The following is a 41,453-nucleotide window of genomic DNA, read 5'->3' as shown; positions in this document are numbered from 1 at the left end:
ACGAAAATAATCCTACCTTAAAGCGCTTGATAGAAGCCGTGAAAGACATGCAAAAAGAGAGCGAGAAAGGGATTAAAGCTGAAGCGCTTAAAAAACTTAATTTTGATGAAATTAAAAAACTCATTGATGAAAGCCCAAATAATGGAAAAGACATTGTAGTGATAGGAGATGATAATTTAACGCCCGAGATCGTTGAATACATTCACAAAAAACATGCTAAGGTAGGTATAGAGAGGCTAGATGAAGACGAGATAACGACTTTAAATTTCACATATCCTAAAAATGCAAAAGCTATTATTGATTATCAAGGAATACAACATGCATTAAATAAGCATGGGATTAATTCACCTAGCGTTAAATTCAGCAAACAACCACCAATAACTTACAAAGACATAGCTAATTATAGAGATATTGTTAAAAATGCAGATGAAACAATTAAGCACGGTAATAGAATAATAAGCTATAAGCAAGTTAATGGTCATTTTGTGGTAGTGGAACAAATCAATAGAAACAAAAGCGAATTTATATTTAAAACCATGTTTAAAGAGAAAGGAGATTATAAAAATGCACCAGATTATAAGAAAAATATTAAAGAAAATGATTTAAAAGCCTCACCTTGACCATACACAAGCCCTTTCGTCTTATGTGTCAGGGTCTCTTGGCACACTTAAAAAGTGTTTTTATGGGTTAGAAATATTCTCTAACCCATTGATTGATATTACAATAAAAAGATCTAACAAGTCAAGGAGGATAAAATGATAATAAGAGAAATCCCTAACGACACAACAAACACAAGGAGTTAAAAATGATGATTTTAGAAAACGCATGCGAGTATAAGGACTACCTAGGAAGCGTGTTTGATGCAATGGGATTTAATGGCAGTTTTAAAGTGGTAGGTAACGCTTTGCACCTTAACATTATTAGCGAAAACGAACGCTAATAATGAAATAACCGCTAATCAAACGCAAGCGATCAATAACATTAACGAAGCTAAAGAAAGCACACAGGCGCAAATAAACACGAATAAACAAGAAGTCTTAAATAATATCACGCAACAAAAACAACAAGCCACAAGCGAGATTACCGAAGCGAAAAAAACCGCATTTAACGAACTTTTAGAAACCTTAAAGCCGAAATTTAGCGGCTTGTTTGTTGGCGCGTATTATATACGAAATGTGATTTATATCCAAGGCGGATGGGAGCAGAAAGTCAAGGATTTGAGCGATTATGCGCTAGAGAAAAGCAAGAAAGGAGAGTAGAATTTTAGGTTGGAAGATTGATGAATATTTGTTTTGTGCGGAATTTAGGGCAACGCTTCAAAAATGCGAAGAGAATGAGCATGATAAATAAATCACAGGACAAATTAAAACATGGTTTAAAAAAGTTCAAGAATCCTTTTAACAAAGAGGGCTTTAAAAGGGTTATAACATTAACTCTCATTTGAGCGTATGGGTGTGAGAAAAATAAGCCTCAAATCCGTTTAAGTCTTGGATCGGTTCTCATCAAACATGAATGGCTAAAACTTTTTGACTAACGCCAAGCTCTTTGCTATTAATTATAAAAAATGTTTTTAGCATTTTAGATTTTATTATCCATATTTGATGAGAGCCAAGCTTTTTTTATTTAAAAAGGGCTGTATCAATCACAAGGAAATGTAATCCACTTCTTTGGGTCTTTGATGGTTGGCAATGAGTTGCTTGCAGGTTGCAACGCCTTCTGAAGTGCCAACCATCAATAGTTTGGATTCGCTTGCAATAATCGTTTCCCCGTCAGGCATGGGGATGTATTTGCCATCTTTTTGAGTGATACCAATCACAAAGACTTTAGCGATCTCTCTAAAATGGGCTTCTTTTAATTTCCTTAACACAAGCCAGCTGGTTTTAGGGACAATCACTTCTTCTAAGTCTAAAAGCGTGTCTTTTTTATTGATAAAACGCTCTAAGATATTTTCCATATCCGGACGCACCGCCATCGCGCTCACTCTCTGCGCCATGAGCTTTGTGGGGGAAACCACCATATCAGCCCCTAATTTTTTTAATTTTTCTAAGCCTTCATCGCTATGCGCGCTCGCAATGATGTAGTAAGGTTTGCGCTTTAATTCCTTTTCAAACAAGCGCACGCTCACCATTAACGCCACATTCACCGGTAAAATCTTAGACAAAGCCACAACGCCCCTAGCGCTGCTCAAGTGGGTTTTGAGCATAGCTAAATTGGTGTGCGGATCGCCTATGATATAGTAGGGGTATTTGTGCTTAATGGCTTCTTCTTCAAAACTAGGGTCATTATCCACAACCACAAAAGGGATCTGAGCGGAGCGGAACTGCTTGCTCAATTCAATGGTGTATTCGTTGTGGTAACAAATCACATAATGATCCTTAAGGCGTGCGATTTTATAAATCATACCTTTCTCCTTAATCAATCTGGTAAGCGTGCCTTTATTGACCACGCTAACTAAAATAGCCACGCTAAAGGCAATAATTCCTGCCCCAAAAAACATTAAAATGGAAGTTAAAAAAATACTTATAGGCCCAAACTGGCTTTCATTTAAAGCGCCAAACCCTGTAGCTGTCATGGTGTAAGTCGTTTGAAAGAAAGCTTGCATAAGGCTATAATTTTCTAGGGCGAAATATCCTAGAGTGCCTAAAAGCACGAGTAATTGGATTAAAATAAGCGGGAGTCTAAAAACCTTAAATTGCTCATAGATTTCAGAATTTAAATTGACTTCTGGCTGATTTTCATCGTCTTTTTTGATTTTAAAAAATTTCAACTTTTCAAACAAAACCAATTCCTAAATCAAAATAAATTCTTTTGAAAGCGTTTTATTTTTAAACTCCCTTAAAAATATCAAGCCCAATCGCACTAGAATTGATGCTTAATAAAGGAGTTTAGTTTTAAGGGTTTTTAAAGATGTTATAAAAACCCTAAACGGCTAAGCCCCTTTACGCATGGTTCTTAAAGTGGAAGCAGCCACCTTAATGCGTTTGGTCGTGCCGTCGTCTAATTGGATCTTAATAGAGCGTAGGTTAGGGAGTAAGCGGCGTTTGTTTTTGTTGTTCGCATGACTGACATGATTGCCTATCATAGGCCCTTTAAAAGTTAAAGCGCATCTTTTTGCCATTGTGTATCCTTAAATATTGAAATAAACTTTGCATTATACTTAAAATAGCCTTTAAAAAGACTGATTTTAAGACCAATTTTTAAATGGTTCGTCTAAGAACTACTTTTTTTGAGGCATAGAACTTTTAAAGCCTTTCATTCTATCAATAGCGTCTCTGTATTTGGCGATATTTTCTTCTGTAAGTTCTGTTACAGCTTTTCTCATGACAACCGCATACATTCTGTTTAAGATCTTATGTATCGCGTCTTCTTTATTCTTTTCCAAATCTTCATGGATAATGCTGTTTGAAGAATTAAGCCCTCCAGAATTACTATGTTTGTAAGTATAGGTCATTGCTTGAAAAGTTCCCACTTCCACAGCAAAATCATGGACGACACGATTGCTTTCTGGCTCATAAAAATTAAACCATACAGAGCCTGAGCTTTGATCCACTAGCGCGTCTAAATTAGGATTATTGGGATCTTTTACATTCATTTTCAAATCTTCTAAGATTCCTACCCACCCTTTCAAATCCAAAACGCAAAAAATCTTTCTCTTATCTTGCTCGTTCAAAGCTTTTTCATCTTGAAAACGCAACACTTGATAGCCTCTTTTTTCAAAAATAGTTTGGATTTGATTGACTAAAGCGTCTTGAAACTTATCAATATAGGGCTTTAGATTATCGCTCACTTGAATGTGTGGCATTAAAATACCTACAACATGATGGTTTTGTGGGGCTTGAACAATATGTATCGGATAATTAAAATCTAGCGGCGTAACATATTCAGAGCTTGTTTGTATTCTTTCATGAGCTTGAACTTGATTTTTGGCGTCATTTGGTGTTTTTGTTTCAGCGCTTGGATTCATCGCGCAACCGATCAACACGCTTGAAAGCCCTAAAGCAACTAATATTTTAGAATAAACTCTAACTTTTTTAAAAATAAGCGAACACTCCATAAAAGACTCCTAAAAATAAAAATTGAAATTATAATTATACTATTTTTAAGTAAATCAATTTGCGCTACAATTTTCTTTTTTCTAATTTCAAGCATGGCGATTTTAGGGGATTTTATGCTCTATTCTTTATTATATGGCTATTTCAATATCAATCTTTTCCAGTATTTGACCTTTAGAGCAGGGTTAGGGTTTTTCATAGCTTTTTTTCTCACGCTTTTTTTAATGCCTAGATTCATTCTATGGGCCAAGGCTAAAAAGGCTAACCAGCCCATTTCTAGCTTCGTGCCAAGCCACCAGAATAAAAAAGATACCCCTACAATGGGGGGGATTGTGTTTGTTTTTGCCACCATTGTTGCGAGCGTGTTGTGCGCGTCTTTGGGTAATCTTTATGTGTTGTTAGGGATAATCGTGTTAATGGGCTTTAGTTTTGTGGGTTTTAGAGACGATTACACTAAAATCAACCAACAAAATAACGCCGGGATGAGCGCGAAAATGAAATTTGGCATGCTTTTTATCCTTTCGCTTATAGTGTCTGTTTTATTGAGCCTTAAAGGGTTAGACACTTTTTTATACGTGCCTTTTTTGAAAAACCCCTTGTTTGAAATGCCCACGATGTTAGCGGTTGGTTTTTGGGTGTTGGTTTTTTTATCCACGAGCAATGCGGTGAATTTAACCGATGGGTTAGACGGCTTAGCGAGTGTGCCTAGCATTTTCACCCTCTTAAGCCTTTCTATCTTTGTGTATGTGGCAGGGAATGCGGAATTTTCTAAATACTTGCTCTATCCTAAAGTCATAGATGTGGGGGAATTGTTTGTTGTCTCGCTAGCGTTAGTGGGATCGCTCTTTGGCTTTTTGTGGTATAACTGCAACCCGGCAAGCGTGTTTATGGGCGATAGCGGGAGCTTGGCTTTGGGGGGGTTTATCGCTTATAACGCTATTGTTTCGCATAATGAAATCTTACTCGTTTTAATGGGATCTATTTTTGTGGTAGAAACTTTGTCTGTGATCTTGCAAGTAGGGAGTTATAAAACCCGTAAAAAACGCCTTTTTTTAATGGCGCCAATCCATCATCATTTTGAGCAAAAGGGTTGGGCAGAAAATAAGGTGATCGTGCGTTTTTGGATCATTTCTATGCTGAGTAATTTAATCGCTCTTTTAAGCTTAAAGGTGCGTTAAAATGAAAATCTCTTTATTGGGGCATGGTAAAACCACTCTAGCCTTAGCGCGTTTTTTTAAAAAAAACCATAATGAAGTCAAATTTTTTGATGATAAATTCTCTTCATTTCATAAGGATAACGAGGGTTTTCTTTGCTATCCCAGTAAGGATTTTAACCCTAATGATTCCCAACTAGAGGTAGTCAGCCCTGGCATTAGTTTTACGCACCCTTTAGTCATGAAAGCCAAGCATTTAGTGAGCGAATACGATTATATTGACAGCTTGTTTGATTTGGTTTTCACGCCTACTATAATCAGTATTAGCGGCACTAATGGTAAAACCACCACGACCGAAATGCTCACTGCGCTTTTAGAAGATTTTAAGGCTGTGAGTGGGGGGAATATCGGCACGCCCTTGATTGAATTGTTTGAAAAACGATCGCCCTTGTGGGTGTTAGAAACAAGCTCTTTTTCTTTGCATTACACTAATAAGGCTTACCCTTTAATCTACTTGCTCATCAATGTGGAAGCTGATCACTTGACTTGGCATTGCAATTTTGAAAATTATTTGGACGCTAAACTCAAGGTTTTATCGTTGATGCCTAAAACTTCGCTCGCTATCCTCCCTTTAAAATTCAAAGAACACCCCATTATTCAAAACTCGCAAGCGCAAAAAATCTTTTTTGACAAAAGCGAAGAGGTTTTAGAGCGTTTAAAAATCCCTTCTAACGCCCTTTTTTTTAAGGGAGCGTTTTTATTAGACGCGGCTTTAGCCCTTTTAGTTTATGAGCAATTTTTAAAAATAAAGAATTTAAAATGGCAAGATTATAGAGAAAACGCCCTTAAAAGATTGAACGCTTTTAAAATCGGATCGCATAAAATGGAGGAATTTAGGGATAAAGAAGGGCGTTTGTGGGTAGATGACAGCAAAGCCACGAACATTGATGCCACCTTACAAGCTCTAAAAACCTTTAAAAACCAAAAAATCCATTTGATTTTAGGGGGCGATATTAAAGGGGTCAATTTAACTCCCCTTTTTGAAGAGTTTAAAAACTATAAAATAAGCCTTTATGCCATAGGATCAAGCACTCCTATCATCCAAGCCTTAGCGTTAGAATTTAATGTTTCTTGTCAGGTTTGTTTGGAGTTAGAAAAAGCGGTTCAAAAAATTAAAAGCGTTTTATTGCAAAATGAAATCGCTTTGCTTTCACCCAGCGCGGCCAGTTTGGATCAATTCTCTTCGTATAAAGAAAGGGGTGAAAAATTTAAGGCGTTTGTTTTAAAAGATTAAAGCGCATGCGCCACAATCTCTAATTGTGAAATTTTTTGAAAAATCTCGTTCCGTTCTTCTTCGTTTGAAACTTCCATAGAAACGTTAAAGCTATAAAATTTAGCGTTTTTAGAAGTGTTTTTTAGTTCCAATTTAAAGGGGCGTTGGTAGGTTTCTAAAAGCTCTTTTAACACGCTCGTATCTTTAGTGGTCATAATCACCCTATAATCCCAAAGGCAAGGGTAAATAATGGTGGGTTTTTTTGAATCAGACGGCATTGAACAGCTCCTTAAACAATTTAGGAATGGCAATAGGGCTGTATGTGGAGCGATTGACAAAGCCAAACTTGATTTCTGAAGCAAAGACTTTGAAAGGCTTCATAGGCTCTAAAGAAGCGTTTTGGATGCAATAAATTTCTTGAAAAAGCACCACAAAAACCTTTCTTAATTCTTTAATTTGCGTTCTTATTTCTAAGACCTGTCCAAGGCTTGCGGGGGTGAAAAAATCCGCTTTGATAGAGCGGATGACAAACACGCCTTCTTCATTTTCTGGCAAGACATTTTTTTTAAAAAAAAACTCGCTCCTAGCCCTTTCGCAATATTTCAAATAATTCGCATGATAGACCACGCCTTCAGAGTCGGTATCTTCGTAATATACCCTACAGCGCATTAATTCCCCTTACTTAAATAATGAAACTTTCTTAAAATTATACAATATGTAACTTAACTATAGTATAATTTGGGGGCGTTGCTCTATATTTTTTAGGTATTTTTGAAGCGGGTTTTTCCTTAAATTTTAGGGTTTTTAAAGATTTCAAAAAAATACAGCAATAGTTGGGCGATTAAGGGCATAGTCTCTTAATTTTAATCATTTACAAGGAGTTTGGTAGTTAAGATATGGGTAATCATTTTTCTAAATTAGGATTTGTTTTAGCGGCCTTAGGGAGCGCGATAGGTTTAGGGCATATCTGGCGTTTCCCCTATATGACTGGGGTGAGTGGTGGGGGTGCTTTTGTCTTATTGTTTTTATTTTTATCTTTAAGCGTTGGTGCGGCGATGTTTATCGCTGAAATGCTATTAGGACAAAGCACGCAAAAAAATGTAACAGAAGCTTTTAAAGAGCTTGACCTTAACCCTAAAAAACGCTGGAAATACGCAGGGCTTTTGCTGATTTCTGGGCCTTTGATACTGACTTTTTATGGCACGATTTTAGGTTGGGTGCTTTATTATTTAGTGAGTATTAGTTTTAATTTGCCTAACAGTATCCAAGAATCTGAACAAATCTTTAATGATACCTTGCAATCCATTAGGTTACAATCCATAGGGCTTTTTAGCGTTTTATTCATAACCGGATGGATTGTTTCTAGAGGGATTAAAGAAGGGATTGAAAAACTCAATTTGGTTTTAATGCCCTTACTCTTTGCCACTTTTTTTGGTTTGCTTTTTTATGCGATGAGCATGGATTCTTTTTCTAAAGCTTTCCATTTCATGTTTGATTTCAAGCCAAAAGATTTGACTTCTCAGGTATTCACTTATTCCTTGGGGCAGGTTTTCTTTTCTTTAAGCATCGGTTTAGGGATCAATATCACTTATGCTGCGGTTACGGATAAAACGCAGAATTTGCTTAAAAGCACTATTTGGGTGGTTTTATCAGGGATTTTAATTTCTCTTGTGGCAGGGCTTATGATTTTCACTTTTGTGTTTGAATATGGGGCTAATGTCTCACAAGGCACAGGGTTAATCTTCACTTCTTTACCGGTGGTTTTTGGCCAAATGGGAGCGATAGGCGTTCTTGTTTCAGTTCTTTTCTTGCTCGCGCTCGCTTTTGCTGGCATCACTTCTACGGTGGCTTTATTAGAGCCAAGCGTGATGTATCTTACCGAAAGGTATCAATACTCTCGTTTTAAGGTTACTTGGGGTCTTGTAGCGCTAATTTTTATCGTAGGCGTGGTGTTGATTTTCTCGCTCCATAAGGATTATAAAGATTATCTCACTTTCTTTGAAAAAAGTCTTTTTGATTGGTTGGATTTTGCCTCAAGCACCATTATCATGCCTTTAGGCGGGATGGCAACCTTTATTTTTATGGGCTGGGTTTTGAAAAAAGAAAAATTGCGTCTTTTAAGCACGCACTTTTTAGGCCCTAAATTGTTTGCAACTTGGTATTTCTTGCTTAAATATATCACCCCTTTAATTGTATTTTCTATTTGGTTGAGCAAGATTTATTAAAATATTTAGCATGGGAAAATTTTCTAAATTAGGCTTTATTTTAGCCACTTTGGGTAGCTCTATCGGTTTAGGGCATATTTGGCGCTTTCCCTATATGGTAGGTCATAATGGGGGGAGTGCGTTTGTGCTTTTATATCTGGTGCTAACCTTGAGTCTAGGCATTGCTATGCTTTTAGTGGAAATGCTGATTGGGAATTTGGGTAAAAAAGATGTTGTTTCTAATTATCAAATCTTAGATCCTAAAAGGAAAAAATATTACCCTTTCACTTCTTTTTTTATTTTAGGCGGCCCTCTCATTTTATCCTTTTATGCGGTGGTGTTAGGTTGGGTGCTTTACTATCTTTTTGTAGTAACTTTTGATTTGCCTAAAGATTTAGAGCAAGCCAAAATGCAATTTAGCATGCTCCAAAATGGCAGTTTGATCTGGCCTGTTATTGGCTTTAGCGCATGCTTATTGCCGACAATATGGTTTGTTTCTAGGGGGATTGAAGAAGGGATTGAAAAATTAAATGTCGTGCTGATGCCGTTATTGTTTGTGATTTTCATAGGGCTTTTAATCTATGCGATGACTTTAGAAAGCATGCCTAAAGCTTTGCACTTTTTGTTTAATTTTGAGATTCAAAAGATTGATTTTAAGGTTGTTATGGACGCTTTAGGGCAGATGTTCTTTTCTTTGAGTTTGGGGGTAGGCACGATCATTACTTATTCGGCTTTTACGCCTAAAAAAGAAAATCTACTCAAAAGCTCTTTATTTATTGTTTTACCGGGTATTTTAATCTCTCTCATTGCCGGGGTGATGATTTTCACCTTTGTGTTTGAATACCATGCGGATGTGTCTCAAGGGCCAGGGCTTGTTTTTATTTCCTTGCCTTTGACTTTCGCTAAAATGGGAATCAGCGGGCAGATCGTTTCGCTCTTTTTCTTTATGGCGCTTGTTTTTGCTGGGATCACTTCCACGGTTTCTTTGATAGAGCCTTTAGCGCTTTATTTAATCAATCGTTTTAATTTTTCGCGCCTTCAAGCGTCGCTATGGATAGGGGTTGTTGTGTATGTTTTAGGCGTTTTAGTCATTCTTTCTATGAATGAACGATACGCTAAGTTTTTGAGTTTTGCTCATAAGAGCGTGTTTGGGTGGCTGGATTTCATCACTTCTTCATTTTTAATGCCTTTGGGAGGCTTGTTTTCAGTCTTATTTGTGGGGTGGGTTTTAAATAAAAAGCACTCTTTTTTAGCCACGAAGCACTTCTTTAATATAAACGCCTTTAAAGCATGGCATTTTAGCGTTCGTTTTATCGCGCCTGTAGTGATTTTAGCGATTTTTATCTTGCAATTTAAGTGAAATAAAGATACTTGATGAAAAGCATTTTGCTCTTTATGATTTTTGTAGTTTGTCAGTTGGAAGGCAAAAAATTTTTGCAAGATAATTTTAAGGTGGATTATAACTACTATTTGCGCAAACAGGATTTACACATCATTAAGACGCAAAACGATTTGTCCAATGCCTGGTATCTCCCTCCACAAAAAGCCCCCAAAGAACATTCTTGGGTGGATTTTGCTAAAAAATATTTAAACATGATGGATTATCTAGGCACTTATTTTTTGCCTTTTTATCATAGTTTCACCCCCATTTTTCAATGGTATCATCCTAATATCAACCCGTATCAACGCAATGAGTTTAAGTTCCAAATCAGTTTTAGAGTGCCTGTATTTAGGCATATTCTTTGGACTAAAGGCACGCTTTATTTGGCTTATACCCAAACTGACTGGTTTCAAATTTATAATAACCCTCAATCCGCTCCCATGCGAATGATCAATTTCATGCCTGAACTCATCTATGTTTATCCTATTAATTTTAAACCTTTTGGGGGTAAAATAGGGAATTTTTCTGAAATTTGGATAGGTTGGCAGCACATTTCTAATGGCGTGGGAGGCGCGCAATGTTACCAGCCTTTTAATAAAGAAGGTAATCCTGAAAACCAATTCCCAGGAGGGCCTGTAATCGTTAAAGATTATAACGGGCAAAAAGACGTGCGCTGGGGGGGGTGCCGCTCTGTGAGCGCGGGGCAACGCCCTGTGTTTCGCTTGGTGTGGGAAAAGGGAGGCCTAAAAATCATGGTCGCTTATTGGCCCTATGTCCCTTATGATCAATCCAACCCTAATTTGATTGATTACATGGGGTATGGTAACGCTAAAGTTGATTACAGGAGAGGGCGCCATCATTTTGAATTGCAACTTTATGATATTTTCACGCAATACTGGCGTTATGATCGCTGGCATGGAGCTTTCCGCTTAGGCTATACCTACCGCATTAACCCCTTTGTGGGGATTTATGCGCAGTGGTTTAACGGCTATGGCGATGGCTTGTATGAATACGATGTTTTTTCCAATCGTATAGGGGTAGGAATACGCTTAAACCCTTAAAAAAGCGTTCTTTTATGCTATAATAAGACTAAAAATTCAAGGGGATCATTCAATTATGAAAATCAGTGTTAGTAAAAACGATTTAGAAAACACTTTGCGCTACTTGCAAGCTTTTTTGGATAAAAAGGACGCTTCTTCTATCGCTTCACACATCCATTTAGAAGTCATTAAAGAAAAGCTTTTTTTAAAGGCTAGCGATTCCGATATTGGGCTAAAAAGCTATATTTTTACGCAATCTAGCGATAAAGAGGGCGTAGGCACAATCAATGGGAAAAAGTTTTTGGATATTATCTCATGTTTAAAAGACTCTAATATTGTTTTAGAAACTAAAGATGACAGCTTGGTGATCAAACAAAATAAAAGCTCTTTCAAACTCCCCATGTTTGACGCTGATGAGTTCCCTGAATTCCCTGTTATAGATCCCAAAGTGAGTATAGAAGTCAATACCCCTTTTTTGGTAGATGCGTTTAAAAAGATCGCTCCTGTGATTGAGCAAACCAGCCATAAAAGGGAATTAGCCGGTATTTTAATGCAATTTGATCAAAAACATCAAACCCTTTCGGTGGTAGGCACGGATACCAAACGGCTTTCTTACACGCAGTTAGAAAAAATCTCTATCCATTCCACTGAAGAAGATATTTCTTGCATTTTACCTAAAAGGGCTTTATTAGAAATCCTTAAGCTTTTTTATGAAAATTTCAGTTTTAAAAGCGATGGCATGTTAGCGGTGATTGAAAACGAAACGCACACTTTTTTCACCAAGCTCATTGATGGGAATTACCCTGATTATCAAAAAATCCTCCCCAAAGAATACACTTCTTCTTTCACTTTAGGCAAGGAGGAATTTAAAGAGAGCATTAAATTGTGCAGTTCTTTAAGCTCCACCATTAAACTCACTTTAGAAAAAAACAACGCTTTGTTTGAATCTTTGGATTCTGAGCATAGCGAAACGGCTAAAACCTCTGTTGAGATTGAAAAAGGTTTGGATATTGAAAAAGCCTTTCATTTGGGCGTGAACGCTAAATTTTTCCTTGAAGCCTTAAACGCTTTGGGGACAACGCAATTCGTTTTAAAATGCAATGAGCCTTCATCGCCTTTTTTGATCCAAGAACCCCTTGATGAAAAGCAAAGCCACTTGAACGCTAAAATTTCTACTTTGATGATGCCAATCACACTATAAAGGCTGATTTGAATGCAAAATTACCAGAGCCATAGTATTAAGGTTTTAAAAGGCTTAGAGGGGGTTAGGAAACGCCCTGGAATGTATATTGGCGATACCAATATAGGCGGGTTGCACCACATGGTGTATGAAGTCGTGGATAACGCTGTAGATGAGAGCATGGCGGGCTTTTGTGATAGGATTAATATCACTTTGACTAGTGAGGGTTCATGCATTGTAGAAGATAACGGGCGAGGCATTCCTGTAGATATTCACCCCACGGAAAAAATCCCCGCTTGCACCGTGGTTTTAACGATTTTGCATGCGGGGGGCAAGTTTGATAACGATACTTATAAAGTTTCAGGCGGTTTGCATGGCGTGGGTGTTTCGGTTGTGAACGCCTTGAGCAAACGCTTGATTATGACCATTAAAAAAGAGGGTCAAATCTATCGCCAAGAGTTTGAAAAGGGTATCCCCATTAGCGAGCTTGAAATCATTGGCAAGACTAAAAGCGCTAAAGAAAGCGGCACGACTATTGAATTTTTCCCTGATGAAAGCGTGATGGAAGTCGTTGAATTTCAAGCGGGTATTTTGCAAAAGCGCTTCAAAGAAATGGCGTATCTTAATGATGGCTTAAAAATTTCTTTCAAAGAAGAAAAAACCCAACTGCAAGAAACTTATTTCTATGAAGACGGCTTGAAACAATTCGTTAAAGACAGCGCTAAAAAAGAATTACTCACCCCCGTTATTTCGTTTAAAAGCATGGATGAAGAAACGCGCACTTCTATAGAAGTCGCTCTAGCGTATGCTGATGATTACAATGAAAACACCTTAAGCTTTGTGAATAACATTAAAACTTCTGAGGGTGGCACGCATGAGACGGGCTTTAAAATGGGCTTGTCTAAGGCGATTTTACAATACATTGACAATAACATTAAAACCAAAGAGTCGCGCCCCATTTCTGAAGACATTAAAGAGGGGTTGATCGCTGTTGTGAGCTTGAAAATGAGCGAGCCTTTGTTTGAAGGGCAGACTAAATCCAAACTCGGCAGTTCGTATGCGCGCGCGTTGGTTTCAAAATTAGTCTATGATAAAATCCATCAATTTTTAGAAGAAAACCCTAACGAAGCTAAAATCATCGCTAATAAAGCCCTACTAGCCGCAAAAGCCAGAGAAGCTAGTAAGAAAGCCAGAGAGCTTACAAGAAAAAAAGACAATTTGAGTGTCGGCACCTTGCCGGGAAAATTAGCCGATTGCCAGAGTAAAGACCCCTTAGAGAGTGAGATCTTTTTAGTGGAGGGCGATAGCGCGGGAGGGAGCGCTAAACAAGGGCGCGATAGGGTTTTCCAAGCGATCTTGCCCTTAAAGGGTAAGATTTTAAATGTGGAAAAAAGCCATTTGTCAAAAATCCTGAAATCAGAAGAAATTAAAAACATGATCACGGCTTTTGGGTGCGGCATTCAAGAGAGTTTTGATATAGAAAGATTGCGCTATCATAAAATCATTATCATGACCGATGCTGATGTGGATGGGAGCCATATCCAAACCTTGCTGATGACTTTTTTCTATCGTTATTTACGCCCGCTGATTGAACAAGGGCATGTTTATATCGCTCAAGCCCCTCTTTATAAATACAAGAAAGGCAAGACAGAAATTTATCTTAAAGACGGCGTCGCTTTGGATCATTTTTTAATTGAGCATGGCATCAATTCGGTGGATATTGAAGGGATTGGCAAGAACGATTTGATGAACTTGTTAAAAGTGGCACGCCATTACCGCTACGCGCTTTTGGAATTAGAAAAACGCTACAACTTGCTAGAGATTTTACGCTTTCTCATTGAGACTAAGGACGCCTTAAGCCTTGATATGAAAGTTTTAGAAAAAAGCATTTTGGAAAAATTAGAGGGCTTGAATTATCAGATCTTACGCTCTTTTGCTACTGAAGAAAGCTTGCATTTGCACACGCAAACCCCTAAAGGCTTGGTGGAATTTAATTTAGATGACAACCTCTTTAAAGAGGTGTTGTTTGAAGAAGCGAATTACACTTACCAAAAGCTTATGGAGTATAATTTAGATTTCTTAGAAAATAAGGATATTTTGGCGTTTTTAGAAGAAGTGGAAAATCACGCTAAAAAGGGAGCGAATATCCAGCGCTATAAGGGGCTAGGCGAGATGAACCCTAATGATTTGTGGGAAACGACCATGCATAAAGAAAACCGCAGCTTGATCAAACTCAAAATTGAAGATTTAGAAAAAACCAATGCAGTCTTTTCGCTTTGCATGGGCGATGAAGTAGAGCCTAGAAGAGCCTTTATCCAAGCGCATGCTAAAGACGTGAAACAACTAGATGTGTAAGGGATTTTAATCGCCACTCCTAAACATTTAAATCAGCGAGAGAGCGTGAATTTAGGGGCTTATTACACGCCCCCTTATTTAGTGGATTGTGCTTACAAGCTTTTAAAAAAGCATGTTGGTATTGAATACTACACGCTTTTAGACACTGCATGTGGTAATAAAGAGTTTTTAAAACTCCAACACCCTAAAAAAATAGGAGCGGATATTGACCCCAAGTGTGATGCTTTAATAATAAACGCTTTAGTTAATCCTAAAAGAGAAAATTATGGCATTAGCCAAGATGAACCTTTAATCATCGTGGGAAATCCCCCCTATAACGATAGAACTTCTTTTGCCAAACAAAAATTAAAAGATAAAAGCTTTCATTTTGAGATAGACCATCATTTGAAATCCCGAGATTTGGGGATAAGTTTTTTAAAATCTTTTGCAATTTTAAAGCCGGCGTTTATTTGCGTGTTACACCCTTTATCTTATCTCATCAAAGAAGCTAATTTTAAGCAATTAAAGCTATTTAAGGATCATTACAGGCTTTTAGACGCTTTGGTTGTTTCTTCTAAATCTTTCACTAAAAGTAACGAATTTCCTATTGTGATAGCTTTATATGAGCGAGGGCGAATGGACTATGCAGATATTAGGCGTTTTATTTTTCCAACTGATTGCGATACGACGCTATGCTTAAACGATTTTGACTATATAGCCAATTATGTGGATAAATACCCTAACGCTAAAAAGGTTGGTGCATGCGTGGGCTATTTTTTCCCTATGCGAGACATTAACGCTCTCAAACGCAACAAGACTTTTTTAAACGCGCCAAGCGAAAATGCGGTGTATATCAGTCAAGATAAATTGATTTATTACCAATATATCCATTATTTTAAGGAAATCGCCCCTAAAATCCCTTATTATTTTGGTAATTTGGATATTATTATTGATCATTTCGCTTTTTTAGAAATTAAAGACGCTTTTTTAAAAGACAAAAGAGCGCGTTTAGAATATTTTAAAAAATTGTTTCAAGGACACCCTTGTGAGTTTGATTAAAGTTAATGATGATAAAAAAGCGATTGAGGTTTCTATTCCTTTAACTTCCATTTCAGGCAAAGTGCGTGTGAAAATCAGACATGCCTTTAGCGATTATGGCATTTCAACAGCGACTAGAAAAATCCCTTTTAGTTTAAAGCATTATGTAGAGTGGCAAATCGGTTATGATGTCCCTATTAAAGATAAAGAAAAATTTGAACTCACTACCCTAAAAGATGAAAAATATCATTTTTTAGGGGCTAATAATAAAGTAAAAACCCTTTATGAATTGAGCGAAATAATTTATTACGCTAAGCAATTAGGTTTAATCAGTTTAGAAAATTTAGAAAATACTTTAAAATATTTAGAAAAGCAAAAACAATTCATAGAAGATAATTTTATGATCACAAGAGAAAGATTTAGATCCCATCAATTTGGTGGCATGGATTTTGAACTTTCACGCATTTCTTATCCTTTACTCATTCATTCTTTTAATGATAATCAGTTGAGCGAAATCGTTATTAGAGAGCAACAATACGGTTCTAAAACCCAAGCCATGCTGTATTTTTGCTTTTCTATTCTGGAATTAAAAACCGCTACCCCTTTATTAAATAGAACGGCTGCACTCAAAGAACATGCTCTTTTAACTATCCATAAAACCAACGCTCCCATGTTTTTAGAAATGCTTAAAATTTTTGGGCTTTTAAGCCAAGCACACCATAACGATGTGTTAAAGATTTTAGAAAAAATACTTGAAAATTAACTAACGATACGAATTGTTAAAAAGAGAATGAATATCCAACGCTACAAGATCCAGGCGAAACAAGCCCGTTTATAGGGAATAACCATGTACCAATACAACGCGCTTTATAAAGCTATAAAAACAAGGCTAGGTTTTAAAACTTGTATCAATTTTCTTTAATGGCTTATGTTATACTAATAAAATACAGATTTGATTGAAGGCATTAAACGACTGCATGGTATTTTTTCATAAGAAAGTTATTTTAAATTTTACCTATTCTTTAATGGTTGCTTTTTTATTCCATTTATCCCATGGGGTTCTTTTAAAAGCCGATGGAATGGCTAAAAAGCAAACTTTATTGGTGGGCGAAAGGCTTGTGTGGGATAAGCTCACGCTATTAGGGTTTTTAGAAAAAAACCATATCCCCCAAAAACTCTACTACAACCTAAGCTCTCAAGATAAAGAATTGAGCGCTGAAATCCAAAGCAATGTTACCTACTACACTTTAAGAGATGAAAACAACACGCTCATTCAAGCCCTTATCCCTATTAGCCAGGATTTGCAAATCCATATTTACAAAAAAGGAGAGGATTATTTTTTAGACTTTATCCCCATTGTTTTCACTCGTAAAGAAAGAACTCTCCTTCTTTCCTTACAAACTTCGCCCTATCAAGATATTGTCAAAGCCACCAATGACCCCCTTTTAGCCAACCAATTGATGAACGCGTATAAAAAAAGCGTGCCTTTTAAACGCCTAGTGAAAAACGATAAAATCGCTATCGTTTATACAAGAGATTATCGTGTGGGGCAAGCGTTTGGCCAGCCGACTATCAAAATGGCAATGGTTAGCTCTCGCTCTAACCAATACTATCTCTTTTCCCATTCAAACGGGCGTTATTACGATTCAAAAGCGCAAGAAGTGGCAGGGTTTTTACTAGAAACCCCGGTGAAATACACCCGCATTTCTTCGCCTTTTTCTTATGGGAGGTTCCATCCTGTCTTAAAAGTCAGACGGCCTCATTACGGCGTGGATTATGCGGCTAAACATGGCAGTTTGATCCATTCAGCATCAGACGGCCGTGTGGGTTTTATAGGGGTTAAGGCGGGTTATGGGAAGGTGGTTGAAATCCATTTGAATGAATTGCGCTTGGTGTATGCTCACATGAGTTCTTTTGCTAAGGGGTTGAAAAAGGGATCATTCGTTAGAAAAGGACAAATCATAGGCAGAGTGGGAAGCACGGGTTTAAGCACCGGGCCGCATTTGCATTTTGGCGTGTATAAAAACTCCCGCCCCATTAATCCTTTAGGCTATATCCGCACCGCTAAAAGCAAGCTGCATGGCAAACAAAGAGAGGTTTTTTTAGAAAAAGCTCAGCATTCTAAGCAAAAATTAGAAGAACTTCTTAAAACCCATTCCTTTGAAAAAAATTCATTTTATCTTTTAGAGGGTTTTTAATGTCTTATTTTAAGAATGCTTTCAATCAAAAATCTTTAATAGATGATTCTAGTGTGTATTTAGAGCCTTGTTCTAGCTCTAATTTCATAGAATTAAAACGCATGCATTATAATGAAGAGAATACTAAGAAAACATGGGATATTATTAAGTCTTTAGACAGCGTGGCGGTTTTACTCTATGAAAAAGAATCCGATTGTTTTGTGATTGTGAAACAATTCCGCCCAGCCATTTATGCACGCCATTTTCATTTTAAGCATGAGATTGACGGATACACTTATGAATTGTGCGCGGGGCTTGTGGATAAGGCTAATAAGAGTTTAGAAGAAATCGCTTGCGAAGAAGCGTTAGAAGAATGCGGTTATCAAATTAGCCCTAAAAACTTAGAAACCATAGGCCAATTTTATAGCGCGACCGGGTTGAGCGGGAGTTTGCAAACGCTCTATTACGCTGAAGCGCATGAGGGTTTGAAGGTTTCAAAGGGTGGGGGGATTGATACAGAAAAGATTGAAGTGCTGTTTTTAGAGCGATCAAAAGCTCTTGATTTTATAATGGATTTTCAATACGCTAAAACCACCGGCTTGTCTTTAGCCATTTTGTGGCATTTAAAAAAGTTTAAAAATATTTAAAAGGAATTTTATGTTAAGGCTTTTGATAGGACTTCTTTTAATGAGTTTTATAAGCTTGCAATCAGCCTCTTGGCAAGAACCCTTAAGAGTGAGTATAGAATTTGTGGATTTGCCTAAAAAAATCATCCGTTTTCCGGCCCATGATTTGAAAGTGGGGGAGTTTGGTTTTGTGGTTACTAAACTTTCAGATTATGAAATCGTTAATTCTGAAGTGGTCATTATTGCTGTTGAAAATGGCGTCGCAACGGCTAAATTCAAAGCGTTTGAGTCGATGAAACAAAGCCATTTACCCACTCCAAGAATGGTCGCTAAAAAAGGGGATTTAGTCTATTTCAGGCAATTTAACAACCAGGCGTTTTTGATCGCTCCTAATGATGAAATTTATGAGCAAATCAGAGCGACTAATACTGATATTAATTTTATTAGTTCTGATTTGTTGGTTACTTTTTTGAACGGGTTTGACCCAAAAATCGCTAATTTAAGGAAAGCGTGCAATGTTTATAGTGTGGGGGTGATTTATATTGTAACCACGAACACGCTCAATATTTTAAGCTGTGAGAGTTTTGAAATTTTAGAAAAAAGAGAGCTGGATACAAGCGGCGTTACTAAAACTTCCACGCCGTTTTTTTCTAGGGTTGAGGGCATTGATGCAGGCACGCTAGGGAAACTTTTTTCAGGCAGTCAATCTAAAAATTACTTCGCTTACTATGACGCTTTAGTGAAAAAAGAAAAACGAAAAGAAGTGAGGATTGAAAAGAAAGAAGAAAGGATTGATGCTAGAGAAAATAAAAGAGAAATCAAGCAAGAAGCCATTAAAGAGCCTAAAAAAGCCAATCAAGGTGCAGAAAACGCTCCCACTTTAGAAGAGAAAAACTACCAAAAAGCAGAGCGAAAACTTGACGCCAAAGAAGAAAGGCGCTATTTAAGAGATGAAAGGAAAAAAACTAAAGCCACCAAAAAGGCTATGGAATTTGAAGAAAGAGAAAAAGAGCATGATGAAAGAGACGAAAAAGAGACTGAAGAAAGAAGAAAAGCTTTAGGAATGGATAAAGGCAATAAAAAAGTCAATGCCAAAGAAAACGAGCAAGAAATCAATCAAGAATCCGCTAATGAGCCAAGTAGTGAAAACAACGCCACTCCAAAAGACACAGAAAATACTTCTGTCTTAAAAGAGAACGCCGCTAAAAAAGAAGCGCCAAAACCAAGCTCTAAAGAAGAAAAACGCCGCTTGAAAGAAGAAAAGAAAAAAGCCAAGGCCGAACAAAGAGCGAGAGAATTTGAACAAAGAGCGAGAGAGCATCAAGAAAGAGATGAAAAAGAGCTTGAAGAAAGAAGAAAAGCTTTAGAAATGAATAAGAAGTAGGCCCATGTTAGAGAAGCAACACATCCAATACTTTAAAAACCTAGTAGGGGGAGAGGATTTTTTCACTGATTTAGCGCATTTGAACGCTTATTGCTATGACGCTACCAAAGAAAGGCATTTGCCTAGCGGCGTGATTTTCCCTAAAAACGAGCAAGAAATCAGCCAGATTTTAAAATACTGCAACGAGCACCGCCTTATCGTTGTGCCTAGGGGGGCTGGGAGCGGTTTTACAGGGGGGGCGTTGAGCGTGAGCGGGGGGCTAGTTTTAAGCGTAGAAAAGCATTTGGATAAGATTTTAGAGATTGACACTAAAAATTTAATCGCTAGAGTAGAGCCGGGCGTGATTAACAAGCATTTCCAAAACGAAGTGGAAAAATTGGATTTATTCTACCCCCCAGATCCAGCGAGCGAGAATCAAAGCACTTTAGGGGGGAATGTCGCTGAAAATGCCGGCGGCATGCGCGCGGCTAAATACGGCATCACTAAAGATTATGTCATGGCTTTAAGGGTGGTTTTAGCGAATGGTGAAATCATAAGGGCAGGCAAAAAGACGATCAAAGATGTCGCCGGCTTTAATATCGCAGGGCTGATGATCGCTAGTGAGGGGTGTTTGGGCGTGATTTCTGAAATCACCTTAAAGCTTTTAGCCAAACCGCCCCTAAAACAAAGTGCGATGGGGGTTTTTAATCATATTGAAGACGCCATGAACGCTGTTTATAAGACAATGAGCAGTGGCGTTACGCCTGTAGCGATGGAATTTTTGGATAATTTGAGTATCAAAGCGGTTGAAGAGAGATTTTCTAAAGGCTTGCCCAAAGACGCTGGAGCGATACTCATCACTCAAGTGGATGGCGTGGTTAAAGAGCAGATCGCATGGCAACTCAATGAGATAGAAAAGCATTTCAAAGCCAATGGGTGCGTGGATTTTAAGATCGCTCAAAACGAACAAGAAGAGCAGGATTTATGGTTTTCAAGGCGTAACGCTTCTCAAAGTATTAGCGTTTATGGTAAAAAGAAATTGAATGAAGACGTGACCGTTCCTAGGGCGAGTTTGCCGAGTTTGTTGCAAGAAGTCGCCAAAATCAGCCAAAAATACGGCTTTAAAATCCCTTGCTTTGGGCATACGGGCGATGGCAATGTGCATGTGAATATCATGCTAGAAGATCCTAAAAGGGATTTAGAAAAAGGGCATCAGGCTATGGAAGAGATTTTTCAGGCCGCTATTAGTTTGGAGGGGACTTTAAGCGGGGAGCATGGCATAGGCTTGTCTAAAGCCAAATTCATGCCTTTAGCGTTTAATCATAGTGAAATGGAGCTTTTTAGGAACATTAAAAAAGCCCTTGATCCTAATAATATTTTAAACCCTTTTAAAATGGGGTTGTAAGATTTAAAAGCAAGGAAAACGCATGAAAATCGGTGTTTATGGAGCGAGCGGTCGTATAGGGAAACTGCTTTTAGAAGAATTAAAAGGGGGGTATAAGGGATTAGAGTTATCTAGCGTGTTTGTCAGGCAAAAATGCGAAACGGATTTCAGCTCTTTTTCACACGCCCCTTTAGTAACCAATGATTTAAAAGCGTTTGTGAGAGCTTGCGAATGCGTGATTGATTTTTCTTTACCTAAAGGCGTGGATAATTTGCTAGAGGCTCTTTTAGAATGCCCTAGAATTTTAGTTTCTGGCACAACCGGTTTAGAAAAAGAAACGCTAGGAAAAATGCAACAATTAGCCTTAAAAGCGCCGCTTTTGCATGCACACAACATGTCTATTGGGATTATGATGCTCAATCAATTAGCCTTTTTAACTTCTTTGAAATTAAAAGATGCGGATATTGAAATTATAGAAACGCACCACAATCTCAAAAAAGATGCTCCGAGCGGCACGGCGTTGAGTTTGTATGAAACTTGTGCTAAGGCTAGGGGGTATGATGAAAAAAACGCCCTAATCACTCACAGAGAAGGTTTGCGCTCTAAAGAAAGCATTGGCATAGCCGCTTTAAGGGGGGGCGATGTCGCCGGGAAGCACACGATAGGGTTTTATTTAGAGGGCGAATACATAGAGCTTAGCCATACGGCGACTAACCGATCTATTTTTGCTAAAGGGGCTTTAGAAGTGGCTCTGTGGCTTAAGGATAAAGCCGCTAAAAAATATGAAATCAGCGAAATGTTTGGTTGAATGTTTTAATTCTTTTTGTATAAATAATTCACGCTTTTACGATGAAATATTTCCCCTTTTTAGCCTTACTAAAAGGTTTTTACTATACTATAAGGGATATTGCTAACGATTAAGCTGTATTGGAAGAGTTTATTTTGCAAGAATTAATCTTGCCTTGTGTGATTAGTAACACAAGGCAAGTGTGGTAAACCCTACTACAATTTCAATTCAAGGAGCCTAACTAAAATAAAAGGAGAAATTTTAGTTAGGGCTTTATTATAGCAAAAATTATCAAGGATTACAAAGGGTAGCGTTTCTGTTTTGGATTTAGAGCGTTATTGTGATTATTTTGAGTTTCATTTACTTTTTGTTTCATAATAAATCTTAACTATCATAGACGCATGATTAAAGTATTTGAGTTATTAAAAATTTTAAAACAAAAGGATATAAAATGAAAACCATTAGAAATAGTATGTTTATTGGAGCGTCTTTACTCGGCGGTTGCGCTAGCGTTGGGACTTATTTTGACGCTTTGCATGTCGCTTGCATTAAAGACGCTGTTATAGAGAAAGAAGCACGCCACACACCCAAAGATTTTGGTAGCCCTTACCACACTGAATAAACCGGCACTGGGTTTTAGGTGGGTTTAGTTGGGGTTTTAGGGGTGTTATTTTAGATACCCTCTGTTCCCTTAAAGAAAATAAATTTCTACCATAAAATAAAATCTTAAATTAAGGCGACTAAAACCCCACTTTTAAAAAATTAAAAAGCGTTAAGTAAGACTTATCCAAAAAGCAAAGAAAATCAATTTTTCCAACCACTCTTTTAAAAATAAGGTATTTTTGCCTTATTCTAAACTTTTAGAGTGGGATTATTAACCCACTCATTGTTTTAGCATGAATAAGTGGTGATAAATTCAAAAGGATGGGGCTTGCTCTCCCATGGGAACACTTCAGCATTGAATTTAAGAGACTGATAGGCTTGAATAAATTCTTCGCTAAAGACCTGACCTTCTTTTAAATACTGCTTATCGGCTAGCATTTCTTCTAACGATCTCCTTAAAGTGTGGGGCATTTGTTTGATACCTTTTTCCCTAATTTCATCTAAAGTCAATTTGAAAAGGTTGATATCCATCGCCTCGCCGGGATCCATTTTGTTTTTAACGCCATCCATGCCTGCCATTAAAATAGCCCCAAAAGCCAAGTAGGGGTTTGATGAGCTGTCAGGAAACCTGAATTCAAACCTAGCACTATTTTTAGAAATCCCATAAGGGATACGCACGCTCGCGCTCCTGTTATTAGCTGAATAGGTCAAAATAGATGGGGCTTCATAGCCAGGAATTAGGCGTTTGTAAGAATTAGTAGAAGCGTTAGTGAAAGCGGCTAACCCTCTAGCGTGGCGCAACACACCCCCTAAAAAATGCAACGCCAACTCGCTCAAGCCCTTGTAAGTTTCGCCGCTAAAAAGGTTTTCGTTATTTTTCCAAACGCTCACATGGGTGTGCATCCCGCTCCCGTTATCCCCATATAGGGGTTTTGGCATGAAAGTGGCGGTTTTCCCATTTAAATGAGCGACCATTTTAACCACATATTTGAGTTTTTGGACATTATCAGCCGCTTCCACTAAATCCCCAAATTTCACGCCCACTTCGCCTTGCGCTTGCGCGACTTCATGATGGACGACAAAAGTTTCTAACCCCACTTGGTTTAAGACTTTCACAATTTCAGTGCGAATATCCATCATCGTATCCGTTGGCGGCACAGGCAAATAGCCCCCTTGCTTGCCCGGTCTATGCCCAAAATTCACGCCATTTTCAAAACTTCTATCCCGATTCCATTCGCCCTCTTCGCTATCCACTTCGTAGTATTGGGAATTGGAAGCGTCTTTAATTTTAATGGAATCAAAGATAAAAAATTCATTCTCCGCGCCAAAATAAGCCACATCGCCCAAACCTGAATCTTTTAAATGTTGTAAGGCTTTTTTGGCGATACTTCTAGGGCATTTTTCATAAGGCTGGTTTTTATACACATCATACACATCGCAAAACACGACCACGCTCACATCCGCGCTAAAAGGGTCAATGAAATAACGCACCAAATCGGGGGTTAAAATCATATCAGAGTGTTCAATGCCTTGCCAGCCTTTAAAACAACTCGCATCAAAAGGAATCCCCTCTTTAAACATGCCATGCGTTAAAGCCCCAAAAGAATAAGCGATGTGATTCCAAGTGCCTTTAATATCGCTGAATCTAAAATCCACAAATTCCACTTCATTTTCTTTGCAAAATTCAAAAAACTCTTTGATCTTGCTTTCACTATTTTGAGTTCTTACTATCATTAACCACCTTTAATTATTATGAATTGAGTTTGATTGATAGGGGTGATTATAGCATTTATGGGGTAAAAAAGTAAAATCTGTATCAAGTTTGATTAAGATGCATGCGGTAAAATCCGCTAAATCAAGGAGTGTTATTATGAAAGCAGACGCAACCACACTATTAGGATTTTTTGAAGAAAATCAAAACAATCAATTTGTCATTCCCATCTATCAGAGGTTGTATAGTTGGGGAAAGGAACAATGCGAACAATTATGGGATGATATTATAAAAATTGGCGGAAATGATAAGATGAATGGGCATTTTATCGGTTCTATTTTGTATGCGCGAGTTGATGATACGCACTCTAGCCCATTACTCATCATTGACGGCCAACAAAGGCTCACTACTATCACGCTTTTGTTTATCGCTTTAAGGAATCACTTAAGCGATGAAGTTAAGTGTAAAGAAATGGAGAGCTATCTTATCAACAGCGATGAGAAAGGCGATAAAAAATTCAGACTCATCTTATCAGAGTCTGATAAAGACACCTTGTTATCTTTGATTGATAAAGACAGAAGAAAACCGAGCGAGCCTTCGTTAAAAATAATGGAAAATTTTAAATTATTTGAAAAATGGATCAATGAAAACACCGACAAACTAGAAACGATTTTTAAAGGATTAGAAAAACTCATGATAGTTTGGATTGCTTTAAAGAAAGAAAAAGATGATCCTCAACTTATTTTTGAGAGCATGAACTCAAAAGGTATCGAACTCACGCAAACAGATTTGATCAGAAATTATATCGTAATGGAAACGGAGGTTGAAAAACAGGAAGACTTTTATAATCAATATTGGAGGGCTATGGAGGAGGATTTTAAACAAAATGAAACATTGTTTAAACAAAATAAAAAATCGTCTAAACAAAATAAAGATTTGTTTAATCGGTTTGTCCGGCATTACCTCACGATCAAAACAGGAAAGATTCCCAATGAGAAAAAAGTTTATGAAGCTTTCAAGCGTTACCAACAAGAAAGGGGGATAGAGACAGAGGATTTATTAAAAGATTTACAAAAATATTGCGGGTATTTTTGCCAGATCGTATTCAAAAAAGAAGCCGATAAAGATTTAAACAAGGCTTTAGGTTTTTTGGTGGATTTAGAGATGGATGTGATCTATCCGCTACTACTAGAGCTTTATAGCGATTATAGCGATGGCGTTTTATCCAAGGCTGATTTTATCCCTATTATCTATTTAACAGAGAGCTATATTTGCAGAAGGGCGGTGTGCGGGCTTGGCACAAATAGTCTCAATAAAGTCTTTCCCTCTTTTACAAAGCACATCCAAAAAGATGAATATTTTAAAAGCCTAAAGGCGCATTTTGTCTATCTGACAGAAAAACAAAGATTTCCAAACAATGACGAGTTTAAAAAGCTTTTTATTACGATAGATTTTTATAATTTTCAAAAAAGGGAATACTTTCTTGAAAGGTTAGAAAATTTTGAAAGAAAAGAGCGAGTTTATGCCCATGAATACACTACTGAGCATATCATGCCTCAAACACTCGAGGAAGAATGGGAAAGGGATTTGGGTGGAAATTTTCAAGCAATACACGATAAATACCTCCACACAATAGGGAATCTCACTCTAACCGGTTATAACCAAGAGTATAGTAACAAATCTTTCCAAGAAAAAAGAGATATGGAGAAGGGCTTCAAACAAAGTCCGTTGAAACTCAATCAAAGTTTAAAAAATTTGGAATCTTTTGGCGAAAAAGAGATTGAAAAAAGAGCTAATGATTTAGCGGATTGGGCTTTAAAGATTTGGACTTACCCCAAGCTAGATGCAGAAACATTAGAGAAATATAAACCCAAGAAAGACAAGAAAGAAAAAAAGGCTTATGGTTTAAGCTCTTATAAGTTTAGCCCTAATTCAAGGGAGTTATTTGATATTTTAAGAAAAGAGATTAAAGCTTTTGATGAAAGGATAACCGAAAAATTTAATCAAGAGTATATCTCTTATATGTTTGACAAAAATTTTGTGGATATTGTCCCGCTAAAAAATGGATTAAAATTGTATTTGAATATGCCATTTAATGAACTGCAAGACGAAAAAAATCTGGCAAGGGATATGACTAATAAAGGTCATTTGGGGAATGGGGAAATAGAAGTCAAACTAGAAACAAAAGAGAATATCCCTTATTGTTTGGGATTGATCAGACAGGCTTTAGAAAAACAGATGGGTGGTAGGAATAGGCAATAAAAACCCAACTTATTCAAAATAAAGAGTATAATTACAAATTACTTACAACTTAAAGGGGATATGATGAAAGTTCTATTATTAGAAGACGTGAAAAATTTAGGCAAAGCGGGTGAAGTGTGCGAAGTTAAAGATGGCTATGGGAATAACTTTTTAATCGCTAACCAAAAAGCCAAACTCGCCACTAACGAAGTGATCAACAAATACAAAGCCGAAGTTAAAAAGAAAGCGGAAAAAGAAGCCCTAGAAAAGGCGCAAAAATTGCAAATGGTAGAAACCTTACAAACCATCACGCTGACTATCCATAAAAAAGTCGGCGCGAACGGCTCTTTATTTGGAGCGATCACTAAGGAAGAAATCACGGAGCGTTTGAAAGAGCAGCATGCGAGTTTAAATTTAGATAAAAAAGACATCGAACTCAAACACCCGATTAAAAGCACAGGGATTTATGAGATTGAAGTCAAGCTTGGATTGGGGATTGCGGGCGTGTTTAAAATTGATGTGGTGGCTGAGTAGAAAATGTTTGAAGCGACGACGATCTTGGGCTATAGAGGGGAATTTGATAACAAAAAGTTCGCGCTCATTGGAGGCGATGGGCAGGTGACTTTGGGTAATTGCGTAGTCAAAGCCAATGCGACAAAAATCAGGAGCTTGTATCACAACCAGGTTTTAAGCGGGTTTGCCGGAAGCACCGCGGACGCTTTTAGTTTGTTTGATATGTTTGAACGCATTTTAGAGAGCAAAAAAGGGGATTTGTTTAAAAGCGTGGTGGATTTCAGCAAAGAATGGCGCAAAGATAAGTATTTACGCCGATTGGAAGCGATGATGATCGTTTTAAACTTCGATCACATTTTCATTTTGAGCGGCACGGGCGATGTTTTAGAGGCTGAAGATAATAAGATCGCTGCTATTGGGAGTGGGGGGAATTACGCCTTAAGCGCGGCTAGGGCTTTAGATCATTTCGCTCATTTAGAGCCTAGAAAACTTGTAGAAGAGTCCTTAAAAATCGCAGGGGATCTTTGCATTTACACCAACACGAATATTAAAATTTTGGAGCTTTAATGTCTAAATTGAATATGACCCCAAGAGAAATTGTCGCTTATTTAGATGAATACATCATTGGGCAAAAGGAAGCTAAAAAGTCTATCGCTATCGCTTTTAGGAATCGTTACAGGCGTTTGCAACTGGAAAAATCCTTACAAGAAGAAATCACGCCTAAAAACATTTTAATGATTGGCTCTACTGGTGTGGGTAAAACTGAAATCGCAAGACGAATAGCAAAAATCATGAAACTCCCCTTTGTGAAAGTGGAAGCGAGCAAATACACAGAAGTGGGTTTTGTGGGGCGCGATGTGGAGTCTATGGTAAGGGATTTAGTCAATAACAGCGTGCTTTTAGTGGAAAATGAGCATAAAGAAAAATTAAAAGACAAGATTGAAGAGGCGGTTATAGAAAAAATCGCTAAAAAACTCCTACCCCCCTTGCCTAGTGGCGTGAGCGAAGAAAAAAAACAAGAATACGCTAACAGCCTTTTAAAAATGCAACAAAGAATCGCGCAAGGCGAGTTGGATAGTAGAGAAATTGAAATTGAAGTGCGTAAAAAAAGCATAGAGATTGATTCTAATGTGCCGCCTGAAATTTTAAGGGTTCAAGAAAACTTGATTAAAGTTTTCCATAAAGAACAGGATAAAGTCAAAAAAACTTTAAGCGTTAAAGAGGCTAAAGAATCCCTAAAGGCAGAAATTAGCGACACGCTTTTAGATGGCGAAGCCATTAAAATGGAAGGTTTGAAGCGCGCGGAAAGTTCAGGGGTGATTTTTATTGATGAAATTGATAAGATCGCTGTCAGCTCTAAAGAAGGAAGCCGTCAAGATCCCAGTAAAGAGGGGGTTCAAAGGGATTTGTTGCCGATTGTAGAGGGGAGTGTGGTGAATACGAAGTATGGCTCTATTAAAACAGAGCATATTTTATTCATTGCAGCAGGGGCGTTTCATCTTTCTAAACCGAGCGATTTGATCCCTGAATTGCAGGGGCGTTTCCCTTTAAGGGTGGAGTTGGAGAATTTAACCGAAGAAATCATGTATATGATTTTAACCCAAACTAAAACCTCTATCATCAAGCAATACCAAGCCCTTTTAAAAGTGGAAGGCGTAGAAATTGCGTTTGAAGATGATGCGATCAAAGAGTTAGCCAAACTTTCTTATAACGCCAATCAAAAAAGCGAAGACATAGGTGCTAGAAGGTTGCACACCACCATTGAAAAAGTGCTAGAAGACATTAGTTTTGAAGCGGAGGATTATTCAGGGCAACGTATCACTATCACTAAAGAATTGGTTCAATCCAAGCTAGAGGATTTAGTGGCTGATGAAAATTTAGTGAAGTATATTTTATAATGAAAACTAAGACGGGCTTTGTAGCTCTTATAGGCAAACCAAACGCTGGAAAAAGCACTCTTTTAAACACTTTATTAAACGCTCGTTTAGCCCTTGTTTCGCATAAGGCTAACGCGACCAGAAAATTGATGAAATGCATCGTGCCTTTTAAAGACAAAGAAGGGTATGAGAGCCAAATCATTTTTTTAGACACACCAGGGCTCCATCATCAAGAAAAATTACTCAACCAGTGCATGCTCTCACAGGCTTTAAAAGCGATGGGCGATGCTGAATTGTGCGTTTTTTTGGCTTCTGTGCATGATGATTTGAAAGGGTATGAAGAGTTTTTGAGTTTGTGCCAAAAACCCCATATCTTGGCTTTGAGCAAGATTGACACAGCCACGCATAAGCAAGTTTTACAAAAACTACAAGAGTATCAAAAATATTCATCGCAATTTTTAGATCTAGTGCCTTTGAGCGCAAGAAAATCTCAAAATTTAAACGCGCTTTTAGAATGCATCAGTAAGCATTTAAGCCCTAGTGCATGGCTTTTTGAAAAGGATTTGATGAGCGATGAAAAAATGCGCGATATTTATAAGGAAATCATTAGGGAGAGTTTGTTTGATTTTTTGAGCGATGAAATCCCCTATGAAAGCGATGTGATGATTGATAAATTTATAGAAGAAGAACGCATAGACAAGGTGTATGCGCACATTATCGTAGAAAAAGAAAGCCAAAAAAAAATCGTGATAGGCAAAAACGGGGTGAATATCAAACGCATCGGGACTAACGCGCGATTAAAAATGCAAGAAGTGGGCGAAAAAAAGGTTTTTTTAAACTTGCAAGTGATCGCTCAAAAATCATGGAGTAAGGAAGAAAAGAGCTTGCAAAAACTGGGCTATATCTATCAAAGGAATAGGGATTGAAAAAAATATTACCGGCTCTATTAATGGGGTTTGTGGGATTGAACGCTGATGAGCGTTTGTTAGAAATCATGCGCCTTTATCAAAAACAAGGCTTAGAAGTGGTGGGTCAAAAGCTGGATTCTTATTTAGCGGATAAGTCTTTTTGGGCAGGAGAGCTTCAAAACAAGGACACGGATTTTGGCTATTATCAAAACAAGCAGTTTTTATTTGTGGCGGATAAATCCAAGCCTAGTTTGGAGTTTTATGAAATAGAAAATAACATGCTTAAAAAAATCAACAGCTCTAAAGCCCTTGTAGGCTCTAAAAAGGGCGATAAAACTTTAGAGGGCGATTTGGCCACGCCTATTGGAGTGTATCGTATCACGCAGAAATTAGAGCGTTTGGATCAATATTATGGCGTTTTGGCTTTTGTAACGAATTACCCTAATTTGTATGACACTTTGAAAAAACGCACCGGGCATGGCATTTGGGTGCATGGAATGCCTTTAAATGGCGATAGGAATGAATTGAACACTAAGGGTTGCATTGCGATTGAAAACCCTATTCTAAGCTCTTATGACAAAGTGTTGAAAGGCGAAAAAGCGTTCCTTATCACTTATGAAGACAAGTTTTCCCCTAGCACTAAAGAAGAATTGAGCATGATTTTAAGCTCCCTTTTCCAATGGAAAGAAGCTTGGGCTAGGGGCGATTTTGAACGCTACATGCGTTTTTATAACCCCGATTTCACTCGCTATGACGGCATGAAATTCAACGCTTTTAAAGAGTATAAAAAAAGGGTGTTTGCAAAAAATGAAAAAAAGAATATCGCTTTTTCTTCTATTAATGTGATCCCTTACCCCAACTCTCAAAACAAACGCTTGTTTTATGTGGTATTTGACCAAGATTATAAGGCCTATCAGCATAACAAACTCTCTTATAGCTCCAATTCTCAAAAAGAACTCTATATAGAGATTGAAAACGATCAAGCGTCTATTATAATGGAAAAATAAGAAAAATAGGGCTTTGTTTTAATTAGGATAATTTAAGCGGATTTTTCTAATCCTTAAAGCTTTGATACAAGTTTGATTAAAAACTACAGAGCTTCCATGGCTTTTTCATAGCCAAATTCTGCGGATTTTTGCAAGAATTTTTTAGCCCTGTCCTTTTTCTTTCTAGTGCCAAGCCCTTCTTTATAAGCGATCCCAATTCTATAAAGGATCTCCCCCATTTGTTGTTTGAGTAAAGTAATATTGCTTGAAATTTCAGCAATATCTTCCCAAAGAAGTGTCTTATCTTTGATTTGAGTGGATTTCATAACAAGTATTCCAAACTTCTTTCCAAATTTTATAGGATTCGCGCTCAAACCTGAAAGATCAATGAATCGCGATCCAATAAGCATACTAGTGAACGCAAGGTTTGGTAATCTAAAATTGTTAGCAAAATAATTTGTGCTTTTATTAGAAAACATGCGAACCACATGCCTGTAAGTCTTAAGCGCTTGTTTCAAATCCTTTTTCATCCCTAAGCCTTGCGCTTGCATGCGTCCTAAAATAAGAGCACCCCCTAACAACCCGCTCCCATACCCTTTGATAGCGTTTTGTGCATAGAATTGCGCTTTTTTGTAATCCACTTTCACGCCCTTTCCCTCCAAATACATTTTGGCTAAATAAACGCTGCCAAGCCCAATGCTGTATTCTTGCGCCAATTTAAAATCTTTAAAGGCTTGTTTGTATTGGCCTTGATTAAAATGGTCTAAACCATTTTCAAAATAATATGTCTTATGATTTCGCGCAATTTCATCCCATTGATTTCGCGCCCTTTCATCCCAATCATCACTGATGCTAATATATTCATCAGCTATACAAAGCGAAAACGGCAACAATAAAACTAGTAAAAGCAATAAAGGCTTTAAAAAAGAGAGGGTGGTGCGATAAAAATCTTCAAACATGTCAGATCCTTTTACAATTTGAGCCATTCTTTAGCTTGTCTTTCTAGCTAGATCACAAGCGAACTTTCAAAGCAATTTGAATGGATAGCAGTTGAAGAATTGCAAGTAAAGAACAAGACTAAAAGAGCTAAACTCAAAGCTAAACTTAAAAATGTCAAACAAAAGAGCAAGCTTAACCGATCTAACTTAAACGCTTCATTCTATCAAATCATCTCTTTTTTAGACTACAAACAACAGCATAATAATGGCAACAAGCAATAGGGAGATGGTTTTATATTTTTTGCTATAATAGCATGAATTTGTTTCATAGTAACAAATTGAGAATATACCTTGATGGAGGTAACACTATGGCTGACACAATCAATACAACTGAAACAACCCACGAAACAAAGAAACCAAATGCTTTTGTAAATTTTTTCAAAAACAATTTGACTGATAAGCGCTATGATTCATTAGGTCTCATTGGAGCAGGGGTTTTATGTTGTGTCTTGAGCGGTGCTATGGGGATTGTTGGGATAATCTTTGTCGCAATAGGAATCTTTTTGTCTTTTTCTAATATCAACTTAGTGAAATTAATTGAAAAATTGTCCAAAAAACAACCTAAAGTGGCAACAACTGTCAATAACGAAACCCAAAAATCTCAAGCAACAAGCGTTACCAACGGACCAACTGAAGCTAAAGAGAATAAAGACTGAGGTAAAACAACGATTCTGACTAAAGAAAGAATAAGAGAAAATTTCAAAAATTTAGGTGTTCTAGTGGTTTGTTACTCACTGCATGACCTAAACAAGCAACCTATAAATTCTTTTTTTAGATTTAAGAGTAGTTATTTGCAATATGAGTCTAGCTACGAGTTACAATGTGAGTAATAATTTTTCTAAGTTTAATATTAAGAGAGTCAGAGAATATTTGATTTGTCTTGTTTGTAACACACCTAAAATGATACAAAGAGAATTGAATGGTGTCTCATTTTATGGTTGCTCTAATTGTGTAAATAAAGGCGACTTTAAGGGCGTTTTACGAGAAATAAATGGCTCAATGAAAATGGTCTGCTTGCATTGTGAAAACACGCCCATAATGGAAAAAGTAGAAAGTGGTAGGGGAGGAGCTTACGCTTGTAAGAATTGCAATAGGAAGTTTTACTTTATCGATCTTGCAAAACAAAACGAACGAAAAAAAGATTTAGAAAAAGAAAAAAAAGAATTGCTTAATAAGATTGAAAAGCAAAAAATCAAACGCCTTGAGCGTTTCATTTTGGCTGGTGTAAAAGCTAATATTAAAGAAAATTCTTTTTTCTTAGGATGTAAAAATTATCATAAGTGCAAATGGACTGCTAGTATGGATTCACAAGATCTTAAATGTCTCAAATGCAACAGGTTAATGAAAAGAAAAAAGAATTTCAAAAACAATGAGTTTTTTACAGCTATATCACTTATCTTAAATGCAATGGAATTTTGTCTCTATATCAATCTGAAAAAAAAGGAAACCAATGTTTAGAAAACTAGCAATCTCTGTATCGCTCATAGGCTTACTAATCTCCAACGCTCTTTATGCTAAAGAAATAAGTGAAGCCGATAAGGTCATTAAGGCCACTAAAGAAACTAAAGAGACCAAGAAAGAGGCTAAACGCCTCAAAAAAGAAGCTAAACAGCGCCAACAGATCCCTGATAATAAGAAACCTCAATATGTCTCTGTTGATGACACAAAAACTCAAGCGCTTTTTGATATATACGACACCTTGAATGTGAATGACAAAAGCTTTGGGGATTGGTTTGGTAATAGCGCTTTGAAAGACAAAACTTATCTCTACGCTATGGATCTATTGGATTACAACAACTATTTATCCATAGAAAACCCCATTATCAAAACAAGAGCAATGGGGACTTATGCGGATCTCATCATCATCACAGGTTCGTTAGAACAAGTCAATGGGTATTACAACATTCTAAAAGCGCTCAACAAACGAAACGCTAAGTTTGTGTTAAAAATCAATGAGAACATGCCTTATGCCCAAGCGACTTTTTTAAGAGTGCCAAAAAGAAGCGATCCTAATGCCCACACGCTTGATAAGGGAGCGTCAATTGATGAGAATAAGCTTTTTGAACAACAAAAGAAAATGTATTTCAATTACGCTAACGATGTGATCTGCAGACCTAATGATGAAGTGTGTTCGCCCCTAAGAGATGAGATGGTAGCTATGCCCACTAGCGATAGCGTTACTCAAAAACCCAATATCGTTGCTCCTTATAGCTTGTATAGACTAAAAGAGACAAATAACGCCAATGAGGCCCAACCATCACCTTATGCCACCCAAACCGCTCCTGAAAACAGCAAAGAGAAGTTCATAGAAGAGCTAATCGCTAACTCCCAACTCATAGCCAATGAAGAAGAGAGGGAAAAGAAACTCTTAGCAGAAAAAGAAAAACAAGAGGCTGAATTGGCTAAATATAAGCTCAAAGACTTAGAAAATCAAAAGAAACTAAAAGCTTTAGAAGCAGAGTTGAAAAAGAAAAACGCTAAGAAACCTAGAGTAGTGGAAGTGCCTGTTTCTCCTCAAACAAGTAATTCTGATGAAACAATGAGAGTTGTCAAAGAAAAAGAGAACTATAATGGGTTATTAGTGGATAAGGAGACCACGATCAAAAGAAGCTATGAGGGGACTTTGATCAGTGAAAATTCTTACAGCAAAAAATCGCCCATCAACCCTAATGACTTGAGGAACTTAGAAGAAGAAATCAAAAGCTACTACATCAAGTCTAACGGCTTGTGTTACGCTAATGGCATTAGCCTCTATGCAAAAATCAAAAACGACCCCTATAAAGAGGGAATGCTGTGTGGTTATGAGAGTGTTCAAAATCTGCTCTCACCTCTAAAGGACAAGCTCAAATACGACAAGCAGAAGTTACAAAAAGCGTTACTGAAAGATTCAAAGTAAGTTAAAGTTTTGTTTGAGAAATGGATTGGTCTGACTTTGCTTCTTAATTCCTTAGCCTATCCATGCCAAAAGGTAACCATTAGTTTCAAGCAGTATGAAAATCTTATCCATATCCATCAAAAAGGTTGCAACAATGAAGTGGTGTGCAGAACGCTTATTTCTATCGCTTTGTTAGAAAGCTCTCTAGGGTTGAACAACAAGCGCGAAATTTCCACAAAAGACACTTCTTATTCCATGTTTCATATCACTTTAAACACCGCTAAAAAATTCTATCCTACCTATTCTAAAACGCTCCTCAAAACCAAATTGTTAAACGATGTGGATTTTGCGATCCAATTAGCCAAACAAATTTTAAAAGAAAATTTTGATTATTACAAACAAAAACACCCCAACAAAAGCGTGTATCAATTAGTGGAAATGGCAATAGGCGCTTATAATGGGGGAATGAAACACAACCCTAATGGCACTTATGTGAAGAAGTTTCGCTGCATTTATTCTCAAGTGCGTTACAACGAGTAGAGCATACTAACTATTTTTGAATCTTTGTAATTTTTACAAGCAATCTTGGTGATACACTTCTCCTATCTTATGAATTTATAATAATATCATTTACATCATTATCTTTTAATTTTTCTAAAATATATTTTGCTTCTTTTTATTAAGATATTTTGTCTTTTTATTTTTTGGAATAGGCTTTTGCTTTCCTTATAAAGACATATAGCGTAAGAATTCTTCCAATTCATGCCATTTTCTCTGGGCATAGGTGCTGTAAAAATGGATTGATGAATTTTAATCTAGCACATGCAGCAATCCAATAAAAGCGATGGCTAGCAAATCAAAGAACACACAAGCTTTTGATGAGTGAAAATTCCATTAAAGATATAGGAAAACTCAAACGCTTCATGCAAGACAAAGATTATTTTTTTAGCAAAGAAGCACCTGATCTGATCTTGAAAGATTTCCAAAACGAAACTAATGATTAGAAATTAAAATCACAGTTCGCTTGAACCCACAGGCACTAAAGATTTATCATAACTCAATTCACCTCTGGTTTTAGCGGCTTGCAAATCATCATAGAATGTTGCCTGATTAGGCACTTTCCCCAATTTGTATTTTTTGCTCAAGCTTGGACTTACCTTAATGAGCTCATCGGTGAAGAATGGATCATCATAGTAAAGCGCCTTGTGGCATTTGATGGGTTTGAGCGTGTTCTCTAGAATGATAAGCTCATCGCCCATAGTCATCAATTCATCAGGGGTCATCAAAAACCGTTCCTTGTTGCTGATAGAAGTGTTGGTCTTACCTGTATTATCATCAATGCTTCGGCTCACATCTTGTCTTGTGTATTTCCCTAACACCTTAGAAAGTTTTTCAAAGTGTTCATAGTAGTTATCGTTGTTGATCCCATAATACATATTCAAAGAAAGGTTGTCTAAAATAGTCTTAGCGCCATTCCTACCATAACCAAGTGGGGGGTCATTCTCTAGTTGCGCCTTACTTTGAAACACAAAAGCGGGGCGCATGTTGTATTCTGCCATGATCCCTACCGCTTTAACAAAGGTCTCTAAATAGCCACACAAAGTGAATTCGTCCATGAGCATCAAGCAACTTCTTTTGCATTGTGGATCATGGATTGGCAGAATCAAATTGCTATAAATCATCACGTTGAAAAACAGCTCTAATATCGGTCCAACAATAGTGCTTTCTTTAGGATTAGCGATCACACCAATACTCACTGCATCGATCCTTAAACGCCTGAAATCAAAATCATTAGCGCTCGTGAAATTTCTAATCATGGCGTTATTGTAAGGTGCAAAGGCTGAAGTATATACCCCTTGAACCGAGCTATAAGTTTCTCTAGCGCCGCCCATTGTCTTGAAGCTATTCCACATGTTTCTAGTAGCAGGACTAAGCGCTCTTAGATTGTCGCCACTCTTATCTTCTTCACCTCCAAAAAATTCCATCAGAGACACGACTTTTTCCATGTTTGTGTCTTCATCAATCAAGTTGATACCGCTTGCCATAGAACCTATGAAAAACATCGTAGGGGTTTCAGGCATGATGATTTTTTTTCTTTTGACAAACTCAAGCCCCTTTTTAGTCCACATGAGATCCCTATAAATATTGCAATTGATGACAAAAAGATTTCGTGCTTGATTGCTAAAAAAAGGATCTTTTTCATTAGGTCTTTCAGGGAACACGAGCTTTGCCAATCCAAAGATTTGAGTGGAAAAATCCCCTCCACTAGCCACCATGCCATGCCCTTTTAGGCGTGTGTCAATTTGAGAGAGTATGTCTTCGGTCAAAACCACATCATTACCAAAATCCACGTAAGCGAAAGGATTAAATCGGTGTGTTTTTAAGGAGAAAGGTTCATAGATGAACACTTTTTGGTTGAAGCGTTTTTCTCTGATTTTTCCGCAAGTCTCCATAGTGTCAGCTTTAGGATCAAACACAACGATATTTTGAGGATAATTGATCATATTGGGCATGATGAAACCCACACCTTTACCGCTTCTAGTAGGGGCAATCAAGCCAATGAACGCCTGTCCTGCATAAGCGATAAAATCCCCCAAGCCACGCCTGCCTACAATAACCTCTCGTTTGTCAAAGGCGCGTTTTTTATTATTGGGTGTGATAAGCTTGGCTTTGATCATTTTCTCTTCAGTTTCCCAACTCGCGCTACCAAAGAGATCATCAACTTTTTTATTCGCTCCTATATCTCTAGTCCGAGTTAAGTATTTTAAGAACCACACAAAAAAGGTAATGAAGATATAAGAGCATAAAATAGAACTATATACGACTAAGGATATATTGAACCCATAAATCTTGAGTGAGCTAAAAGTGAGCGCCTTAAAATAGTATGCAGGAAAATCTTGTATCGCATAGATCCATATATCAAAAAGATCATCATCACTCTCAGGCAATTTATTATCATCATAAAAATTACCTAAGAGGATCAAGAAAAATAACCCTGATGTGATAAAAGAATAGGATAGTAATAGTATAGCTTGCAACCAAAAGCCAAAGGTTTTAACCCTTTCTTTTAGCCCATCTATAATGATTTCTTTAAAACTTTTTTTCTTTTGAGGCTGATTAGCTTTATCTTTAAAAACCTTTTTTTGAGTTTTTATGAATTTGTAGAGGAAAAATAACGCTATTAACCCTATGAAACTAAAAATAACAACCAACTTATAATCCTCTATGAAATATAAGATGTTATACAAAAAGTCTTCCATTGTGTCTACTACCTGTGTTTGATATAAAATTCATCACACTGTTTGTGGTGGTTGATATGGACAATCATATCAATTAAATCTTTAAAGCCCTCAATAAGACTTTCAAACTTGATATTCCTTGCTGCGTTATTAGATGAACTCATGTTAGCTAAACGGATAAACGCTTCTTCACTGCTCCCTGCATGTAGAGTGGTTAGCGTGCCTTTATGGCCGCTACAAAGCACATTATAAAAATCGTATGCCTCACTGCTTCTGAGTTCCCCTAAAATGATTCTATCAGGCCGCATTCTCAAACATGACTTTAAGCAATCAGCGGAGGTGATATTCCCACCAAAAAAAAGCTGCGTGTAGTTCTTGTGGTGTTTGAATACGATCTCTTCGGTGTCTTCAATGGATATGATCCTTTCTTCTTTGGGGATAAACTCCATGATGCTTTTGATATAAGTCGTTTTACCGCTTCCTGTGCCACCACAAACAATCACATTCTTGCCAATAGCAATACCATCTTTAATCGCGCTGATCGCTTGTTCTTTGTTGTCTAGTAGATTATAAAAACCTTGTTCTTCAAAAAAGCTATGAGGGTAGGTTGTTTTGCTAGGTATCCTTATGGATATGGAAATGGTTTCATCATTAACTGTAACAGGGGAAAGGACAATCTGCACCCTTTCACCATTCGCTAAATTGCTACTCAAAATAGGATTTTCATAGTTGTCTATTGTTTTTTTCTTGAAGCTTGCACAACATCGAGCGAAATGCATTAAACGAGATAAGCTAAAGGCTTTCTTGTTTCTCACATCAAACGGTTGCCATTCGCCATTATTTTTTAAAACCCATACAACCTTGTCCCCATTGTAACAAATCTCAGTGATATTTTCCATTTTTAAAAAATCACCAAAAAGTTCTTCAGTAGCATGCCTTAGAGGATTTAATGCCGCTTCTTTTAAAGCTCTTTCTACTTCTAGAAATTTTTTATCTTCTGCACTCAATCTGTCTTCAGTCATGTTCTTATTCCAAATTTAATTTTAACTGGGTTATCAATTTAGCCCTTTCTAAAGAAGTGAGATAAGTCTTATTTTTGCTCAAAATGATATATTTAGTCCCTATATCTTGGACAATCTCATTGAGCTTTCTCCCAAAATCATCTATCCCTAGAATCTGAAACGCCACGCCCATCATATTGCCATCTATGAATGGCGGTAAATACTCTCTTGGCAGATAAGAAGCCACTAGGTCTGAAATTCTTGCCACTTCATCACACATGAAATTATTGAAGTTGTCAGAAATTTCTGCAACAAACTCTCCAAGCGTTAGTTCATTTTTGATCGTGCTTTCTGCAAAAGTCTTTTCTTGTTTGCAGCGATTGTAACTGGCTAACACAAGGTTGTTTAAATAGTTGTAATAAGTATCAAAACTAATAAAATTCTTTTGCATATTGATTCTTAACTCTTGAACTCTTCTCAAAAAATCTTGTGGATCGTTGCTATCTTTTAAAGAAGTGGCGTAATTTTGAATAAACTTATCCCTTACTTCATTCGCATTTCTTATAAGAGAACTATTGCTATCTAAGATCTTTTGTCTTTCTGTTTCATTGAAACCTAGTTCCATTGCTGTTTCCTTTCATTGTTTTTGCTTGGTTTTTTCCGCCACTATATCCTCTAGAAGAGCCTAGTTGGTTTTGTCTTTTATTTTGTAAAGAACCGAGTTTAATAACATGAATATATTTTATCCTTTCTCTTGAATCAATTGCCACCTTTGGGGCTTGTGGTGATCTCTTCATGTTCTCTAGACAAAGTTTTGGTGCTTTGTTTGATAATTTCATCTACCACAGATTTGTTGGTAATTTTAACATCATACACGCCACTAAAATCAATATCGTCCATTGTGAGAATCTTAATACTATCGCCCTCGTTTTTGTAAAAACTTGGGGGGATATTCATCAGTTGCCCTAGAATTTGATTAGACATCTGAGCTGAACTTTGCATACTACCATTGATAGCTTGACCCAAAGCGTAATTAAACTCAGGTGTCCTTTCACTTCTGCCTTTGCCAAGGCCTATGAGTTTATCTAGGGCTATGATAGGCGCGGTTTGCAAGAAACTATTAACCACGCTTGCTATCACAGCAAAGCCTATGCGCTTCATGAAGTGATTATTCACATAGCCATCTACCCCTGCTTCACCCAACATGCCTGCTGCTTGAGCGTTTGCTAGAGGTATTATCACACCATCAGGCGTAATGGCTTTAGTAAAGACTATCATTAAGCGTGTCATAATGGGTGTGCCACCTTTCACGCTTTGATAATTCCCATACACCTTAGTGCCTTTGTCTAGTAAGATCATAGTGCCGTTCATGTTCCATACATCTTTGGCTACAACCCCACTCACTATACCTGTGAGAGTGGCATCTACTTTAGAAGTCAGAGTGATTTCAATGGGAGTGTATTGCGCTAAAACAAATGTGGGATCACTCTTGCCTATAAAGGCCTGTTTGACAGGGCTTGTTTCATCTTGTTTTTCTGCTTTATTTTTGTCATCAATGGGATTACCATTTTCATCTACAAATTCCCCACTCTTTTCTTTTTTGTTCTTAAGAGCGATTTCACTGATATTCTTGGCAGTTTCTGCGACATCTTTGTCTATCTTATTGCTTTCTGCTTTAGCTTTTGCTGTGGATTTTTCACTTTTTTCTTTATCGTCATCTTTTTTATTACCACCTAAAGCCTTAGCCAATTTAGCTTCTAAATTCTTATCCTTAATGGTTTTTTCTGTTTCGTATTGCTTGGTAATATCAGGCTCTATGGAAGCATAAATAGGATTATCGCTAGCTATTTTGTCCGCATCAACATTAGTGGCGTTAATAGTGGCAATATCGCCGCCATTTTTGAAATCCATTGGTAACAATGGATAACCTTTAGCCGCCATGTTATCAAAGGTTTTGCGGCTTCTTAGATCGCTATAAATCCGATCCACTTCATCAGCTTGTCGTTTGATTCCTAGAATTAGCGCCCTTTCGCTATCGCTCAAGCCATCTAAACATTGCTCTATGGCTTCTTGATCAGTAGGGTCATCTAAGTTATCCAAGCACTCGCTTGCTTGATGCAACCTTTCTGTTTTACTCAATTGATTTTGTTTGTTTTGTGTCCTTTTATTTTGGATTTCTTGGATCAAATCGCTATAAAGGTTTTGGCATTTCCTTTTTTCTTCATCGGTTTTAGCCATAGCCAAACAATCCGCAACAGCCTTTTCTCTAGCTTCTTGCAGGTATTTGAGCTTCTCTTCATCGCTCAAACCATCCAAACACTTCATAATAGCCGCTCTGTCGTTAGGATCGGCGTTCTTCAAGCAATCTTTTATCGCTTTATCTTTTTGTTGGAGTTCTTTCTCTAAAAATTTCCTCGCTTCAGGGGTGAGCAATTTCTCGCATTCTTGTTTCTCTTTTTCATTCCTAGCTCTTGAAACGCAGTCTAAATAAGCCTTAACGCTTTTTTT

39 protein-coding genes and 3 pseudogenes are annotated in these 41,453 nt (G+C 37.3%); 31 read left to right on the top strand and 11 right to left on the bottom strand.

Going from position 1 to position 41,453, the window contains the following annotated elements; genetic code table 11:
* The 3 genes and pseudogenes from G6069_RS06140 to G6069_RS07995 all read left to right on the top strand — a co-directional run.
* The coding region (locus G6069_RS06140) for a PBECR3 domain-containing polyvalent protein (RefSeq protein WP_462491175.1) at positions 1-620 on the top strand (620 nt) is incomplete at its 5' end.
* A gap of 185 nt (positions 621-805) precedes the next feature.
* The gene (locus G6069_RS08060; protein WP_269434573.1) at positions 806-940 is read left to right on the top strand and encodes a hypothetical protein; all 135 of its coding nucleotides are present in this window, start codon (positions 806-808) and stop codon (positions 938-940) included.
* Positions 924-1,259: pseudogene (locus G6069_RS07995) on the top strand (ATPase); the annotation flags it as partial. The gene G6069_RS08060 and the pseudogene G6069_RS07995, both read left to right, overlap by 17 nt.
* 383 nt (positions 1,260-1,642) lie before the next feature.
* Here G6069_RS07995 and G6069_RS06135 read toward each other — a convergent pair.
* From G6069_RS06135 to G6069_RS06125, 3 genes are all read right to left on the bottom strand, one after another.
* A complete protein-coding gene (locus G6069_RS06135; RefSeq protein ID WP_197293706.1) occupies positions 1,643-2,779 on the bottom strand; it encodes a potassium channel family protein in 1,137 nt (378 codons plus the stop codon).
* Positions 2,780-2,929: 150 nt separating this feature from the next.
* Positions 2,930-3,118, bottom strand: coding sequence for a 50S ribosomal protein L28 (gene rpmB / locus G6069_RS06130; RefSeq protein ID WP_001118998.1), 189 nt, complete (start codon positions 3,116-3,118; stop codon positions 2,930-2,932).
* Positions 3,119-3,217: 99 nt separating this feature from the next.
* Positions 3,218-4,054 carry an HpaA family protein gene (locus G6069_RS06125; RefSeq protein ID WP_197293705.1) on the bottom strand — a complete coding sequence of 279 codons (837 nt, stop codon included), beginning with the start codon at positions 4,052-4,054 and terminating at the stop codon, positions 3,218-3,220.
* A gap of 114 nt (positions 4,055-4,168) precedes the next feature.
* Between G6069_RS06125 and mraY the strand changes: the two genes are divergently transcribed.
* A complete protein-coding gene (gene mraY / locus G6069_RS06120; RefSeq protein WP_197293704.1) occupies positions 4,169-5,230 on the top strand; it encodes a phospho-N-acetylmuramoyl-pentapeptide-transferase in 1,062 nt (353 codons plus the stop codon).
* A 1-nt stretch (position 5,231) separates the two neighbouring features.
* Positions 5,232-6,500: a UDP-N-acetylmuramoyl-L-alanine--D-glutamate ligase gene (gene murD, locus G6069_RS06115; RefSeq protein WP_197293703.1), complete on the top strand. Its 1,269-nt coding sequence runs from the start codon at positions 5,232-5,234 to the stop codon at positions 6,498-6,500.
* On the opposite strand, the gene G6069_RS06110 is transcribed toward murD, so the two are convergent.
* Both G6069_RS06110 and ybgC read right to left on the bottom strand, forming a co-directional pair.
* Positions 6,497-6,757, bottom strand: a complete 261-nt coding sequence (locus G6069_RS06110) for an HP0495 family protein (RefSeq protein WP_197293702.1) — start codon at positions 6,755-6,757, stop codon at positions 6,497-6,499. The two genes, murD and G6069_RS06110, sit on opposite strands and share 4 nt — an antisense overlap.
* Complete coding sequence (gene ybgC / locus G6069_RS06105; protein WP_001203777.1) at positions 6,747-7,148, bottom strand: acyl-CoA thioesterase YbgC; 402 nt, start codon at positions 7,146-7,148, stop codon at positions 6,747-6,749. The genes G6069_RS06110 and ybgC overlap by 11 nt, the downstream gene beginning before the upstream one ends.
* 227 nt (positions 7,149-7,375) lie before the next feature.
* Between ybgC and G6069_RS06100 the strand changes: the two genes are divergently transcribed.
* The 13 genes from G6069_RS06100 to G6069_RS06040 all read left to right on the top strand — a co-directional run bounded on the left by G6069_RS06100 (position 7,376) and on the right by G6069_RS06040 (position 22,615).
* Positions 7,376-8,704, top strand: coding sequence for a sodium-dependent transporter (locus tag G6069_RS06100; protein ID WP_197293701.1), 1,329 nt, complete (start codon positions 7,376-7,378; stop codon positions 8,702-8,704).
* 10 nt (positions 8,705-8,714) lie between these two features.
* A complete protein-coding gene (locus G6069_RS06095; RefSeq protein ID WP_197293700.1) occupies positions 8,715-10,043 on the top strand; it encodes a sodium-dependent transporter in 1,329 nt (442 codons plus the stop codon).
* A 14-nt stretch (positions 10,044-10,057) separates the two neighbouring features.
* Entirely contained in the window at positions 10,058-11,125 is a 1,068-nt protein-coding gene (locus G6069_RS06090; protein ID WP_197293699.1) for a phospholipase A, read from the top strand.
* A 55-nt stretch (positions 11,126-11,180) separates the two neighbouring features.
* Positions 11,181-12,305 carry a DNA polymerase III subunit beta gene (gene dnaN / locus G6069_RS06085; RefSeq protein ID WP_000704252.1) on the top strand — a complete coding sequence of 375 codons (1,125 nt, stop codon included), beginning with the start codon at positions 11,181-11,183 and terminating at the stop codon, positions 12,303-12,305.
* 12 nt (positions 12,306-12,317) lie between these two features.
* Positions 12,318-14,639 (top strand): DNA topoisomerase (ATP-hydrolyzing) subunit B, encoded by a 2,322-nt coding sequence (gene gyrB / locus G6069_RS06080; protein ID WP_197293698.1) that lies wholly within the window; start codon positions 12,318-12,320, stop codon positions 14,637-14,639.
* 45 nt (positions 14,640-14,684) lie between these two features.
* The gene (locus tag G6069_RS06075) at positions 14,685-15,677 is read left to right on the top strand and encodes an adenine methyltransferase (RefSeq protein ID WP_197293697.1); all 993 of its coding nucleotides are present in this window, start codon (positions 14,685-14,687) and stop codon (positions 15,675-15,677) included.
* A complete protein-coding gene (locus G6069_RS06070; protein ID WP_197293696.1) occupies positions 15,664-16,419 on the top strand; it encodes a R.Pab1 family restriction endonuclease in 756 nt (251 codons plus the stop codon). The genes G6069_RS06075 and G6069_RS06070 overlap by 14 nt, the downstream gene beginning before the upstream one ends.
* A 214-nt stretch (positions 16,420-16,633) precedes the next feature.
* Entirely contained in the window at positions 16,634-17,854 is a 1,221-nt protein-coding gene (csd3, locus tag G6069_RS06065) for a peptidoglycan DD-metalloendopeptidase Csd3 (RefSeq protein WP_197293695.1), read from the top strand.
* Positions 17,854-18,480: an NUDIX hydrolase gene (locus tag G6069_RS06060; protein ID WP_197293694.1), complete on the top strand. Its 627-nt coding sequence runs from the start codon at positions 17,854-17,856 to the stop codon at positions 18,478-18,480. Before csd3 ends, G6069_RS06060 begins: the two co-directional genes overlap by 1 nt.
* A gap of 10 nt (positions 18,481-18,490) precedes the next feature.
* Positions 18,491-19,843: a plasminogen-binding protein PgbA gene (gene pgbA / locus G6069_RS06055; RefSeq protein WP_197293693.1), complete on the top strand. Its 1,353-nt coding sequence runs from the start codon at positions 18,491-18,493 to the stop codon at positions 19,841-19,843.
* 4 nt (positions 19,844-19,847) lie between these two features.
* Positions 19,848-21,227 (top strand): glycolate oxidase subunit GlcD, encoded by a 1,380-nt coding sequence (gene glcD / locus G6069_RS06050; RefSeq protein WP_197293692.1) that lies wholly within the window; start codon positions 19,848-19,850, stop codon positions 21,225-21,227.
* A 22-nt stretch (positions 21,228-21,249) separates the two neighbouring features.
* Positions 21,250-22,014 (top strand): 4-hydroxy-tetrahydrodipicolinate reductase, encoded by a 765-nt coding sequence (gene dapB / locus G6069_RS06045; protein ID WP_197293691.1) that lies wholly within the window; start codon positions 21,250-21,252, stop codon positions 22,012-22,014.
* Between the two features lie 430 nt (positions 22,015-22,444).
* A complete protein-coding gene (locus G6069_RS06040) occupies positions 22,445-22,615 on the top strand; it encodes an urease-enhancing factor (RefSeq protein ID WP_197293690.1) in 171 nt (56 codons plus the stop codon).
* Positions 22,616-22,884: 269 nt separating this feature from the next.
* On the opposite strand, the gene glnA is transcribed toward G6069_RS06040, so the two are convergent.
* The gene (gene glnA, locus G6069_RS06035) at positions 22,885-24,330 is read right to left on the bottom strand and encodes a type I glutamate--ammonia ligase (protein WP_120904743.1); all 1,446 of its coding nucleotides are present in this window, start codon (positions 24,328-24,330) and stop codon (positions 22,885-22,887) included.
* A 136-nt stretch (positions 24,331-24,466) separates the two neighbouring features.
* Here glnA and G6069_RS06030 point away from each other — a divergent pair, with 136 nt between their 5' ends.
* From G6069_RS06030 to csd6, 6 genes are all read left to right on the top strand, one after another.
* Positions 24,467-26,569, top strand: a complete 2,103-nt coding sequence (locus G6069_RS06030) for a DUF262 and DUF1524 domain-containing protein (RefSeq protein ID WP_197293689.1) — start codon at positions 24,467-24,469, stop codon at positions 26,567-26,569.
* 63 nt (positions 26,570-26,632) lie between these two features.
* A complete protein-coding gene (gene rplI, locus G6069_RS06025) occupies positions 26,633-27,082 on the top strand; it encodes a 50S ribosomal protein L9 (protein WP_001966075.1) in 450 nt (149 codons plus the stop codon).
* A 3-nt stretch (positions 27,083-27,085) separates the two neighbouring features.
* Positions 27,086-27,628, top strand: coding sequence for an ATP-dependent protease subunit HslV (gene hslV / locus G6069_RS06020; RefSeq protein WP_000461008.1), 543 nt, complete (start codon positions 27,086-27,088; stop codon positions 27,626-27,628).
* Entirely contained in the window at positions 27,628-28,959 is a 1,332-nt protein-coding gene (hslU, locus tag G6069_RS06015) for an ATP-dependent protease ATPase subunit HslU (protein WP_197293688.1), read from the top strand. Before hslV ends, hslU begins: the two co-directional genes overlap by 1 nt.
* Positions 28,959-29,864 (top strand): GTPase Era, encoded by a 906-nt coding sequence (gene era / locus G6069_RS06010; RefSeq protein WP_197293687.1) that lies wholly within the window; start codon positions 28,959-28,961, stop codon positions 29,862-29,864. The genes hslU and era overlap by 1 nt, the downstream gene beginning before the upstream one ends.
* Positions 29,861-30,853, top strand: coding sequence for a cell shape-determining L,D-carboxypeptidase Csd6 (csd6, locus tag G6069_RS06005; RefSeq protein WP_147777841.1), 993 nt, complete (start codon positions 29,861-29,863; stop codon positions 30,851-30,853). Before era ends, csd6 begins: the two co-directional genes overlap by 4 nt.
* 83 nt (positions 30,854-30,936) lie before the next feature.
* Here csd6 and G6069_RS06000 read toward each other — a convergent pair whose 3' ends face one another.
* A complete protein-coding gene (locus tag G6069_RS06000) occupies positions 30,937-31,791 on the bottom strand; it encodes an HP0519 family Sel1-like repeat protein (RefSeq protein ID WP_197293686.1) in 855 nt (284 codons plus the stop codon).
* A 51-nt stretch (positions 31,792-31,842) separates the two neighbouring features.
* Between G6069_RS06000 and G6069_RS05995 the strand changes: the two are divergent.
* The 7 genes and pseudogenes from G6069_RS05995 to G6069_RS08055 all read left to right on the top strand — a co-directional run.
* Positions 31,843-32,034 (top strand): annotated as a pseudogene (locus G6069_RS05995) (transposase); the annotation flags it as partial.
* A gap of 104 nt (positions 32,035-32,138) precedes the next feature.
* The gene (gene cag1 / locus G6069_RS05990; protein WP_021176263.1) at positions 32,139-32,486 is read left to right on the top strand and encodes a cag pathogenicity island protein Cag1; all 348 of its coding nucleotides are present in this window, start codon (positions 32,139-32,141) and stop codon (positions 32,484-32,486) included.
* A 15-nt stretch (positions 32,487-32,501) separates the two neighbouring features.
* Entirely contained in the window at positions 32,502-32,660 is a 159-nt protein-coding gene (locus G6069_RS08125) for a cag pathogenicity island protein (protein WP_097692370.1), read from the top strand.
* A complete protein-coding gene (locus G6069_RS05985) occupies positions 32,629-33,288 on the top strand; it encodes a cag pathogenicity island protein (protein ID WP_197293684.1) in 660 nt (219 codons plus the stop codon). The genes G6069_RS08125 and G6069_RS05985 overlap by 32 nt, the downstream gene beginning before the upstream one ends.
* Entirely contained in the window at positions 33,281-34,726 is a 1,446-nt protein-coding gene (gene cag3 / locus G6069_RS05980) for a type IV secretion system outer membrane cap subunit Cag3 (protein WP_197293683.1), read from the top strand. Before G6069_RS05985 ends, cag3 begins: the two co-directional genes overlap by 8 nt.
* 9 nt (positions 34,727-34,735) lie before the next feature.
* A complete protein-coding gene (cag4, locus tag G6069_RS05975) occupies positions 34,736-35,245 on the top strand; it encodes a VirB1 family T4SS lytic transglycosylase Cag4 (RefSeq protein ID WP_000462186.1) in 510 nt (169 codons plus the stop codon).
* A 338-nt stretch (positions 35,246-35,583) separates the two neighbouring features.
* Complete coding sequence (locus G6069_RS08055) at positions 35,584-35,709, top strand: hypothetical protein (RefSeq protein WP_269434575.1); 126 nt, start codon at positions 35,584-35,586, stop codon at positions 35,707-35,709.
* A 9-nt stretch (positions 35,710-35,718) separates the two neighbouring features.
* Here the strand turns inward: G6069_RS08055 and cag5 are convergent, their stop codons facing one another.
* The 4 genes and pseudogenes from cag5 to cagY form a co-directional block, all read right to left on the bottom strand.
* The gene (cag5, locus tag G6069_RS05970; protein ID WP_197293682.1) at positions 35,719-37,965 is read right to left on the bottom strand and encodes a VirD4 family type IV secretion system ATPase Cag5; all 2,247 of its coding nucleotides are present in this window, start codon (positions 37,963-37,965) and stop codon (positions 35,719-35,721) included.
* A gap of 8 nt (positions 37,966-37,973) precedes the next feature.
* Complete coding sequence (gene virB11, locus G6069_RS05965) at positions 37,974-38,966, bottom strand: cag pathogenicity island type IV secretion system ATPase VirB11 (RefSeq protein ID WP_181228997.1); 993 nt, start codon at positions 38,964-38,966, stop codon at positions 37,974-37,976.
* A 4-nt stretch (positions 38,967-38,970) separates the two neighbouring features.
* Complete coding sequence (gene cagZ, locus G6069_RS05960; protein WP_000418833.1) at positions 38,971-39,570, bottom strand: cag pathogenicity island translocation protein CagZ; 600 nt, start codon at positions 39,568-39,570, stop codon at positions 38,971-38,973.
* A gap of 134 nt (positions 39,571-39,704) precedes the next feature.
* A pseudogene (gene cagY / locus G6069_RS05955) lies at positions 39,705-41,453 on the bottom strand (type IV secretion system apparatus protein CagY); the annotation flags it as partial.

The sequence above is a fragment of the Helicobacter pylori genome (assembly GCF_017594925.1).
GTDB lineage: Bacteria > Campylobacterota > Campylobacteria > Campylobacterales > Helicobacteraceae > Helicobacter > Helicobacter pylori_DP.
Note: the sequence above shows the minus strand (reverse complement) of the source record. Positions and strands in the feature narration are given on the sequence as shown.

Coding starts and splice junctions, on each gene's coding strand:
- cag1 (WP_021176263.1), top strand. CDS start 32,139: ATGGCTGACACAATCAATACAACTGAAACAACCCACGAAACAAAGAAA.
- cag3 (WP_197293683.1), top strand. CDS start 33,281: ATGTTTAGAAAACTAGCAATCTCTGTATCGCTCATAGGCTTACTAATC.
- G6069_RS05985 (WP_197293684.1), top strand. CDS start 32,629: ATGAGTCTAGCTACGAGTTACAATGTGAGTAATAATTTTTCTAAGTTT.
- G6069_RS06060 (WP_197293694.1), top strand. CDS start 17,854: ATGTCTTATTTTAAGAATGCTTTCAATCAAAAATCTTTAATAGATGAT.
- hslU (WP_197293688.1), top strand. CDS start 27,628: ATGTCTAAATTGAATATGACCCCAAGAGAAATTGTCGCTTATTTAGAT.
- rpmB (WP_001118998.1), bottom strand. CDS start 3,118: ATGGCAAAAAGATGCGCTTTAACTTTTAAAGGGCCTATGATAGGCAAT.
- virB11 (WP_181228997.1), bottom strand. CDS start 38,966: ATGACTGAAGACAGATTGAGTGCAGAAGATAAAAAATTTCTAGAAGTA.
- ybgC (WP_001203777.1), bottom strand. CDS start 7,148: ATGCGCTGTAGGGTATATTACGAAGATACCGACTCTGAAGGCGTGGTC.
- G6069_RS06000 (WP_197293686.1), bottom strand. CDS start 31,791: ATGTTTGAAGATTTTTATCGCACCACCCTCTCTTTTTTAAAGCCTTTA.
- gyrB (WP_197293698.1), top strand. CDS start 12,318: ATGCAAAATTACCAGAGCCATAGTATTAAGGTTTTAAAAGGCTTAGAG.
- glcD (WP_197293692.1), top strand. CDS start 19,848: ATGTTAGAGAAGCAACACATCCAATACTTTAAAAACCTAGTAGGGGGA.
- pgbA (WP_197293693.1), top strand. CDS start 18,491: ATGTTAAGGCTTTTGATAGGACTTCTTTTAATGAGTTTTATAAGCTTG.
- cagZ (WP_000418833.1), bottom strand. CDS start 39,570: ATGGAACTAGGTTTCAATGAAACAGAAAGACAAAAGATCTTAGATAGC.
- mraY (WP_197293704.1), top strand. CDS start 4,169: ATGCTCTATTCTTTATTATATGGCTATTTCAATATCAATCTTTTCCAG.
- G6069_RS06110 (WP_197293702.1), bottom strand. CDS start 6,757: ATGCCGTCTGATTCAAAAAAACCCACCATTATTTACCCTTGCCTTTGG.
- G6069_RS06040 (WP_197293690.1), top strand. CDS start 22,445: ATGAAAACCATTAGAAATAGTATGTTTATTGGAGCGTCTTTACTCGGC.
- dnaN (WP_000704252.1), top strand. CDS start 11,181: ATGAAAATCAGTGTTAGTAAAAACGATTTAGAAAACACTTTGCGCTAC.
- murD (WP_197293703.1), top strand. CDS start 5,232: ATGAAAATCTCTTTATTGGGGCATGGTAAAACCACTCTAGCCTTAGCG.
- era (WP_197293687.1), top strand. CDS start 28,959: ATGAAAACTAAGACGGGCTTTGTAGCTCTTATAGGCAAACCAAACGCT.
- G6069_RS06100 (WP_197293701.1), top strand. CDS start 7,376: ATGGGTAATCATTTTTCTAAATTAGGATTTGTTTTAGCGGCCTTAGGG.
- glnA (WP_120904743.1), bottom strand. CDS start 24,330: ATGATAGTAAGAACTCAAAATAGTGAAAGCAAGATCAAAGAGTTTTTT.
- csd3 (WP_197293695.1), top strand. CDS start 16,634: ATGGTATTTTTTCATAAGAAAGTTATTTTAAATTTTACCTATTCTTTA.
- G6069_RS06030 (WP_197293689.1), top strand. CDS start 24,467: ATGAAAGCAGACGCAACCACACTATTAGGATTTTTTGAAGAAAATCAA.
- hslV (WP_000461008.1), top strand. CDS start 27,086: ATGTTTGAAGCGACGACGATCTTGGGCTATAGAGGGGAATTTGATAAC.
- G6069_RS08060 (WP_269434573.1), top strand. CDS start 806: ATGATGATTTTAGAAAACGCATGCGAGTATAAGGACTACCTAGGAAGC.
- G6069_RS06095 (WP_197293700.1), top strand. CDS start 8,715: ATGGGAAAATTTTCTAAATTAGGCTTTATTTTAGCCACTTTGGGTAGC.
- G6069_RS06090 (WP_197293699.1), top strand. CDS start 10,058: ATGAAAAGCATTTTGCTCTTTATGATTTTTGTAGTTTGTCAGTTGGAA.
- dapB (WP_197293691.1), top strand. CDS start 21,250: ATGAAAATCGGTGTTTATGGAGCGAGCGGTCGTATAGGGAAACTGCTT.
- cag5 (WP_197293682.1), bottom strand. CDS start 37,965: ATGGAAGACTTTTTGTATAACATCTTATATTTCATAGAGGATTATAAG.
- G6069_RS06125 (WP_197293705.1), bottom strand. CDS start 4,054: ATGGAGTGTTCGCTTATTTTTAAAAAAGTTAGAGTTTATTCTAAAATA.
- G6069_RS08055 (WP_269434575.1), top strand. CDS start 35,584: ATGAGTGAAAATTCCATTAAAGATATAGGAAAACTCAAACGCTTCATG.
- rplI (WP_001966075.1), top strand. CDS start 26,633: ATGAAAGTTCTATTATTAGAAGACGTGAAAAATTTAGGCAAAGCGGGT.